The 56962-nt window shown below is 69.3% G+C and carries 49 protein-coding genes, 1 tRNA gene and 1 riboswitch (1 of these 51 running past the window's edge); of the genes, 28 read left to right on the top strand and 22 right to left on the bottom strand.

Annotated elements, in window-relative coordinates:
- The first annotated feature begins 135 nt into the window (after positions 1 to 135).
- From ACYQPG_RS23650 to ACYQPG_RS23610, 9 genes are all read left to right on the top strand, one after another.
- The gene (locus tag ACYQPG_RS23650) at positions 136 to 597 is read left to right on the top strand and encodes a GatB/YqeY domain-containing protein (RefSeq protein WP_147854239.1); all 462 of its coding nucleotides are present in this window, start codon (positions 136 to 138) and stop codon (positions 595 to 597) included.
- Between the two features lie 120 nt (positions 598 to 717).
- A complete protein-coding gene (dnaG, locus tag ACYQPG_RS23645; RefSeq protein ID WP_419830377.1) occupies positions 718 to 2616 on the top strand; it encodes a DNA primase in 1899 nt (632 codons plus the stop codon).
- Positions 2617 to 2816: 200 nt separating this feature from the next.
- The gene (gene rpoD / locus ACYQPG_RS23640) at positions 2817 to 4817 is read left to right on the top strand and encodes an RNA polymerase sigma factor RpoD (RefSeq protein WP_147906656.1); all 2001 of its coding nucleotides are present in this window, start codon (positions 2817 to 2819) and stop codon (positions 4815 to 4817) included.
- Positions 4818 to 4895: 78 nt separating this feature from the next.
- Complete coding sequence (locus ACYQPG_RS23635; RefSeq protein WP_147908949.1) at positions 4896 to 6155, top strand: adenylate/guanylate cyclase domain-containing protein; 1260 nt, start codon at positions 4896 to 4898, stop codon at positions 6153 to 6155.
- Positions 6156 to 6278: 123 nt separating this feature from the next.
- A riboswitch (TPP riboswitch) is annotated at positions 6279 to 6407 on the top strand.
- Positions 6408 to 6471: 64 nt separating this feature from the next.
- On the top strand, positions 6472 to 7695 hold the full coding sequence (gene thiO, locus ACYQPG_RS23630; RefSeq protein ID WP_419830376.1) for a glycine oxidase ThiO: 1224 nt from the start codon (positions 6472 to 6474) through the stop codon (positions 7693 to 7695).
- Positions 7692 to 7904, top strand: a complete 213-nt coding sequence (thiS, locus tag ACYQPG_RS23625; RefSeq protein WP_147896857.1) for a sulfur carrier protein ThiS — start codon at positions 7692 to 7694, stop codon at positions 7902 to 7904. The genes thiO and thiS overlap by 4 nt, the downstream gene beginning before the upstream one ends.
- Before the next feature lie 2 nt (positions 7905 to 7906).
- The gene (gene thiG / locus ACYQPG_RS23620) at positions 7907 to 8710 is read left to right on the top strand and encodes a thiazole synthase (RefSeq protein WP_419830375.1); all 804 of its coding nucleotides are present in this window, start codon (positions 7907 to 7909) and stop codon (positions 8708 to 8710) included.
- Positions 8707 to 9342 carry a thiamine phosphate synthase gene (locus tag ACYQPG_RS23615; protein WP_461231872.1) on the top strand — a complete coding sequence of 212 codons (636 nt, stop codon included), beginning with the start codon at positions 8707 to 8709 and terminating at the stop codon, positions 9340 to 9342. The genes thiG and ACYQPG_RS23615 overlap by 4 nt, the downstream gene beginning before the upstream one ends.
- 105 nt (positions 9343 to 9447) lie before the next feature.
- Positions 9448 to 11220, top strand: coding sequence for a peptidase domain-containing ABC transporter (locus ACYQPG_RS23610; RefSeq protein ID WP_461231871.1), 1773 nt, complete (start codon positions 9448 to 9450; stop codon positions 11218 to 11220).
- A gap of 16 nt (positions 11221 to 11236) precedes the next feature.
- Here ACYQPG_RS23610 and ACYQPG_RS23605 read toward each other — a convergent pair whose 3' ends face one another.
- The 6 genes from ACYQPG_RS23605 to map form a co-directional block, all read right to left on the bottom strand.
- Positions 11237 to 11986 carry a peptidase gene (locus tag ACYQPG_RS23605; protein ID WP_419830372.1) on the bottom strand — a complete coding sequence of 250 codons (750 nt, stop codon included), beginning with the start codon at positions 11984 to 11986 and terminating at the stop codon, positions 11237 to 11239.
- A gap of 114 nt (positions 11987 to 12100) precedes the next feature.
- On the bottom strand, positions 12101 to 12928 hold the full coding sequence (locus tag ACYQPG_RS23600; protein WP_147908943.1) for a transglutaminase family protein: 828 nt from the start codon (positions 12926 to 12928) through the stop codon (positions 12101 to 12103).
- A 124-nt stretch (positions 12929 to 13052) separates the two neighbouring features.
- On the bottom strand, positions 13053 to 14000 hold the full coding sequence (locus ACYQPG_RS23595; RefSeq protein WP_147908942.1) for an alpha-E domain-containing protein: 948 nt from the start codon (positions 13998 to 14000) through the stop codon (positions 13053 to 13055).
- Between the two features lie 66 nt (positions 14001 to 14066).
- Complete coding sequence (locus ACYQPG_RS23590; protein ID WP_147937824.1) at positions 14067 to 15506, bottom strand: circularly permuted type 2 ATP-grasp protein; 1440 nt, start codon at positions 15504 to 15506, stop codon at positions 14067 to 14069.
- A 95-nt stretch (positions 15507 to 15601) separates the two neighbouring features.
- Positions 15602 to 16336, bottom strand: a complete 735-nt coding sequence (gene radC, locus ACYQPG_RS23585) for a RadC family protein (protein ID WP_147937823.1) — start codon at positions 16334 to 16336, stop codon at positions 15602 to 15604.
- A 6-nt stretch (positions 16337 to 16342) separates the two neighbouring features.
- Positions 16343 to 17170, bottom strand: a complete 828-nt coding sequence (map, locus tag ACYQPG_RS23580; RefSeq protein ID WP_147908939.1) for a type I methionyl aminopeptidase — start codon at positions 17168 to 17170, stop codon at positions 16343 to 16345.
- A gap of 214 nt (positions 17171 to 17384) precedes the next feature.
- On the opposite strand from map, the gene ACYQPG_RS23575 reads away from it, so the two are divergent.
- The 4 genes from ACYQPG_RS23575 to ACYQPG_RS23560 all read left to right on the top strand — a co-directional run bounded on the left by ACYQPG_RS23575 (position 17385) and on the right by ACYQPG_RS23560 (position 19830).
- Positions 17385 to 17642, top strand: a complete 258-nt coding sequence (locus tag ACYQPG_RS23575) for a zinc-finger domain-containing protein (RefSeq protein WP_147896852.1) — start codon at positions 17385 to 17387, stop codon at positions 17640 to 17642.
- A gap of 35 nt (positions 17643 to 17677) precedes the next feature.
- Positions 17678 to 18853, top strand: coding sequence for an FAD-dependent monooxygenase (locus ACYQPG_RS23570; protein WP_461231870.1), 1176 nt, complete (start codon positions 17678 to 17680; stop codon positions 18851 to 18853).
- A 34-nt stretch (positions 18854 to 18887) separates the two neighbouring features.
- Positions 18888 to 18974, top strand: a tRNA-Leu gene (locus ACYQPG_RS23565).
- A 583-nt stretch (positions 18975 to 19557) separates the two neighbouring features.
- Positions 19558 to 19830 (top strand): hypothetical protein, encoded by a 273-nt coding sequence (locus ACYQPG_RS23560; RefSeq protein ID WP_461231869.1) that lies wholly within the window; start codon positions 19558 to 19560, stop codon positions 19828 to 19830.
- Between the two features lie 80 nt (positions 19831 to 19910).
- Here the strand turns inward: ACYQPG_RS23560 and ACYQPG_RS23555 are convergent, their stop codons facing one another.
- Complete coding sequence (locus tag ACYQPG_RS23555) at positions 19911 to 20357, bottom strand: hypothetical protein (RefSeq protein ID WP_461231868.1); 447 nt, start codon at positions 20355 to 20357, stop codon at positions 19911 to 19913.
- A 295-nt stretch (positions 20358 to 20652) separates the two neighbouring features.
- Here ACYQPG_RS23555 and ACYQPG_RS23550 point away from each other — a divergent pair, with 295 nt between their 5' ends.
- Together ACYQPG_RS23550 and ACYQPG_RS23545 are read left to right on the top strand one after the other, a co-directional pair.
- The gene (locus ACYQPG_RS23550; RefSeq protein ID WP_461231867.1) at positions 20653 to 21216 is read left to right on the top strand and encodes a hypothetical protein; all 564 of its coding nucleotides are present in this window, start codon (positions 20653 to 20655) and stop codon (positions 21214 to 21216) included.
- Between the two features lie 169 nt (positions 21217 to 21385).
- Positions 21386 to 21742 carry a hypothetical protein gene (locus ACYQPG_RS23545; protein WP_147937819.1) on the top strand — a complete coding sequence of 119 codons (357 nt, stop codon included), beginning with the start codon at positions 21386 to 21388 and terminating at the stop codon, positions 21740 to 21742.
- 192 nt (positions 21743 to 21934) lie between these two features.
- On the opposite strand, the gene ACYQPG_RS23540 is transcribed toward ACYQPG_RS23545, so the two are convergent.
- Positions 21935 to 22108, bottom strand: a complete 174-nt coding sequence (locus tag ACYQPG_RS23540) for a hypothetical protein (RefSeq protein WP_187278311.1) — start codon at positions 22106 to 22108, stop codon at positions 21935 to 21937.
- 1414 nt (positions 22109 to 23522) lie between these two features.
- Here ACYQPG_RS23540 and rpoN point away from each other — a divergent pair.
- The 5 genes from rpoN (at position 23523) to ACYQPG_RS23515 (ending at position 31218) form a co-directional block, all read left to right on the top strand.
- Positions 23523 to 25094, top strand: a complete 1572-nt coding sequence (gene rpoN, locus ACYQPG_RS23535) for an RNA polymerase factor sigma-54 (protein WP_461231866.1) — start codon at positions 23523 to 23525, stop codon at positions 25092 to 25094.
- 78 nt (positions 25095 to 25172) lie between these two features.
- The gene (gene glmU / locus ACYQPG_RS23530; RefSeq protein ID WP_419830366.1) at positions 25173 to 26549 is read left to right on the top strand and encodes a bifunctional UDP-N-acetylglucosamine diphosphorylase/glucosamine-1-phosphate N-acetyltransferase GlmU; all 1377 of its coding nucleotides are present in this window, start codon (positions 25173 to 25175) and stop codon (positions 26547 to 26549) included.
- A gap of 558 nt (positions 26550 to 27107) precedes the next feature.
- Positions 27108 to 28040, top strand: a complete 933-nt coding sequence (panS, locus tag ACYQPG_RS23525) for a ketopantoate/pantoate/pantothenate transporter PanS (RefSeq protein ID WP_419830365.1) — start codon at positions 27108 to 27110, stop codon at positions 28038 to 28040.
- Positions 28041 to 28209: 169 nt separating this feature from the next.
- Complete coding sequence (gene glmS / locus ACYQPG_RS23520) at positions 28210 to 30036, top strand: glutamine--fructose-6-phosphate transaminase (isomerizing) (RefSeq protein ID WP_419830364.1); 1827 nt, start codon at positions 28210 to 28212, stop codon at positions 30034 to 30036.
- A gap of 24 nt (positions 30037 to 30060) precedes the next feature.
- On the top strand, positions 30061 to 31218 hold the full coding sequence (locus tag ACYQPG_RS23515) for a M20 family metallopeptidase (protein ID WP_147937814.1): 1158 nt from the start codon (positions 30061 to 30063) through the stop codon (positions 31216 to 31218).
- 22 nt (positions 31219 to 31240) lie between these two features.
- On the opposite strand, the gene ACYQPG_RS23510 is transcribed toward ACYQPG_RS23515, so the two are convergent.
- Positions 31241 to 32236, bottom strand: coding sequence for an aldo/keto reductase (locus ACYQPG_RS23510; protein ID WP_461231865.1), 996 nt, complete (start codon positions 32234 to 32236; stop codon positions 31241 to 31243).
- 120 nt (positions 32237 to 32356) lie between these two features.
- On the opposite strand from ACYQPG_RS23510, the gene ACYQPG_RS23505 reads away from it, so the two are divergent.
- Both ACYQPG_RS23505 and ACYQPG_RS23500 read left to right on the top strand, forming a co-directional pair.
- Positions 32357 to 33280: a LysR family transcriptional regulator gene (locus tag ACYQPG_RS23505; RefSeq protein WP_147937812.1), complete on the top strand. Its 924-nt coding sequence runs from the start codon at positions 32357 to 32359 to the stop codon at positions 33278 to 33280.
- Positions 33281 to 33303: 23 nt separating this feature from the next.
- Positions 33304 to 33747, top strand: a complete 444-nt coding sequence (locus tag ACYQPG_RS23500; RefSeq protein WP_461231864.1) for a hypothetical protein — start codon at positions 33304 to 33306, stop codon at positions 33745 to 33747.
- Between the two features lie 18 nt (positions 33748 to 33765).
- Here the strand turns inward: ACYQPG_RS23500 and ACYQPG_RS23495 are convergent, their stop codons facing one another.
- The 3 genes from ACYQPG_RS23495 to ACYQPG_RS23485 all read right to left on the bottom strand — a co-directional run bounded on the left by ACYQPG_RS23495 (position 33766) and on the right by ACYQPG_RS23485 (position 36206).
- Positions 33766 to 34896: a serine hydrolase domain-containing protein gene (locus ACYQPG_RS23495; protein ID WP_461231863.1), complete on the bottom strand. Its 1131-nt coding sequence runs from the start codon at positions 34894 to 34896 to the stop codon at positions 33766 to 33768.
- Positions 34897 to 35000: 104 nt separating this feature from the next.
- A complete protein-coding gene (locus ACYQPG_RS23490; protein WP_461231862.1) occupies positions 35001 to 35789 on the bottom strand; it encodes an SDR family NAD(P)-dependent oxidoreductase in 789 nt (262 codons plus the stop codon).
- 243 nt (positions 35790 to 36032) lie between these two features.
- The gene (locus ACYQPG_RS23485; RefSeq protein WP_461231861.1) at positions 36033 to 36206 is read right to left on the bottom strand and encodes a hypothetical protein; all 174 of its coding nucleotides are present in this window, start codon (positions 36204 to 36206) and stop codon (positions 36033 to 36035) included.
- On the opposite strand from ACYQPG_RS23485, the gene ACYQPG_RS23480 reads away from it, so the two are divergent.
- Complete coding sequence (locus ACYQPG_RS23480; protein ID WP_147908925.1) at positions 36180 to 36839, top strand: response regulator; 660 nt, start codon at positions 36180 to 36182, stop codon at positions 36837 to 36839. The genes ACYQPG_RS23485 and ACYQPG_RS23480 overlap by 27 nt on opposite strands.
- 122 nt (positions 36840 to 36961) lie before the next feature.
- Here the strand turns inward: ACYQPG_RS23480 and ACYQPG_RS23475 are convergent, their stop codons facing one another.
- Positions 36962 to 37522 (bottom strand): TetR/AcrR family transcriptional regulator, encoded by a 561-nt coding sequence (locus ACYQPG_RS23475; RefSeq protein ID WP_461231860.1) that lies wholly within the window; start codon positions 37520 to 37522, stop codon positions 36962 to 36964.
- A gap of 183 nt (positions 37523 to 37705) precedes the next feature.
- On the opposite strand from ACYQPG_RS23475, the gene ACYQPG_RS23470 reads away from it, so the two are divergent.
- Positions 37706 to 38293, top strand: coding sequence for a sugar O-acetyltransferase (locus ACYQPG_RS23470; RefSeq protein ID WP_147908923.1), 588 nt, complete (start codon positions 37706 to 37708; stop codon positions 38291 to 38293).
- 67 nt (positions 38294 to 38360) lie between these two features.
- On the opposite strand, the gene ACYQPG_RS23465 is transcribed toward ACYQPG_RS23470, so the two are convergent.
- From ACYQPG_RS23465 to ACYQPG_RS23440, 6 genes are all read right to left on the bottom strand, one after another.
- A complete protein-coding gene (locus ACYQPG_RS23465) occupies positions 38361 to 39833 on the bottom strand; it encodes an NAD-dependent succinate-semialdehyde dehydrogenase (protein ID WP_461231859.1) in 1473 nt (490 codons plus the stop codon).
- The gene (locus ACYQPG_RS23460; protein ID WP_461231858.1) at positions 39826 to 41838 is read right to left on the bottom strand and encodes an acyl CoA:acetate/3-ketoacid CoA transferase; all 2013 of its coding nucleotides are present in this window, start codon (positions 41836 to 41838) and stop codon (positions 39826 to 39828) included. Before ACYQPG_RS23460 ends, ACYQPG_RS23465 begins: the two co-directional genes overlap by 8 nt.
- Before the next feature lie 491 nt (positions 41839 to 42329).
- Entirely contained in the window at positions 42330 to 43400 is a 1071-nt protein-coding gene (phaC, locus tag ACYQPG_RS23455) for a class III poly(R)-hydroxyalkanoic acid synthase subunit PhaC (RefSeq protein WP_461232502.1), read from the bottom strand.
- Positions 43401 to 43512: 112 nt separating this feature from the next.
- Positions 43513 to 44340, bottom strand: a complete 828-nt coding sequence (locus tag ACYQPG_RS23450) for a poly(R)-hydroxyalkanoic acid synthase subunit PhaE (RefSeq protein WP_147937803.1) — start codon at positions 44338 to 44340, stop codon at positions 43513 to 43515.
- 58 nt (positions 44341 to 44398) lie between these two features.
- The gene (locus tag ACYQPG_RS23445) at positions 44399 to 45574 is read right to left on the bottom strand and encodes an iron-containing alcohol dehydrogenase (RefSeq protein WP_461231857.1); all 1176 of its coding nucleotides are present in this window, start codon (positions 45572 to 45574) and stop codon (positions 44399 to 44401) included.
- Between the two features lie 43 nt (positions 45575 to 45617).
- On the bottom strand, positions 45618 to 47270 hold the full coding sequence (locus ACYQPG_RS23440; protein WP_147937801.1) for an acetolactate synthase large subunit: 1653 nt from the start codon (positions 47268 to 47270) through the stop codon (positions 45618 to 45620).
- Positions 47271 to 47549: 279 nt separating this feature from the next.
- Here ACYQPG_RS23440 and ACYQPG_RS23435 point away from each other — a divergent pair, with 279 nt between their 5' ends.
- Complete coding sequence (locus tag ACYQPG_RS23435; protein ID WP_147910272.1) at positions 47550 to 49040, top strand: DUF2252 domain-containing protein; 1491 nt, start codon at positions 47550 to 47552, stop codon at positions 49038 to 49040.
- A 96-nt stretch (positions 49041 to 49136) separates the two neighbouring features.
- On the opposite strand, the gene ACYQPG_RS23430 is transcribed toward ACYQPG_RS23435, so the two are convergent.
- Positions 49137 to 50075, bottom strand: coding sequence for a LysR family transcriptional regulator (locus ACYQPG_RS23430; protein WP_147937799.1), 939 nt, complete (start codon positions 50073 to 50075; stop codon positions 49137 to 49139).
- Positions 50076 to 50127: 52 nt separating this feature from the next.
- Entirely contained in the window at positions 50128 to 51771 is a 1644-nt protein-coding gene (locus tag ACYQPG_RS23425) for a GMC oxidoreductase (RefSeq protein ID WP_419830356.1), read from the bottom strand.
- 191 nt (positions 51772 to 51962) lie between these two features.
- On the opposite strand from ACYQPG_RS23425, the gene ACYQPG_RS23420 reads away from it, so the two are divergent.
- The 3 genes from ACYQPG_RS23420 to gluQRS are packed head-to-tail and all read left to right on the top strand — an operon-like array spanning position 51963 to position 55194.
- Positions 51963 to 53999: an ATP-binding protein gene (locus tag ACYQPG_RS23420; RefSeq protein ID WP_419830355.1), complete on the top strand. Its 2037-nt coding sequence runs from the start codon at positions 51963 to 51965 to the stop codon at positions 53997 to 53999.
- A 53-nt stretch (positions 54000 to 54052) separates the two neighbouring features.
- On the top strand, positions 54053 to 54334 hold the full coding sequence (locus ACYQPG_RS23415) for a hypothetical protein (protein WP_461231856.1): 282 nt from the start codon (positions 54053 to 54055) through the stop codon (positions 54332 to 54334).
- The gene (gene gluQRS / locus ACYQPG_RS23410) at positions 54331 to 55194 is read left to right on the top strand and encodes a tRNA glutamyl-Q(34) synthetase GluQRS (RefSeq protein WP_461231854.1); all 864 of its coding nucleotides are present in this window, start codon (positions 54331 to 54333) and stop codon (positions 55192 to 55194) included. The genes ACYQPG_RS23415 and gluQRS overlap by 4 nt, the downstream gene beginning before the upstream one ends.
- Positions 55195 to 55210: 16 nt before the next feature.
- Here the strand turns inward: gluQRS and ACYQPG_RS23405 are convergent, their stop codons facing one another.
- Positions 55211 to 56962, bottom strand: partial view of a peptidoglycan DD-metalloendopeptidase family protein gene (locus tag ACYQPG_RS23405; RefSeq protein ID WP_461231853.1) — the 3' portion only. The gene runs 279 nt beyond the window's last position; 1752 of the gene's 2031 nt are visible here — the last part of the coding sequence; its start codon lies off the right edge, out of view; it ends in the stop codon at positions 55211 to 55213.

Here is a 56962-nt window from a genome sequence, read left to right as displayed (position 1 = left end):
CTGGCGGCATGATCGTGTGCGGCGCTCTTAGCGAGCGGCCCGCGATCGGGTCAATGTGGCCGTGCGGCCGATGAGGCTCAACACCCGCAAAGTGCAGGCCAGCCCCCCGTTTCTCCCGTCAAAAGGTTCATCGAGATGCTGCGCGCCCGCCTCACCACCGAGATGAAGGAGGCCATGAAGGCCGGCGACAAGGACAAGCTCGCCACCGTGCGGATGATCCAGGCCGCCCTCAAGGACAAGGACATCGAGGCTCGCGGCCTCGGCAAGGAGCCGGCCTCCGACGAGGAGATCCTGTCGCTGCTCCAGAAGATGATCAAGCAGCGCACCGAATCGGCTACGGTCTACGAGCAGGGCGGACGCCCGGAACTCGCCGCCAACGAGCGCTCCGAGATCGCGATCATCGAGGCGTTCCTGCCCAAGCAGATGGACGAGGCCGAGATGAAGGCGGCGGTCGACGCCGCGATCCTCGAGACCGGCGCCGCCGGCCAGAAGGACATGGGCCGCGTCATCGCCGCCCTGAAGGGCACCTTCGCGGGCCGGATGGATTTCGGCAAGGCGAGCGGGCTGGTGAAGGCCGCGCTGGCGGCGAAGGGCTGAGACCGAGGCGCCGGCTCTCCCCACAATCCCCCGCCTGATCGAACGATCGACCGACCGGGCGGGACTCGGACCGCCCCCGCGCGCTATACTCGGCGGTCAGGCAGTCGATCCGCAGGCCCCGTGCGCTATCCGCCCCACATCCTGGAAGAGATCCGCGCCCGGCTGCCGGCCTCGGCCGTGGTCGGCCGGCGGGTGCAGCTGAAGAAGGCCGGCCGCGAATGGCGCGGCCTGTCGCCGTTCAACGCCGAGAAGACGCCGTCCTTCTACGTCAACGACCAGAAGCAGTTCTATCATTGCTTCTCATCGTCCAAGCACGGCGACATCTTCACGTTCCTGATGGAGACGGAGGGCCTGAGCTTTCCCGAGGCCGTGGAGCGGCTGGCGAGCGAGGCCGGCGTCAGCCTGCCGGCGCCCACGGAAGATACCCGCGTCGCCGAGAAGCAGCGCGCCGGGGCGATCGAGGTCATGGAGATGGCCGCGCGGTGGTTCGAGGACCGCCTGCGGGCCGGGCCGGGCAGCGAGGCGCGGGCCTATCTCGAACGCCGGGGGCTCAAGGACGACACGCAGCGGGCCTTCCGGCTCGGCTACGCGCCGAACGAGCGCTACGCCCTGCGTGACCACCTGGCCGGGCAGGGGGTCGACAAGGCGCTGATGGTCGAGCTGGGCCTGCTCGCAGGCGGCGAGGATGTCTCGGTCCCGTACGATTATTTCCGCGACCGGGTGATGTTCCCGATCACCGACACCCGCGGCCGGGTCGTCGCCTTCGGGGGGCGGGCGCTCGCCAAGGAGGTGCGCGCCAAGTATCTGAATTCGCCCGAGACGCCGCTCTTCCACAAGGGCCGGACGCTCTACAACCTCCACGGCGCGCGCAAGGCCTCCCACGAGCGCAGCTCGATCATCGCGGTCGAGGGCTACGTCGACGTCATCGCCATGACGCTGGCCGGCCATCCCGAGACGGTGGCGCCGCTCGGCACCGCGCTGACCGAGGACCAGCTGGCCTTGCTCTGGCGCCACGCCGACGAGCCGATCCTCTGCTTCGACGGCGACAAGGCCGGGCAGCGGGCGGCCTTCCGGGCGCTCGACATCGCCCTGCCGGCCCTGGAGCCCGGCCGCTCGCTTCGGATCGCCCTGCTGCCGGGCGGTCAGGATCCCGACGACCTGCTGCGCTCGGGCGGTCCCGGGGCGATCGACCAGGTGCTGCAGGCCGCGCTGCCGCTGTCCGAGCTGCTCTGGCGCCGCGCGCTCGAATCGGGGCCGGCCGATACGCCCGAGCGCCGGGCCGGCCTGACCCAGACGCTGCGCGCCACCGTCGCCACGATCCGCGACGAGACCGTCAAGCGCTACTACCGCGACGACATCGAGGAGCGGCTGCGCAGCCTGTCGCCCCGGAACGCGCGGTCCAGCGGGCCCGGGTCCGGGCCGAAGGGGCAGAACCGCCGCTTCGTCCGCCCGGGCGAACCGGTCTCGCCGCGGATCACCGGCAGCCCCAGCGCCTCGATGACCGCCTCGGCGGGCTTCTCCGGGGCGGCGCCGGTGCGCGAGGCGGTGATCGCCGGCACATTGCTGGTCCACCCGGAGATGCTCAGCGAGTTCGGCGACGAGGTCTCGGAACTCGACTTCGAGCACCCCGACGCGCGGGCGCTCCTGTCGGTCCTGGTCGCTTGTGCCGCAGAGGACGGACAAACGAACGCGGACCTGTTGCAAACCCGCATCACACGGGCCGGTCTCGGAGAGGCGGCGGAGCGGATTCTGGCGCTCGCCCGGTCCCGAGACCGGATTACGCTGTCCCCGCACGCCGATCCGCAGCAGCGCGCGGACGCTCTCAGACAGGCGATGATCTTGCACCGGCAGGCTGGCGCGCTACATAGCGAACTTCGCGAAGCACGGCAGGCGTTCGAAGACGATCCGACCGATGCCGGGTGGGCATGGCTCTGCGAAGTCAAGGCGAGGCTGGAGACCGTCATCGCTGCCGAGGCTGAAGCCGACAAGCCGGTGTCGAACGACTCGACCGCCGCATGACGGCCGTGCGATGGCGGTGGCGACGGGCCGAACCCCGCGTTAGTTAACAATTGGTCAAGCCTCGGGCTTGCATACGGAACCCGAAGACTCAAGGCGTCCGGAGCAATCCGGGGCCACTCGCAAGTATCGCGGCGCCGACGGCGTGGAGCGGCCTTACTCAGGCCCCCGCAGCGCGCCGCACCCGAAACAATAGGCTGATCATGGCGACGAAGGCAACGGAACGGGACGAGACGGACGCTGCCCCCGAGCAGCAGACCGACGGGCCGCTCCTCGACCTGACGGATGCTTCGGTCAAGCGGATGGTCAAGCTCGCGAAGAAGCGCGGCTACGTGACCTACGAAGAGGTCAACGAGGTCCTGCCGGAGGGCCAGTCCGACCCTGACCAGCTCGAGGACGTGCTCTCGCAGCTGTCCGAGATGGGCATCAATGTGGTCGAGGCCGAGGAGACCGACGAGGCCGCAACCACCGAGAAGGCGGCGAACGGCGCCGACGGCGAGGAAGAGGAATCCGAGGGCGGCGAGGTGGCCGAGGTCGCGCCGACGCGCGCCGTCACGGTCGCCACGACCACCAAGGAGCCGACCGACCGCACCGACGATCCGGTGCGGATGTACCTGCGCGAGATGGGCTCGGTGGAGCTCCTGTCCCGCGAGGGCGAGATCGCGATCGCCAAGCGCATCGAGGCCGGCCGCGAGGCGATGATCGCGGGCCTCTGCGAGAGCCCGCTAACCTTCCAGGCGATCATCATCTGGCGGGACGAGCTCGTGGAGGGCAAGGTCCTCCTGCGCGACATCATCGATCTCGAGGCGACCTACGCCGGCCCGGACGGCAAGAACGCGCCGCAGATCGCCGAGGGCGAGAGCGAGGAGAGCGCCGAGGAGGCCGAGCCGCCGGCGCCGCCAGAGGGCGGCGACGACGAGGATGACCTCGAGAACAACGTCTCGCTCGCCGCCATGGAAGCGGAGATCAAGCCGCGGGTCCTCGAGACCTTCGACGCGATCGCCGCGAATTACCGCAAGCTGCGCAAGTTCCAGACCGAGGGCGCAGACCGCAAGGCGGCCGGCGAGAAGAACAGCCCGGCCCAGAACCAGAAGCAGATCGAGCTGAAGGACAGCGTCGTCGCCGACGTGAAGTCGCTGTCGCTCAACAACAACCGCATCGAGGCGCTGGTCGGCCAGCTCTACTCGATCAACAAGCAGCTCATCGGCCACGAGGGCCGGCTGATGCGCTATGCCGAGAGCCACGGCGTGGCCCGGGACGAGTTCCTGCGCCACTACCAGGGCTACGAGCTCGATCCGAACTGGATGGAGCGCGTCGGTACGCTGGGCGGCAAGGGCTGGAAGAACCTGGTCGAGCGCGGCTCGAAGCAGGTGACGGAGCTGCGCGCCCAGATCCTCGACCTCGCCTCCGAGACCGGCCTGGAGATCGGCGAGTACCGCCGCATCGTCAACATGGTCCAGAAGGGCGAGCGCGAGGCCCGGCAGGCCAAGAAAGAGATGATCGAGGCGAACCTGCGCCTCGTGATCTCCATCGCCAAGAAGTACACTAACCGCGGCCTGCAGTTCCTGGACCTGATCCAGGAAGGCAACATCGGCCTGATGAAGGCGGTCGACAAGTTCGAGTACCGGCGCGGCTACAAGTTCTCGACCTACGCCACGTGGTGGATCCGGCAGGCGATCACCCGCTCGATCGCCGACCAGGCCCGCACGATCCGCATCCCGGTGCACATGATCGAGACGATCAACAAGATCGTCCGGACCTCGCGCCAGATGCTGCACGAGATCGGCCGCGAACCGACCCCGGAGGAGCTGGCCGAGAAGCTGGCGATGCCGCTGGAGAAGGTGCGGAAAGTCCTGAAGATCGCCAAGGAGCCGATCTCCCTCGAGACGCCCATCGGCGACGAGGAGGACAGCCACCTCGGCGACTTCATCGAGGACAAGAACGTCGTTCTGCCGATCGACGCGGCGATCCAGTCGAACCTGCGCGAGACCACGACCCGGGTGCTGGCGTCGCTGACCCCGCGCGAGGAACGCGTGCTGCGCATGCGCTTCGGCATCGGCATGAACACCGACCACACCCTCGAGGAAGTCGGCCAGCAGTTCTCGGTGACCCGCGAGCGCATCCGGCAGATCGAGGCCAAGGCGCTCCGCAAGCTGAAGCACCCGTCGCGTAGCCGGAAGCTCCGGAGCTTCCTGGACAACTGAGCCCCCGTCGCGGCCCCCCCGCGGCGCCTCCCCTCCGACTGCGTTGCCAGGCGGCTGCGCGGCCCCCACCTTGGCGCCATGCTCGAACGCCGCCCGCCAACGCCCGGATTGCCGACGGCCTTCGCGGACGGCTCCGAAGCCGACGACGTGCCCTTCGGCGCGCTCCAGCCCTCGGTGGGCATCCGCGACTGGCTGTTGGGCGAGGGCGCCCGGCTGCAGAAGGCCGAGGACATGCTGTCCGGCCTCGCGGAGCGGCTGATCGCCATCGGCGTGCCGGTGGATCGGGCCTCCACTGCGATCGACACCCTGCACTCGGAATATGCCGGCGTGGGCCGGGTCTGGACCCGGGACGGCGGCACCAGCGTGCGGCTGTTCCCGCACGGGGGCCGCTCGCAGGAGGCTTATCTCAACAGCCCGTTCCACACCGTCCACGAGACCGGCGAGTGGCTGATCCTCGACGTGGCCGAGACGCCGGACGATGCCTACGCGATCATCCCGGACCTGAAGGCCGGCGGCTACACCCACTACGTCGTGGCGCCGCTGTTCTTCACCAACGGCACCAAGAACGGGATCACCTTCGCGACGAAGGCGCCCGACGGGTTCGGCGAGGACGACATCGCGATCCTCCGCTTCGTCATGCCGGCGCTCGCCGCCGTCGCAGAGATGCGCGTCCTCAACAAGCAACTCGACCACGTGCTGCGCCTCTATGTCGGCGACGAGCCGCACCGGGCGATCCTGGCCGGCGACATCCGCCGCGGACAGGTGACGCGGATCCGCTCGGCGATCCTATTCGCCGACATGCGGGACTACACCCGGACCTCCGCCGACATGACTCCCGAGGAGGCGGTCGGGCTGCTCAACGTGTTCTTCGACTGCCTGGTGCCGCCGATCGAGCGTGAGGGCGGCGAGGTCCTGAAGTATCTGGGCGATGGCTTGCTGGCGATCTTCCGGGAATCGGGCGACGATCTCGGGGGGGCCGCCAAGGGGGCGCTCACTGCGGCCCAGAACGCGCTGGCGGCCCTCGACGAGGCCAACGCCCTGCATCAGTTCTCGGTGCCGGTGGCGGCGGGAATCGCGCTCCACCACGGCGAGGCCGCCTACGGCAATGTCGGCTCGGGCTCCCGGCTCGACTTCACGGTCATCGGCCGCGACGTGAACCTCGCCAGCCGGATCGCCCGGCTGAACCGCCAGCTCGGCGAGCCGCTGCTGATGTCGAAGCCGTTCGTGGACTTCCTCTGGGGCGATCCGATTCCCCTGGGCGAGCACGTCCTCGACGGCTTCCGCGAGCCCATGGCGGTGTTCCGCCCGAAATTCCTGCGGCCGCGTGCGCCGAGCTGACCGGCGCAGCAGCGCCTCCGCCCGATGCTCCAGGCTGTGACGGCCACAGGCCGTTTGTCCGCCCCCGATAGCCCGCCCGCAAACCGCGGGCTTGACCCGCGGGGCCCGCGCGACCAGATCTATCGCTGTTCCAGGGAGATCCCCGGCAAGGGGCTGAGAAACCGCTGGCACGTCCCCCCGGACCTGCGGCGCGGAAATCCTTCGAACCTGATCCGGCTCACACCGGCGTAGGGATTGGACCGCGGCCGCCTGAATGGCAGGTCACCGCTTCTCACCGAAGCAGACGGCCCGATCTTCGCGACGGAATTCCGCGGAGATGACTTTGGCTTTTGACCGCCCCGTTTCGCCGATCGGACGCCGCCGCCTCCCGGGCGGCTTCGCTGCGCAGGCCTCGCTGCCGGCGCGTGCCGATGTCGCCGTCGTCGGCGGCGGGTTGATCGGCCTGTCGATCGCCTGGCGGCTCGCACGCGCCGGCCGCGCGGTGGTCGTCATCGAACGCGACACGATCGGCGCGGGTGCGAGCCTGGCCGCCACCGGCATGCTGGCCCCGGCCGCCGAGCACGAGCCGGGCTCCGATCCGCTGCTGCCCCTCGCCTTCGAATCGCTCCGGCTCTGGCCGGGGTTCCGCGACGCCCTCGAAGCCGAGACCGGCCTGTCGATCGATTATCGCGCGGACGGGACCGTCGTGGTCGCCATCGGCCGCGACGAGGTCGAGCGCCTGCGCTTCCGCTACGACCTGCAGCGCCGCTCGGGCCTCGACGCCGCGTGGCTCCCGGGCACCGAGGTGCGGCGCCTTGAGCCCGCCTTGCGGCCGGCCGTCACCGCCGGAATCCATTGCCCACTGGATCACCAGGTCGATCCCCGCCTCGTTATGGCGGCACTGGCCGAAGCCTGTCGGCGTGCCGGCGTGACGCTGGTCGAGGGCCTGGCGGTGAGCGGGCTCGACTGGTCCGGCGGAACGGTGACCGGCATCCGAGCCGGCGACGAGGCCGTGACGGCCGATACCGTCGTGCTGGCCTCCGGCGCGTGGAGCGGGGAGGGCGGCCTGCTGCCCGAACATCTCGCCTTGCCGGTGCGACCGCTCAAGGGCCAGTCGATGGCCCTGCGCACCACCGCGCGCACCGGCACGCTCAGCCGGATGATCTGGACCGAGCAGGTCCACATGGCGCCCAAGAGCGACGGCCAGCTGATCGTCGGCGCAACGGTCGAGGATTGCGGCTTCCGGTCGGGCATCACCGCCGGCGGCCTCTTCGCCCTGCTCGAGGGCGCGCGCCGGGTGCTGCCCGGCATCGAGGAGATGGAGGTCGAGGCCGTGTGGGGCGGCTACCGTCCGACCTCGGACGACGACGCGCCGATCATCGACACGCTCGCGCCGGGCCTCGTCGTCGCCACCGGCCATCACCGCAACGGCTACCTGCTCGCCCCCGTGACGGCCGAGGCGGTCGCCGAACTCGTCACACGCGGCGCGCTGCCGGAGATCGCACAGCCGTTCACTCGGGCGCGCTTCGACCGACGCGAACCCACGAGGGCCTCGGCATGAAGCTTCTGGTGAACGGAGAAATGCGGGATCTCGCGGTCGAGACCATCGCGGCCCTGTTCCGGGCCGAGGCCGACGAGACCGGTATCGAGAGCCCCCAGGGCATCGCCATCGCCCTGAACGGCCGCGTGCTGCGCCGCCGGGACTGGGACGAGACGCCGGTCGCCGAGGGCGACCGGGTCGAGATCGTCCGCGCCATGCAGGGAGGTTGACCATGGACCAGACCGTCACGCCGCTGCGCCCCGAGACCGAGGCAGACCGCTTCACCATCGCCGGGGCGGAGCTGTCCTCGCGGCTGTTCATCGGCACGGCCGGCTACCCGACCCAGGCGATCATGCGCGACGCGGTCGCGGCGTCTGGGGCCGAGGTCGTCACCGCCTCGATCCGGCGAGTGTCCCTCCAGGGCCACGGCTCGGACACCGTGCGCATCCTGAAGGGCAAGCGCTTCCTGCCCAACACCGCCGGCTGCGAGACCGCCCGCGACGCGATCATGACCGCCGAGCTCGCCCGGGAGGCTCTGGACACCAACTGGATCAAGGTCGAGGTGATCGGCGACCGGGAGACCCTCTATCCCGATGTGGCCGAGTTGATCGAGGCCTGCCGGCATCTGGTGGACGAGGGCTTCGTGGTCCTACCCTATTGCAACGACGATCCGGTCGTCTGCCAGCGCCTGGAGGATCTCGGCTGCGCCGCGATCATGCCGATGGGCTCGCTGATCGGCTCCGGCATGGGGGTCGCCAACCCGGCCAATATCGAGCTGATCTGTCGCCGCGCGAGCGTACCGGTGATCGTCGACGCCGGCATCGGCACCGCCTCGGATGCGGTCATCGCCATGGAGCTCGGGGCGGCGGCCTGCCTGATCAACACCGCCATCGCCAAGGCCGACGACCCGGTGCGGATGGCCCGGGCCATGGGCCGCGCGGTCGAGGCCGGGCGCGATGCCTATTGCGCCGGCCGCATCCCCCGCCGCGGCCGGGCCGATCCGTCGAGTCCGCAACTCGGCCTCGTCGGCTCGTGAGACCGCTGCCGTCGCGGCTGCTGGCGGTGACGGACCGGCACGGGCACGCCCGGCCCCTGGCCGACACCGTGCAGGCGGCGCTCGACGGCGGCGTCCGCTGGATCTGGTTCCGCGACCGCGACCTCGACCCGGAGGCGCGACGCAGCCTCGGCGCCGGAATCGCCGCCAGGGTCCGTGCGGCGGGCGCGTTCCTCACGGTCGGTGGTGACATCGCCCTGGCTGAAGCACTCGGGGCGGACGGCGTGCATCTCGGTGGCGGCACCGGGCCGGAATGGATCACGGCGGCCCGCGCGGCCCTCGGACCGGATGCGCTGATCGGGATCTCGGCCCACGCACGCGTGGAAGTCGAGGCAGCCGCCAGGACCGGCGCCGACTATGTCACCCTGAGCCCCATCTTCCCCACCGCCAGCAAGCCCGGCTACGGCCCGGCCCTCGGTCCGGAGGGCATTGCGGCGGCCCGTCGTGCCGACCTGCCGATCGTCGCCCTCGGTGGCGTCACGCCGGAGCGCATCCCGCTCTGCCGGGATGCGGGTGCAGCCGGGGTCGCCGTGATGGGCACGCTGATGCGCGCCGCCGGGCCCGCGGCCGCCGCCCGTCGCATACTGGCGGCCTGGGACGGGTACCAGCCCTAACCCCCGTCGGGCGCAGGCGGACGGCGTCTCCGGGTGGACCGCCGCGGAGCGGTCGCCAGCGCCGCGAATGTATGCCTCACTCCGCGCCCGATTCGGAGCGCGGGGGTGGTGTTGCGGGCAGACCGTTCGTCCTTCGGCTGGCGCTGGCTCGGCCGTTCGCTCGCGTTGCGCCGGGGGCAGGTGGCCCGGCTCCTAATCGCGATCGCGGCGGGATACGGCGCCGGGCTGGTCTTTCCGGTCGCCACCCAGCGCATCGTCGACGCGATCGTGGCCGGGCAGGCCGACCTGCACCTGCTCGGGCTGGCGCTGCTCGCACTCCTGTCGATCGCCGCCGAGGTCGGGCTCACCGCGTTCCGGGGGCGCCTGATCATCGCGCTGGCGGTCTTCCTCGACCGCCGGATCTCCCGCCGCGTCTTCGCCCACCTGCTGCGGGTGCGGATCGACGGTGCCGCCTTCAAGTCCGGCGAGGTCCTGAACCACTTCCAGCAGATCACGAAGATCCGGGACTTCGTCCTGCATCAGATCCCGAACACGGTGATCGATGCCGGCGGCGCGCTCGTCGCCTTCGGCCTGGTCCTCTACTACGACGTCGCGGTCGGGGCGGCGCTCGCGGTGGCGGCGCCGCTGATCGTGATGATCGCGAGCAACCAGATCAGCGGCATCTGGAAATCCGCGAAGGCCTATTACCAGTCGATCAGCGTCCGTGACGGCACACTGGCCGAGAGCGTCAACGGCCTGGCCACCGTGAAGTCGCTTGCCCTCGAAGCCGGGCGGATGCGGCGCTGGATTACGGTGACGGACAGCACGCTTGCCGAACTGAGCGGCGTCATGGACCTGCAGCGGCGCTACGGGCTGCGGTCCCAGGCGGTCTCGCGGGCGATGACGCTGCTGGTCATCGGCGTGGGCTGCTGGCGGATCTATGGCGGCTACCTGACCGTCGGCGAGTTTTTGGCGATCCAGGTGGTCGCGGCACGCATCACCGGCCCGCTTCTCGGCAGCGCCGACATCCTGCGCATGGCCCAGGAGGTGAACGTCGCGATCCGCGAGATCGGCGGCTTCCTCAGCCTGCCGCGCGAGCAGGCCGGCCGCCATCCGCCCCTGCGCCGGATCGGTCCCGGCGGCATCCGCCTCGACGGCGTCTCACTGACCTATCCGGGTGCGGCGCGGCCGGCGCTGCGGGATCTGAGGGCGACCCTGCCGGAGCGCGGCATCGTCGCCATCGTGGGACGCAACGGCTCGGGCAAGTCGACCCTGCTGCGCATCCTGCTCGGCCTGCAGCGCGACTATACCGGCCGGGTCGAGATCGGCGGTGCCGATCTGCGGGATTACGATCCCCGATGGCTGCGCGGCCGGATCGGCACCGTGGATCAGGATACGATGCTGTTCTCCGGCAGCGTGCGCGAAAATCTCGCTGCGCAACGCCCGGATGCGGCGGCCTTCGACGCGGCCCTGGACTTCGCCGGGCTGCGGGGACTCGTCGAGACCCTGCCCGAGGGTCTCGATACGTCCCTCGGCGAGGGCGGCCGGACCCTGTCGGGCGGCCAGCGCCAGCGCCTGTCGATCGCCCGTGCGGTGATCCGCAACCCACCGGTGGCACTCCTCGACGAGCCGACCGCCTTCCTGGACCCAGAAGCCGCCCTCGCACTGGAGAGCAACCTCACGGCCTGGGGCCGCGAGCGGCTGCTGATCCTCGTCACCCACCATCTCGCCGCGGCGCGCCAGGCCGACCGGATCCTGGTCCTCGACGACGGCCGCCTGCTCGGCGACGGGCGGCACGACGATTTGCTGCGCACGGTGCCGCTCTACGCGGCTTTGTGGGAAGATTACACGCGCGCGATGGTCAGGAGCGCAGACCGGGCCATCGAGCCGGCCGGCTGACCTTCCTTGACCGGCCCTATTTGGCCGTCGGGCCGTAGGGCGGGCGCGGGATCGCCCGGTGCGCGGCCCGGAGCGCGGCCGACCAGCGCTCGCGCAGGTCGTGGAAATAGCCCTCGCCGGCCTCGATCCGATGGTTCACTTCGAGGTCGAGGCCGTTGCGGCGGGCGACTGCGATGTCGATCGGCAGGCCGACGCCGAGGTTCGACCGCATGGTCGAATCCATCGAGACGAGGCTGACCTTGAGGGCGTCGTAGAGGTCGCTCTCGAACTTCACCGCCCGGTCGAGGATCGGCTTGCCGTACTTGTGCTCGCCGATCTGGAGGAAGGGCGCGTCGGTGCTGCACTCGATGAAGTTGCCGGCCGAGTAGATCAGGAACAGCCGCATGCCCTCGCCGGCGATCTGTCCGCCGAAGAGCAGCGAGATCGAGAACCGGATGCTGGCCGCCTCGAACCCGTCCCGCTCGATCGCCCGCACCCGCCGGATGGCGCGCCCGATGAGCTGCGCGGCCTGGAACATCGTGGGCGCTTCGATCAGCTTCTGCGGCGGCTCGCCGTCGTCGCCGGGCACGCCCTCCTGAAGCAGGCTCAGGACGGACTGGGTGATCGACAGGTTGCCGGCCGAGGCCAGCATCATCACCCGCTCGCCCGGCACGTTGAAGTGGTGGAGCTTGCGGTAGGTCGAGATGTCGTCGAGCCCCGCATTGGTGCGGGTGTCGGCGACCATCACGAGCCCCTCCTCGACGAGGACACCGACGCAGTAGGTCATGGATCTCGGGCTCTCGCGGGGTGGGTTTCCGGCTCTCGCCGAGCCGGCGGCCCGCCCTTCAGGGAAACGGGCAAAGGATCAGGCGAAGAATCAGGCAGGGAATCAGGCAAGGACTCAGGACTGTGCGGCGTCCCTGCCTTGCTCGACGCGGAGCTTGACGTCCAGTGTCTCGGTTCCGCCGCCTGTGCGGCTGCCGCGGATCGGCGCGGCGCCCAGATAATCCAGCCCGCAAGCGACACGGATCGTGCCGTCGGACGGGGTGTCCTGGTAGCAGGCGTCGAACGCCACCCAGCCGAGATCCGGCACCAGCGCCTCGGCCCAGCCGTGCGGCGCCTCGACATCGGCCTGGCCGTCGCCCCGGGCGCGGTAGCCCGCGACGTAGCGGGCCGGGATGCCGAGGTGGCGGGCGGCGGTGATGAAGACGTGGGTCAGGTCCTGGCAGATGCCCTTGCCGGCGGCAAATGCCGTGGCGGCGGGCACGCCGTTGGCGGCCGGCCCCGGCTCGTAGACCACCGTCTGAGGAACGGTGTCGCGCAGGCGGTGCAGCACCGAGAGCGGCTTGCTGTCGCCGTCGGTGGCGACCCGCTCGGCGAAGACCTGCAGTTCCGCGCTCGTCGTGCAGAGATCCGTGTCCCGCAGGTAGAACTCGTCGGGCAAGCGCTCGACCGTGCCGCGGACCACCCCGTGGGTATCTTCGGTGTCGACTGCGCCGGTGACCCGGATGGTCAGCGCGTCGGCCGGCGCGTCCGGGGTGAACCAGTGGACGATGTTGCCGAACCCGTCCTCGCGGGCGGTCAGCCGCCCGTCGATGGAGGTGTCGATCCGCCAGGTGCGGACATATTGCCCGTCATGGTCCCGCGGCGTCAGGCGCATGACCTGGACGAGGCCGCGGGCCGGGTGCTCGTAGGTGTAGATGGTCTCGTGGACCACGCGGATGCGCATGCGCCGGGCCTGTCTGTCTTTCCGATTGCATCAGCCCGAACCGGTCTCGCCGGCGCTCGGGCGACGATGATGCGTCGTCATACGCTCGGCGCATCGCCCCGGATCCGACCCCCGGGACGATGCGCTACCCGACCAGATACTGCTTCGCGATGGCTTCGCCCACCTTGTTGTTCTCCACGATGAACGCCTCGACGAACTCGTGGAGCCCGGAGTTGAACACGCGGTCGATATCCTCGCTGTCGAGCTTGGCCAGCATGTTCCCGGCCAGGCGCTGGCTCGGGCCGCGGCGGCCGTAGGCGTCGGCGACGAGGTCGAGATACTCGACGATCACGCTGTAACAATTGGCAAATGAGCGCGGCATCTGCTTGTTCAGCATCAGGAGGTCCGCCACCAGCAGCGGCTTGACGCTCTCGCGATAGACCCAGTGATAGGCGTTGAAGGCCGACACCTCGCGCAGGATCGTGGTCCATTGGAAGTAGTCGAGGCTGCCGCCGACCGTCTCGTTCTGCGGCAGCAGGATCTGGTACTTCACGTCGAGGATGCGGGCGGTGTTGTCGGCCCGCTCGATCGCCGTGCCGAGTCGGGTGAACCAGAACGCGTCGTTGCGCAGCATGGTGCGGAAGGCCGAGCCGTCGAAGGTCAGCGAGACGGTCTTCACCCAGTCGAGGAAGCGGCTGAACTCGTCGCGGCTGAGCTCCTTGCCGGCGTAGTTGCGCAGCTCCAGCCACGCGCCGTTGATCGCGTCCCACATCTCGGTGGTGAGCGCGGTGCGCACCGAGCGGGCGTTCTCGCGGGCCGATTCGATGCAGGAGCGGATCGACGAAGGATTGTGCGGGCTGAAGGCCAGGAAGTCGCAGACCGTGTCGGCATTCACGACACTGTAATGCGGCTTGAACAGGTCCGGGTCGCCGGCCGAGGCGAGGGCGGATTCCCACTCGTTGGTCTCGCCGCCACCATAGCTGGTCGGCAGCGAGGCGAGCCGGTGCGCCGCGTCGAGGATGCGCGCGACGAAGTCGGCGCGCTCCACGTAACGCGAGAGCCAGAAGAGGTTGTCGGCAGTCCTGGAGAGCATGGTGTGCGAACTCGGATCGGCTCGGCGGCAGGCGGCGCGTCTGGCAGTGTGGAAGCGCTGGGGACCTTAAGCGTCGAGCACCCAGGTATCCTTCGTACCACCGCCCTGGCTGGAATTGACAACCAGGGACCCCTCTTTCAGCGCGACGCGGGTCAGCCCCCCGGGCACGATGCGGATCTGGTCCGCGCCGTTCAGCACGAACGGCCGCAGGTCGACATGGCGCGGGGCGACCCCGGAGGCCACGAAGGTCGGGCAGGTCGAGAGCGACAGGGTCGGCTGGGCGATGAACCCGTCCGGGGCATGCTTGAGCTTCTTGGCGAAATCCTCGATCTCGCGCTTGCTCGCATGCGGCCCGACCAGCATGCCGTAGCCGCCCGATCCGTTGACCTCCTTCACCACCAGCTGGGACAGGTTGTCCATCACGTAGGCGAAGGACTCCTTCTCACGGCAGCGATAGGTCGGCACGTTGTGCAGGATCGGCTCCTCGCCGGTGAAGAACTTCACGATCTCCGGCATGTAGCTGTAGACGGCCTTGTCGTCCGAGATGCCGGTGCCCACGGCGTTGGCCAGGGTCACGGAGCCGCGCTCGTAGGCGTTCATCAGGCCCGGCACGCCGAGGACCGAATCGGGGCGGAACACCAGGGGATCCAGGAAGTCGTCGTCGAGGCGGCGGTAGATGACGTCGACCCGGCGCGGCCCCTCGGTGGTGCGCATGTAGACCACGTCGTCCTTGGTGAAGAGGTCGGACGCCTCCACCAGCTCGACACCGAGCTTGTCGGCCAGGAACGAGTGCTCGTAGAAGGCCGAGTTGTAGCGGCCGGGGGTCAGCAGCACCACCGTGGGGTCGCGCGTGGTGGAGCCCGGTGCGAGGCTGCGCAGGGTCGCCAGCAGGGCGTCCGGGTAGTTCTCGACCGGCGCGACCCGGTGCTTGGAGAACAGGTCCGGGAACAGCCGCAGCATCACCTCCCGGTTCTCCAGCATGTAGGACACGCCGGACGGGATCCGGGCATTGTCCTCCAGGACGAAGAAGTCCTTCTCGCCGGTGCGGACGATGTCGATGCCGGCGACGTGGACGTAGAGGTCGTGCGGGACCCGGAACGAGCGCATCTCCATCCGGTAATGGGCGTTGCGGTAGACGAGGTCGGCCGGGATGATGCCGGCTTTGATGCATTCCTGCGCGCCGTAGACGTCCTTCAGGAACAGGTTGATCGCGGTCACCCGCTGCTTGAGCCCACGCTCGAGGAAATCCCACTCCGGCTTGGTGATCACCCGCGGGATGATGTCGAACGGGATCAGCCGCTCGGTCGATTCGTTGTCGCCGTAGACCGCGAAGGTGATTCCGATCCGGCGGAACAGCAACTCGGCCTGGCTGCGGCGGGTGTTGAAATGCTCGGGCGGCGTGGTCTCGAGCCAGGTCTTCAGCTTGCCATAGGCGTCGCGGACGGCGGCCGGGTCGGCGGCGCCGTTGCCGATCCCGTTCATCTCGTCGAAGGCCGTCAACGCCATTCCGATTCTCCCTAACGCTCCCGCTCTTCAGGCAAGAGACGCGCCACCCAGCAGGGCTATACGCGCGGGCACCAACGCTCAAGTCGGCCGGAAGATCAGAACAGCTTGAGGCCTTTCAGGCTGGCATGTCCGTTTCGACCCAGGATGATATGGTCGTGCACTACAATCTTCAGTGGTGCCAGCACCGACACGATTTCGCGAGTCATCGCGACGTCGGCCGTGGACGGACTGGGATCGCCCGACGGGTGGTTGTGGGCCAGGATGATCGCGGTGGCCGAGAGTTCCAGGGCCCGGCGGGCGACCTCCCGGGGATAGACCGGCGTGTGGTCGACCGTGCCGCGGCCCTGGACCTCGTCGGCGATCAGGTGGTTGCGCTTGTCGAGGAACAGGATGCGGAACTCCTCGCGCGCCGCGAACGCCATGGTGGCCCGCAGGTACTCGCTCAGCGCGCTCCAGGAATTGAGCACCGCGCGCTCGCGCAGCGCGCCGCGGGCGAGCCGCCGTCCCGCCGCTTCGATCAGCTTGAGGTCGGCGGCGACCCCGGCGCTCACGCCCTCGACCTCCATCAGCCGGGCCGGCTCGGCGCTCAGGACCTCGGCGAAGCTGCCGAACCGTGCGACCAGGGCCTTGGCCAGGGGCTTCACGTCCCGTCGGGGGATCGCCCGGAACAGGACGAGCTCCAGAAGCTCGTAGTCCGGCAACGCCTCGGCTCCGGCTACCGCGAACTTCTCCCGCAGGCGGTCGCGATGGCCGTGGAAATGCGGCGGCTCCTTGGCGACCGGCGCGGCGCTCCCGGGGAACAGCCCGGCCGCCCCGTCGTCCGCAGCCATGGCCGGTCAGGCCGCCGGGTTGATGGGCTGATGCAGCCCCTTCGGCGAGACCGTGAAGATCTCGACGCCGGTCTCGGTCACCGCCACGGTGTGCTCGAACTGGGCCGAGAGCGAGCGGTCCCGGGTCACCGCGGTCCAGCCGTCGCCCAGGACCTTCACGGCCGGGCGGCCGAGATTGATCATCGGCTCGATCGTGAAGAACTGGCCCGGCTTCAGCGGCACGTCGTAGCTCGCCTCGACGTAGTGCAGGATGGTGGGCGCGTCGTGGTAGATCCGCCCGAGCCCGTGGCCGCAGAAGTCGCGGACCACCGAGCAGCGCTCGCTCTCGGCAAACGTTTGAATCGCCCGGCCGATATCGTTGGTCGATCCGCCCGGCTTCACCGCCGCGACGCCGCGCATCAGCGCCTCGTAGGTGATCTCGCACAGGCGCTGCGCCTTGCGGGGAACCTCGCCGACATAGGCCATCCGGCTCGAATCGCCGTGCCAGCCGTCGAGGATCAGGCAGCAATCCAGGTTGACGATGTCACCCTCGCGCAGGGGCTTGTCGTTCGGGATGCCGTGGCAGACCACGTGGTTGATCGAGGTGCAGATCGACTTCGGATAGCCGCGATAGAGCAGCGACGCGGGATAGGCGCCGTGATCCATCGCGAAGGTGTAGGCGAGCTTGTCGAGCTCCTCGGTGGTGACGCCGGGCTGGGTCGCCTCCATCAGCAGATCGAGAGCCTCGGCCGTCAGGCGCCCGGCCCGACGCATGCCCTCGAATCCCTCCGGGCCGTGGATCGGCGGCTCCGGCGCCCGGCGCGTACCCTGCGCGGTGGCCTGTTCCTGTTGCATCGTCGAGACTTTTTGCGGCGTCGGAGAGCGGGTGTCCTGCATATGTACGGTGCGCGGCGCGGCAGGCCAAGCCGCATGCGCGGAACGGCGCGCGGACGCGCGGCGGGGGAGGCTTGCGCGGGCCGCGGGGCTGGCGGCATAAGCGGGATCATGGCGCCCGGGGATGCCCGGGCAGATTCGCCCCGTGGACGGGTCTGGGGCAGGCGAGGGCCGTATGGCAGGCAAGGCGGTACCGCACTTCCACAACGAGCCGGGCGTCCCGGTGGTCGCTGTCGGGGTGAAGGAATTCATGTGCATCGGCGCGTTGCCGCCGTTCGATCACCCGCACGTGTTCCTCGACATGGGCGCCGACACCGAGATCATCTGCCAGTACTGCTCGACGCTCTATCGCTACCGCGCCGGCCTCAAGGCCGACGAGGCGGATCCGCAGGCCTGCGTCTGGCACGACACGGCCTCGGTCGCCGCGGAGTAGCACACCCCACATTGCCCACGGACAGTCGAACGCCCTTGGAAATCGGGATCGTCGGGGCCGGGATCGGCGGTCTGACCGCCGCCCTGGCGCTGTCGGATGCCGGGCATTCCGTGACGGTGATCGAGCGCCGCACCGGCTTCAGCGAAGTCGGGGCCGGGATCCAGGTCTCCCCGAACGCCAGCCGGGTGCTGGCCGGCCTCGGCCTCTCGACGGCGCTGCGACGGGCCGCGAGCGAGCCGCCGGCGGTCGAGGTCCGCGCCCTCCACAGCGGTCGAAGGATCGGCGGCGTCAGCCTCGGCGGGCCGGCGCAGCAGCGCTTCGGTGCGCCCTATTACGTGATCCACCGGGCCGACCTCCAGACGCTGCTGCTCGACGCCCTGCGCAGCCGCCCGGCGATCCGGCTGATGATGGGCCGCGCGATCACCGGGCTGGCCGAGACCGGTGCCGGCGCCGTCCTGACCGCCGAGAGCAGCAGCGGCGGCGCGCAGGCGTTGCCGTTCGACCTCGTGATCGGCGCCGACGGCCTGCGCTCGCGCCTGCGCGGCCATCTCGACGCGGCTCCGATCCGGCCGGGCCGCGCGGCCGCATGGCGCGCCCTGATTCCGAGCGAGGCGGTGCCGGAGGCGCTGCAGGGCCCGGCCACCAGCCTGTGGCTCGGCCGCGGACGGCACGTCGTCCACTACCCGGTGCGGAGCGGGCGCTTCCTCAACGTCGTGGCGGTGGTGCCCGAGGCGGTGGGCGACGAGGATTGGGGCCGCCTCGGCGAGCCCGCCGTGCTGCGCGCCCATTTCCGCGGCTGCGCCGGGCCGCTGCGCGACCTGCTGGGCCTGCCCGATTCCTGGTTGGTCTGGTCGCTCGCCGACCGGGCCGTGGCCCATCCGATGGCCTCAGGCCGGGTCGCGCTGATCGGCGACGCCGCGCATCCGGTCCTGCCCTACCTGGCCCAGGGCGCGGCCCTGGCGATCGAGGATGCCGCCGTGCTGGCGCGGTCGCTGACCGACCACGCGGACGTCCCGGTGGCGCTCGCGGCTTACGCCACGGACCGCACCGCCCGGGTCCGGCGGGTTCAGAAGGCCGCCCGCGCCAACGGCCGGACCTACCACGCCGGCGGCCTCGTGGGCCTCGCCCGCAACGCCGTGATGGCCCGCCTCGGCCCCGACGGCATGCGCGACCGCTACGCCTGGCTGTACAGCTGGACGCCCCCGGCTTGATCGCGTGCCCCGTCGCGGCTACCGAGGGGATCATGCGGACGTGGCGGAACCGGTAGACGCACGAGACTTAAAATCTTGCGGCCGCAAGGCTGTGCGGGTTCGAGTCCCGCCGTCCGCACCAACACTGGGCAGGTTTCGGGGTACCCGGCCGAACCGGTCGGGGTATTATCCGGGGTCACAGCAAAAGCTGCGTGATGGCCGGCGCTCATGCCCCTTGGGACTTCGATCGCCCGCACGCTGCCAAATGGTCTGCGAGCGACGCCGCTCCGGGATCCGCGACCGAGCTTCGAATCAGGCTTGATGCTCAGTGGCATGACGATCTCGCCCGAGAAAGAACTGAAGCCACCAGCAGCAATGCCGATTTGGCGCGTGGACGATCCCTGCGATGGCAGGGGGAAACGATTTGGCCCTGCTGCACGCCCAACGGGACTTGAACCTGCGGCACGCCATCGTTGGCTCGTTTGCTAGCGCCCGCGCCGCGACTGTTATGCTATCATGCGCACAGCCCTTGCAGTCCTCGTCTTCGTTGTTGCTGCAGATAGGGCACAGGCTCAGACGATCCAAAAGGCTATAGAGGCCAGGCAGTTGCGGTCCGCGGGATCCGGTGCGTCGATTCAGGCCGCGATGGGTTCGTGTGCGAGGCGGAAGCAGACGGTCGACGCCTCCGGCTGGATGCGTCCGGGCTCGGCGGGACGACAGATGCGATGGCCGAGAAGCTGATCGGCCCGTGCAATGGGCTCGCGGCGCTCGCCAAGCCCATCTGCACCGTCGATGTGGCGTTCACCCCGACCGGCTCTGGCTTCGAGGCTGTGGTGACGATCATCAAGACGTCCGAGATCGAGGTCACTGCACCGCGGCGGCGACGACCGGGAGGCTGCAGTAGCGGCGCGCACCGGCGCGCGGCCGCGCAAGGACACCCGAGCCCGGATCCTCGCCGTGCTCACGAGAGAACCCGCAACCGCCAGGCAAATCGCTGAACGTGTGGAGATCCGAGGAGGGGACAGGGGCAGGGAGGCTACCCTGGGGCTGGCGCGCCTTGAAGCTGAAGGCCTGGCGATCAGGGAGGAGGTGCGGCGGCAGTTTCCGCGCTGGCGGGCGGTTCCGGCCGTTCTCGCCGCGCCACGATCCGACAGCGATCCCGAAGCGTGACCTCGTGCTTCGGCCACAGCTCGCACGCGGTCTCGAACGCGGCCCGCGCCATGGCGATCGGATAGATCACCGCGAGTTGCGCCTCGACGCAGCCGCCCGTTTCCTTCCAGACCTCGATGGTGAAGGGCACGCCCGGCGGGACCGGTGTCGTCGGACGCGCGGGCGGCGGCAGCGTGATCGCGGCCAGACACAGGTGCTCGTATTTCCGCGCGGGCGGCGAGCCGGGCGGGCGCTGGTACCGGCACGAGGCCGTCAGGATGCGCAGGATATCGAGCGTTGACACATCTGGCCCGAACCGCTCCCGGAGGCTCGCGACCGAATACCGGCCGGATCGCTTGCAGGACGAGCAATCCACGTAGACCCGCCCGGGCAGAACATCCCGCAGAGACCCCACCGCCATCGCCTCCGTTCTGGAACGAAGGCGGAACATGCCAGATCCGGCCGCGCGGTTCAGCGGGGCGCGAACTCGGCCGGCGACACGGTGGTGGAGAGCTGTGGATCGCGTTGAAGAACGCCAGCGCTATCAGGCGCTTCGAGCGCCCTTCGGCCTTGCCGTCTGTTCAGCGCCTGGGAGGGTGCCGCGCATTCTTTCGGCTGCGCGCCGTCCTGGATGGCTTGCCGGAAATCGGGCCTCGGGTAATCCTACCGGGATGCGCACAGCCCTCGCCGCCCTCGCCTTCGCCGCCGCCACCGGTGGGGCCAGCGATAGGGCCTACGCATGGGACGCCTGCGAGGCGATCGCGCTGCGCGACGTCCCGGCCATGGAAGCGCCTGACGCGATCCTGGCGAAGGGCGAGCTCGATGGCGGCATCACGCAGTACCGGATCAACAAGGCGACGAAGCGGGCCGTGTTCTGCTCCCACGGCGGCCACTGCTACCCGACCCACCTGACCGTGAAGGGCGAGACGGTCGAGGCGTTGCGCCTCACCAACTGCAAGGTCGGCCCGAAATCGAACGACCAAGATGACGAGGACACCTATTATCCCGTCGACATCATCCGCGAAAAGTTCACGCCAGGGCAGCTGCGTCGGTATGATACGGAAGACACCCTGGCGCGGATTGGCCTCTGCTCGGCATGCGTCGGCGATGTGGCGAGCCAGTATCTGGACAAGCCGACCTCGCGATGCGGGCTCCTGGTCAAGAGTGCCTTCGAGGGCGATCCGAAAGCGAAAGCTGCCCTCCAGAGCCCTCCGAACGCCTGCCAGAAACAGTGAGGGGCTGTTTGCCCACGCCGGCTGACGCTCCCGCGTTGTGCGCTCGGCCTCGGCTCCATCTGCCCCAGGGGCAGACCATTTCTGGGGTCGGTCGATCGCGAAGGCGACCGCTTCATCGAACCACCCTTCGCCGAAAGCGTTCTAGCCTCGTAATGGGGAGGAAAACCGAATGAAGGTGATTTCAGCGGCCGTCTTGGGTCTGGCACTGCTGGGCAGCGTGGCTCCGGCCTTCGCACAGCCCTATGGCGGGCGCGACTACGATCGCGGCGACTATGGCTCCCGCGACAGGGGCTACGGAGATCGCGGGTATGGCGACCGGGGCTATGGCGATCGTGACCGCCGCGATTACGATCGGGATAACGACCGAGGATCGCGAGGCCAGCGTGGCGACTACGCTTTCAACGAGGCGGAGTATCTGCGCTGTAACCCGGACGTGCGCCGGGCGGTCATTGGTCGAGCAATCAAGTCCGGTCTGGAACACTATCGGAAGGTCGGCATGGCGGAAGGCCGTAAGCTGAGCTGTTGATCGAGAGGCGTCGGCACGGTCCTGAGTGACCGGCCGCGAAAAGGCCCGCGCCGGCGAACCGGGCGGGCTTCTCCGATCCAACGCCGCTGGGGATAAGCCTCAGACCCGGTGAACATCGATCGCTGATGCACACAAAGGAAAGCCCGCCGCGGCGCTGAGCCGGGCGGGATTTTGTCAACCGAATTGAGATCTTCAGATCTTCACGGCCTCGGCGGCCATATTGGACCGCAAGGCCTCCGGGAGATCGGCGAAAGCGTGGTACCCGGCAGCCTGCGCCGCAACATCAAGTGCGCGATCCGCACTCTCAGCCTTACCCGTCCAAAGCACTGCCCTGCTGCTCTTCTGCCTCACCTGAAAGATGGTCATGGGTACCTCAAGCCGAAGCGTTCTGCTGTTAAAGCGGCACCCGCCTAAGTCGGTTCCACGGATCGCCGTCCAGACGCCCGCCGGCGGGGATCGCGCCAATCCTACCGATCATTAGGCGACCTACGAAAAAGCCCCGCGCGGCGGCTGCCGGCGGGGCGAAGGTTGTGACCTCGAACTCGGGGGAGTCTGAAATCGCGTCGGCCATACCCTGGATGCTGACGAAGATAACCTCGTCATGGCGCCGCACCCACCATGTCTCCGATGCGGGCACACTCGATACGACCGACTTGGTAGGGGCTTTTAGAAGCCTCCTCGGCCTCCATACCCATATCCGTGGCCGTAACCCCGGCCATAACCGCGACCGTAGCCTCGCTCACCGCCGTAGCCGCGGCCATACCCTCTCCCATAGCCATAGCCGCGCCCGTAGCCGCGCGGGCCGCCATAGCCGTGGCGGTGACCGCCGAAGCCGGGTCCGAAGCGGGGCCCCCCGTAGCCATACTGGATCTCTTGCACCGCAGAAGCAGCTTCCGGTACGGCTCCGATGCCGATCTGAGCCGCTGAAGCTTGCATGGGTGCGATAAACAAGCTGGCTGCGAACAGCCCAGCTGTCAGTGCCGGTACTTTGAACAAACGCTTGCTCCTGGCCACATCCCCAGGTTGAGGCGGCGGCTTTTGACCAACCCGAGAGCCGCTCATACCGTTCCAGACGCTCGCCATCCGCTGCTCGTGAGGTTCACCGCACCGTTCTTGAAAACTTGCGCCGCACGGCCGTGCGGGTTCGAGTCCCACCGTCCACATCGGGGGCTGTTTCGATTGCAACGCCTCCGACCAACGGCGTTGCTGCACCAATCATCCTCGCGCATCTCTCCAGCGTAGGCGGCAGCCCTGAGGACAGGATCTTGCCGATCCACCGGCTCCCCCCTGTCGCAGGCGGGACGGAACATCGCGCAGATTCGTTTCAGACAGCCGAAACCTTCGCGAAGAGCAGACGAAGCAGCACACCCCGGGAATGATTAACTTTAAAATTTTTATCTTTTCTAAAAAAACATCGGATACAATTCTTACAACGCCTGCTCAATTGACTATTTTTACTCCATAAATTCTCGCTTCAGTCGCATTATGTGGTCTGACATTTCTGCGGTAGCCTGAACCGATGACGCGCACCTGCTCCTGAGCGGCGGCGCTCGCTAAGAGCTTCGTTAAAGCTTCATCACGAAATTGGAGACCCATCGGATGTGGCTCCGGCACCACGAGCGGGTCCCGATCAGGCATTTGCCAACACCCATGAGCTGCCACGTACTTTGACGGGCGCGGGAGATCGGTTTAGAGGTGATCGCGCACGACAAGCAATAACCATGCCGCTGGCAGCGTCGCCCGGCTGGTCGTTCACGCTGAAAGGGCATTGGGGCCTCTTATGAGTTTGGTGCAACGGCTGGAAGTGCGTCAGGGCCAAGCCCTGGTGATGACGCCGCAGCTCCTGCAAGCGATCAAACTCCTGCAACTGTCGCATCTCGATCTCGCCGCCTATGTCGAGACCGAGCTGGAGCGGAACCCTCTTCTTGAACGCGCCGAAGCCGAGGGTCCCGCGACCGGTGACGCTGAAGCGGCCGGTCCGTCGAGCGAGGCCTCGGGCGAGTCATTCGACGCATCAGACCCCGATTCGTGGCAGCCGCCGGAGCTCAATCCGAGCCGCGGTGAGATCGAGACCGATTTCGACGCGCGGCTCGACAACGTCTTCCCCGACGACGCCCCCACGCGGGTCCAGGAATCCTCCGCGGGCGACATGCTCTCGTTGACCCCGCCGCCCTACGGCAGCAGCGGCGGCAGCTTCGATTCCGAGGCGCCGGATTTCGAGGCGGCCCTGACGGCCGAGATCTCCCTGCGCGACCACCTCGCGGGCCAGCTCGAGCTGGCGACGCGGGATCCGGTGGAGCGGCTGATCGGCGGCTTCCTGATCGACGCGGTCGACGAGGCCGGATACCTGCGCGAGACGGTGGAGGGCGTGGCCCAGCGCCTCGGCGCGGACGCCGACACGGTGGCTCGGGTGCTGACCCAGGTCCAGAGCTTCGACCCGCCCGGCATCGCCGCCCGGGACCTCGCCGAGTGCCTGGCGATCCAGCTGCGCGAGCGCGACCGGTATGACCCGGCGATGCAGGCCCTGGTCTCCCGTCTCGACCTCGTGGCCAAGCGCGATTTCACCGCCCTGCGCCGTCTGTGCGGCGTGGACGATGAGGATCTCGTCGAGATGCTGGGCGAGATCCGAAGGCTCGATCCAAAGCCCGGACGGGCCTTCGGATCGAGCGCCGTCGAAGTGCTGATCCCGGACGTGTTCGTGCGCGCCGCCCCGGACGGGTCCTGGCTGGTCGAGCTCAACGGCGAGGCGCTGCCGCGGGTGCTGGTCAACCAGAGCTACTATGCCCGGGTCGTGCGCGGCGCCTCCGCCGAGGGCGACAAGGCTTTCCTGTCCGAGGCGCTGCAGAACGCCAACTGGCTCACCCGGTCGCTGGAACAGCGTGCCCGCACGATCCTGAAGGTCGCCACCGAGATCGTGCGCCAGCAGGACGGGTTCTTCGTCCACGGCGTCACGCATCTGCGCCCGCTGAACCTCAAGACCGTGGCCGAGGCGATCGGCATGCACGAATCGACCGTGTCCCGGGTGACCTCCAACAAGGCGATCGGGACGAGCCGCGGCACCCTGGAGATGAAGTACTTCTTCACCGCCGCGATCCCGGGCGCGGCCGGCATGGCGGCCCATTCGTCGGAAGCCGTGCGCCACCGGATCAAGCAGCTCGTCGACGGCGAGACGCCGGACGACGTGCTCTCCGACGACGCGCTGGTGCAGAAGCTGCGCGGCGAGGGTGTCGACATCGCCCGCCGGACCGTAGCCAAGTACCGAGAATCGTTGCGGATCCCGAGTTCGATCGAGCGCCGCCGCGAGCATTACGCTCACGGCTCGGCCCATCACGGGGCTCTGGCGCTGCGCTGAGACTCTGCGGGACGGCCTTGCGCCGCGCCGCCGTCCGGCTCATCGGTCGCGCGCCGAATCACGACGCCCGGACCCGCGATGACCCCGACCGCCCAGCCACCGCGCAGCCTCACCGCCATCGTGCTCGCGGCCGGAAAGGGCACGCGGATGCGCTCGGACCTGCCGAAGGTGCTCCACCGGGTCGCCGGGCGCAGCATGCTGGGCCACGTGCTGGCCGCCGTGCAGGCGGCGGGCGCCGGCCGGATCGCCGTGGTGGCCGAGCCCGGCCGCGACGACGTCGCCGCCGAAATCGCCCGGGAGGCACCCGGCGCGCAGGTCTTCCCGCAGGCCGAGCGGCTGGGCACCGCCCACGCGGTGCTGGCCGCCCGGTCCGTGCTCGAAGGCCCCGACGACGACGTGGTCATCGCCTTCGGCGACACCCCGCTGATCAGCGCCGAAACCTTTCTCCGCCTTCGCGCGCCCCTGGCGGAGGGTGCAGCGGTTGCCGTCCTCGCGTTCGAGAGCCCGACCCCGACCGGCTACGGCCGGGTGCTCACCGAGGGCAGCCGGGTCCTGGCGATCCGCGAGGAGAAGGATGCGAGCCCGGCCGAGCGGGCCGTGACCCTGTGCAATGCCGGTCTCATGGCCTTGGGAGGTCGGCACGCGCTGGCGCTGCTCACGCGCATCGGCAATGACAACGCCGCCGGCGAATACTACTTGCCCGACGCGGTGGCGCTCGCCGTCGCGGACGGGCTCTCGGTCACGGTCGTGCCCGTGGACGAGGCGGAGGCGCAGGGCGTCAACGACCGGGTCCAGCTCGCCGTCGCCGAGGCCGCGATCCAGATCCGGCTGCGCCGCAGCGCCATGCTGGGCGGCGCTACGCTCGTCGCCCCCGAGACGGTGTTCCTCAGTCACGACACGATCCTCGGACGCGACGTGGTGGTGGAGCCGCACGTGGTGTTCGGGCCGGGCGTCCGGGTCGCGGACGGCTGCACGGTGCGGGCCTTCGCGCACCTCACCGACACCGTCCTCGAAGGTGGCGTTCGCATCGGGCCGTTCGTGCGCCTGCGTGGCCATGCCGTCCTCGAGACCGGCGCGGAACTCGGCAACTTCGTCGAGCTCAAGAACGCCCGGATGGGCGCGGGCGCCAAGGCCGCGCACCTCACCTATCTCGGCGACGCGGAGGTCGGCGCGAAGGCCAATATCGGCGCCGGCACGATCACCTGCAATTACGACGGCGTGCTCAAGCACCGGACCACGATCGGCGCCGGCGCCTTCATCGGGTCGAACTCGGCCCTGGTGGCCCCGGTCACGGTCGGGGAGGGCGCCTACGTGGCCTCCGGCTCGGTCATCACCGACGCCGTGCCCGACGGCGCCATGGCGATCGCCCGTGGCCGACAGGTGGTGAAGCCGGGCTGGGCTAAGCTGAAGCGGGCGGCGCTGCTCGCCGAGAAGGCAATGCGCGGGGGGCGTTGACGCCCGCGGATCCGGGGCCGGCTCTCGATCCGCTCAGTCGTGCGATTGTTGATTGCGACCGATGTCGGTCGCCCGGCATTTTTGGCTCGGGGCGGCGTCCCTCGGCTGCCCCGAAGGTAGCGGACGTTCCGTATCCGCCGCATCTCAATTGATCAGGCAAAGAGCCAGCGGCCCAGATGATTGTAGTAAGACCTGTCCCAATTTTCATAACAACGTCACACCATTGACCGGAGGCATGCTGAGTGCAAGCCTGCAGGCGGGTGTCGGGATATGTGTGCTGGGGCGACGCTCCGATCACGGCATGACGACCCGCGGGCGATCCCGCCTGTCCGTTCACCACGTTAAGGTGGCCGTTCCGCCTCCGACCTTTGCCGGTCGCGCGAACCATGGTCCGCCCGTCCCGGAAGCCGCCCCTCGATTCGGTCGCGCTGGACAACCGCCGACGCCCCGGCAGAGAGAGCTTGACCCGACAGCGATACCCTGCGGGACGGCTGCGCTTGACGCACATCGGCGCAGCTGGGACACGGCCGCCGCCCTTCTCGGACATCGGCCCGCACGATGCTGCTCAACCGCTTGTTTCCCGTCTGCGCCGTCCTGGCAGCGGCCACGGCCTATTTCGCGCCGGACGTGTTCCTGCCGGTGCTCCCGCACGTCGCAATCTTGCTGGCCGTGATCATGTTCGCCCTCGGCGTGACGCTGACGCCCGCGGATTTCGGCCGGATCCTGGCCCGGCCCGCGCCGGTCGCGGCCGGGGTGGTCGTCCACTACCTCGTGATGCCTGCCGCCGCCTGGGCCATCGCCCACGCCCTCGGCATGGGCACCGAGCTCACGACCGGCATGGTGCTGGTCGGCAGCGTCGCCAGCGGCACGAGCTCCACCCTGATGGTCTACATCGCCGGTGGCGATGTCGCGCTGTCGGTGACGATCGCCACGGCGTCGACGCTGGTGGGTCTCGTGGCGACGCCGCTGCTGGTGCGCCTCTACGTCGACGCCGCCGTGCCGGTGGACGTGGCGGGGCTCCTGGCCAGCCTCGTGGAGATCGTGGCCGCGCCGGTGGCTCTGGGGCTGGCGCTCAACCGGCTCGCGCCGCGACTCGTCGGGCGCATCGAGCGGGCTCTGCCCGCCGTGTCGATGATCGCCATCCTGCTGATCATCGGCGCCGTCGTGGCCGGCAGCGGGGCGAGCATCGCGGCCGTCGGCCCACTCGTGCTGCTGGCGGTAGTGTTGCACAACGGAGCCGGTCTGGTCTGCGGCTACTGGAGCGGGCGCCTGCTCGGCTTCGATGAGGGCACCTGCCGAACCTTGGCCCTGGAAGTCGGCATGCAGAATTCCGGCCTCGCGGCGGCGCTGGGCAAGCTCTATTTCTCGCCGCTGGCCGCCCTGCCGGGCGCGGTCTTTTCCGTCTGGCACAACCTGTCGGGCTCGGTACTCGCCAGTCACTGGTCGGGACGGAACGCAGCCATCGTCACGCGCGGACCCGCGCCCTCATAAAAGAACCACCGAGGCGACCGCGCACATCAGCATCGATTCGGCCGGGGCTGGCCCTGCGCGGCCCTGATCCGGTACACGTGACGCTCGGCTCGGCGGTGAGCGAACGGCCCGGAGCTTGCGCGGCGCGTCCGCGCGCGGCCACCCGGGCGTCAAAGCGAGAGACACTTCCATGTGCGGCATCGTCGGCATCGTCGGGCGCGACGCGGTGGCGGGGCAGGTGATCGAGGCCCTGCGGCGGCTCGAATACCGCGGCTACGATTCCGCCGGCATCGCCACCCTGGAGCACGGGCAGCTGGCGCGGCGCCGCGCCTCGGGCAAGCTGGTCAACCTGGAGGCCCGGCTCGCGCAGGAGCCGCTCACCGGTACGATCGGCATCGGCCACACCCGCTGGGCGACGCACGGCCGGCCCAACGAGACCAACGCCCACCCGCACGCCACCAAGCGCCTCGCCGTCGTCCATAACGGCATCATCGAGAATTTCAGCGAGCTGAAGGCCGAGCTGGAGGCCGACGGCATCGTGTTCGAGAGCCAGACCGACACCGAGGTCGTGGCCCAGCTGGTCAGCCGCAACATGGACCGGCAGATGAGCCCGGTCGACGCGGTCGCCGCCGCCCTGCCGCGGCTGCGCGGCGCCTTCGCGCTGGCCTTCATCTTCTCCGGCGAGGAAAACCTGCTGATCGGTGCCCGCCACGGCGCGCCGCTCGCGGTCGGCTTCGGCCAGGGCGAGACCTTTCTCGGCTCCGACGCCCTGGCGCTCGCCCCGTTCACCGACGCCATCACCTACCTCGACGAGGGCGACTGGGCGATCCTGACTCGGGACGGCGCCGAGATCCGCGACCAGTCCGGCGCCCGCGTCCAGCGCCCGCGCCAGAAGATCGCCACGCAGGCCTACCGGATCGACAAGGGCGAGTACCGCCACTTCATGGCGAAGGAGATCCACGAGCAGCCCGAGGTGGTGGGCCGCACGCTCGCCCACTACGTCGACATGGCCAACGGCCGGGTGATGCTGCCCGAGGCGCTGCCGTTCGACTTCGCCAAGCTCAGCCGCGTCTACATCACCGCCTGCGGCACGGCGTTCTATGCCGGGCTGGTGGCGCGCTACTGGTTCGAGCAGGTCGCGCGCCTGCCGGTGGAGATCGATGTCGCCTCCGAGGCCCGATACCGCGAGGCGCCGCTCGAGAAGGACGGGCTGACGCTCGTCATCTCGCAATCGGGCGAGACCGCCGACACCCTGGCCTCGCTGCGCTACGCCAAGAGCCAGGGCCAGCACACGCTCAGCGTGGTCAACGTGCCGACCTCGACCATCGCGCGGGAATCCTCCGTGGTGATGCCGACGCTCGCTGGCCCCGAGATCGGCGTCGCCTCGACCAAGGCGTTCTCGTGCCAACTCACCGTGCTGCTGTGCCTGGCCATCGCGGCCGGCCGGGCGCGGGGCACGCTGGATGAGGCCGGGGAGCGCCGGCTGGTGGACGCTCTGATCAAGGCGCCGGGCCTGATGGCGGAGGCGCTGACCCGCGAATCGGAGATCGAGCTCCTGGCCCGGGACGTCGCGAAAGCGCGGGACGTGCTTTATCTCGGCCGCGGCACCAGCTACCCGATGGCGCTGGAGGGCGCGCTGAAGCTGAAGGAGATCAGCTACATCCACGCCGAGGGCTACGCGGCGGGCGAGCTGAAGCACGGTCCGATCGCGCTGATCGACGAGAGCGTGCCGGTGATCGTGATCGCGCCCCACGACGCGGTGTTCGAGAAGACGGTGTCGAACATGCAGGAGGTCGCCGCCCGGGGCGGGCGGATCGTGCTGATCGGCGACGCCAAGGGCGCGGCCGAGCACGGGCTCGACACCATGGCCACCGTGACCATGCCGGACCTCGACCCCACGGTGGCACCGATCGTGTACGCGGTGCCGATCCAGCTGGTGGCCTACCACACCGCGGTGTTCATGGGGAAAGACGTCGACCAGCCCCGGAACCTCGCCAAGTCGGTCACCGTGGAGTAGCCGCACCGACCAACAGGGACCCCGATGACCGAGAGAGACGCCGCCGCGATCCGCTGGCTCGAAGGACAGGAGGGCGCCATGCTGGCCCTGCTCGAGGAGCTGGTGAACATCGATTCCGGCTCCTACGACAAGGCCGGGGTCGACGCGGTCGGCGCCCGCATCGCGTTCTTCCTGGCCGAGCACGGCGTCTCGGTCACCACCATCCCGGTGGAGGATTACGGCGACGCGCTGAAGGCGCAGGTCGCCGGATCCGGCGGCGCGAACCGGCCGGTCGTGCTGATGGGCCACCGCGACACGGTCTTCCCGAAGGGCGAGGTCGCCCACCGGCCGTTCCGGATCACGGAGGGCCGCGCCTACGGGCCGGGCGTCGCCGACATGAAGGCCGGGCTGGTCATGAACGCCTTCGTGCTGGCGGCCTACCAGCAGGCCGGTGGCGCGCCGGTGCCGCTGGTAGGCCTGTTCACGAGCGACGAGGAGATCGGCTCGCCGGCCTGCCGGCCGATCATCGAGGAGACCGCCCGCGGCGCCCGCGCGGTGCTCAACGCCGAGCCCGGCCGGCCGTCCGGGAATGTCGTCACCGGCCGCAAGGGCGGTGTGTTCATGCACCTGGAGGTCCACGGCAAGGCTGCCCATTCCGGCGGCAACTACGCCGACGGGCGCAGCGCCATCGGCGAGCTCGCCCACAAAATCACCGCGCTCCACGCGATCACCGATCTCGACCGTGGCATCACGGTGAATGTCGGGCTGGTCTCGGGCGGCCAGTCGGTAAACACCGTGGCGCCCCGGGCGACCTGCGAGATCGACCTGCGCTACGTCACCCCGGCGGACCGGGACGCGGCCATGGGCCGGATCGCCGCGATCGTGGACGGTGCGACCGTGCCGGATACCCGGGCGCAGCTGACCATCAAGGGCGAGTTCCTGCCCCTGGTGCAGGACGAGGCCTCGCGCGCGCTGTTCGAGACCTACGCGCGGGGCAGCGCGCAGCATGGCGTCCGGATCGAGGGCGAGTTCGCCGGCGGCTGCGCCGATTCCGGCTTCACCGCGAGCGTCGGGTGCCCGACGCTGTGCGCGGTCGGGCCGGTCGGCGGCAAGGCGCACTCGCCCGAGGAATATCTGGAGGTGGCGAGCCTCGTCCCGCGGGCGCGCGCCATCGCCGAGACGGTCTCGGCGATGGCGGCCTGAGGCGTCTTCTCCCGGGCCGCGATCACCCCTCCACAAGCGCCAGCGCGGCCTCGGTGTAGCGATTGCCGCTGACCGCCTCCGGGGGCATCGCCGCGTCGATAGCGGCGAGGTCGTGGGCGCTGAGCACGATCGCCGCAGCGGCGGCATTCTCTTCGAGATGGCGGATCTTGCGGGCGCCCGGGATCGGCACGATTCCGGCGCCCCGGCTGAGGACCCAGGCCAGGGCGAGCTGAGCGGGTGTGACGCCCTTGTCGGCCGCCATGGAGGACAATGCGTCGACCAGCCTCTGGTTGGCCGCCAGGTTCTCGGCCTCGAAGCGCGGCAGGGTGCGGCGGAAATCGTCGGCTCCGAGGCCATCGAGGTCTCGAATGGCGCCGGTCAGGAGCCCGCGACCCAGCGGGCTGTAGGGCACGAAGCCGATACCGAGTTCGGCGCAGGTCGGCAGCACCGCGGCCTCCGGCTCACGGCTCCACAGGGAATACTCGCTCTGCACAGCGGCAATCGGATGGACCGCGTGGGCGCGCCGGATCGTGGCCGCGCCGGCCTCGGACAGGCCCAGCGCGCGCACCTTCCCGGCGCGCACGAGATCGGCCATCGCGCCGACGGTGTCCTCGATCGGCACCGCGGGATCGACCCGGTGCTGGTAGAATAGGTCGATCACCTCGACGCCGAGGCGCTGCAGCGAGGCGTCGCAGACCGCGCGGACATGCTCGGGCCGGCTGTCGAGGCCGACGATCCGGTCCCGGCCCTCTCCACTCTCGGCGATCTTGAAGCCGAACTTGGTGGCGATGACCACCTGGTCACGCACCGGCGCCAGGGCCTTCCCGACCAGCGTCTCGTTCTCGAACGGCCCGTACATCTCGGCGGTATCGAAGAATGTGACGCCGAGATCGACCGCCCGGCGCAGCGTGACGATGGCCTCCGCCTCCGGCTGGCCGCCATAGCCGAAGCTCATCCCCATGCAGCCGAGGCCGAGGGCGGAGACGGAGAGTTCGGAACCGAGTCGACGCTGTTGCATGGGATTTTCCTGTGGGTTCTCTCGCGAGTCGCTTGTACGAACCCGTCCCGACTGTGCATCGAGGCCAACGCTTAGGATAATCCGTGCTCTACAGCGCAGCCTGTCCTATCCGGCTCAACAGTGAAACGCACCGATCTCCCGGCCCTCGCGATCTTCGCCGCCGTCGCGGGGCGCCGCAGCTTCCGCGGGGCGGCCCGCGACCTCGGGCTCTCCGTCTCGGCGGTGAGCCACGCGATCAACGGGCTCGAGGCGAGCCTCGGGATCCAGATCCTGGCCCGGACCACCCGCAGCGTCGCCCCGACGGAAGCGGGACGGCGCCTGCTCACCGGACTCGAGCCGGCGCTCGCGGCGATCACCGAAGCGGTCGAGGCCGCCACCGCCTCGCAGCAGCGGCTCTCGGGAACGCTGCGCTTCTCGGTACCGCACTCGGCCGCCGAGATGCTGCTGCTCCCGCTCGCCGTGGCGTTCACGCGCGCGCATCCCGGCATCGCGATCGAGATCTGCGCGCAGGACGACCTGCGCGACATCGTGGCGGAGGGCTTCGATGCCGGCGTCCGGTTCGCCGAGAGCCTGGAGCAGGACATGATCGCGGTCCCGCTCGGCCCCGCTCAGTGCGCGGCGATCGTAGCGTCACCGTCCTACTTCGCGGACCAGCCGCGGCCGCGCACGCCGCAGGACCTCCACGACCACACCTGCATCAACCGTCGCTTCGCCGGCGGCGCCCTGTTCCGCTGGGATCTCGAGAAGGACGGCGCGGCCGTGACCGTCTCGGTCTCCGGAAGCCTGATCCTGGACGACATGGGGCTGATCGCGGAGGCGGCGCGGATGGGCGCCGGGCTCGCCTACGTGTTCGAGGCGCAGGTGACGGACGACCTCGCCTCCGGCCGGCTGGTCCGCGTGCTCGCGGATTGGTGCCCGCGCTTTCCGGGCTTTTTTCTTTACTACCCAAGCCGTCGGTTGATGCGACCGGTGCTCCGGGCCTTCCTCGATTTCGTCCGGGCCGAGGCCGCGGACGACCGATCACGGGTCCGAACCTTCGCATGAGGTCGAGTGATGAACCAGTTCCAATGATCGAGCTTCATCGGATCGTGCATGCGGCGCGGGTCTACCTCGAATTGCACTGGCCCGCGTGGCATGCGCGATGGGGGCCGCCGCCTCCGGCCTGCGCATCACAGTGGACCTGCGTCCGATCCAGTCTGTTCATTCAAAAATCGCTCGCTCACGCCAATATCTCTGCCGTGATCGTCAGTGGTGTTCCGACGTCCAGAGATCGATGCGGCTTCTTTGACGGGCTGACGTGGAACAGCCATGCTTGGGTGCGTACCAACCAAACAATCGTCGATGTGACAGCCGATCAATTTGCGGCCGCAGCCGTCATCATCACGGCGATCAGCGACGGTCGCTATCAAGAGGGTATCGGAACGGAAGCTCGACTTCCAGTCGGAACATCGCCTATCCGCGCTGTCGATGCTATCTGGCCGACCTGGGTCGAAGTCATGCGCGGCATCTGACCGTTGCGCCGATACCGTTTAGTCTCGCACCGCTCCGACGAGCCGCGATAGAAAGCTGTCCAGGGCCGCTTTGTCGATCCAGCGCAGGACGGCGACGAGGTCGTGGTCCGGATCGACCCAGATCACGTTGTTGCCGGCCCCGAGCGCGCTGAACGCGGACTCCGGCAGTTCGGGCTTGGCGGTCGGACCGCGGTTCAGCCACCACAGGTAGCCGTAATTCGCGAGCGTCGGCGACGGCGTCAGCATCGCGCGGATCCACCGCTCCGACAGGAGCCGGCGTCCGGCCCAGACGCCGCCGTGGGCGATCAGGAGCCCGAAGCGCGCATGGTCGTCCGCGCCGATGAACAGGCCACCGCCCCAATGGCCGCCACCGGGCACCGACTGGATCCGGGCCCCATCGATCTCGACCCAGGCGTTGTCGTAGCCGTGCCACGCCCAATCGTGGGACGCTCCGATCGGCTCGAAGATCCGCGTTCGCAGCACCTCCGGCAACGCGCGGCCGAAGCGGCGCATCAGGCAATACGCCAGCAGGTTCACCCGCACGTCGTTGTACTCGTAATGGCTGCCCGGGGCCTGGAGCGCGCGACGCTCACCCTTGCGGCTGTTGTCCGCCCCGGGACCGATCTGGCGGAAATGATCGACCTGGTCGGACTTTCCGAACAACGTGCCCTGCCACTCGCTCGATTGCTGCAGCAGGTGCCGCCAGGTGATCGCGCCGTTCCGCGGACCCTCGAGGAGAGGATCCGGGACGCTGTCCCGAACGGGCGCATCCACGTCCGGGATCAGCCCGTCATCGTGCGCGAGCCCGGCCAGGACGGCCAGATAACTCTTCGCGATGGAGAAGGTCATGTCGGGGCGCCGTGTATCGCCCCAGGCGGCCACGCGTCGGCCGCCCTTCAGGATCACGCCGGCCGGGCCGCCCCGCGGTCGCACCGGCCCGCCGATGTCGCTCCAGGGCCCGCGCTCGTTCCACTCGACCAGGCCGACATAGCGTCCGTCCGGGTAGTAGAGGCTGCGCGGCCAAGGGCTCTCGTTCGCCTCGGCATAGGAGATCGCCTCGGCCAGGGCCGCGGCATCGAGCCCGGCGGCCTCGGGCCTCAGGGTCTCCCACGTCTGCGTCGGACAATACGGCTCGGTCCCCTGCGTCACGCCCGTTCTCCCGTCGGCACCGGGTGGTCATAGCACCGACGGACCGGCACGCATGCGCCGCGCCAGGGCGTTCCCTGGAACGTCCTGGCGATTCGCCGCGGATGTCAGCGCACGGCGCGGTAGCGCTCCGCGGGTTGGACCTGGCCGAGATTCGGGATCATCGCGGTCCGCGCCCGATCGTACGCGTCCCACTGCGCGGCGTCGGGCAGGGGCGGGATCGTCACCGGCTCACGGAGGTCGAAGCCGACCAGGGCGGCGTCCACCAGGGCGCCCGTCTCCATCACGGCCGGTAGGCTGTTCACGTCGAGTCCGGCGCGCTCCCAGATCTCGGTGCGGGTCGCCGCCGGCAGGACCGCCTGGACGTAGACGCCCTTCGGCCCGAGCTCGGCGTGGAGCGCTGCGCTGAGATACTGCACGAAGGCCTTGGTGGCGCCGTAGACCGCCATTCCGAATTCCGGGACGAAGCCGACCACCGAACCGATATTGATGATGGCGCCTTCACCGGCCTCGGCGAAGCGCGGTGCGACCGCAGCGGCGAGGCGTGCCGGAGCGGTTGTATTGAGGGCGATCAGCGCCGCGACTTGCTCGGGATCCTGGCCGACGAAGCTGCCGGTGAGCGCCGCGCCGGCATTGTTCACCAGCACGCCGATCCGGGCATCCGTGCGCAGGCGGGTCTCGACGGCGGCGAGGTCGGCCGGACGGGTCAGATCGGCCGGGAGGATGTCGACCGCGACGCCGGCCTCCCGGCGCAGGCGCTCGGCTAGCGCCCCCAGGCGGTCGGCGTCCCGGGCGACCAGAACGAGATCGTGGCCGCGATGGGCGAAGCGGTCGGCATAGACCGCACCGATGCCTGACGAGGCACCGGTGATCAGGATGGCAGGCGTGCTGGACATGGGCTCGATCCTGACCCTTTACATGATCACCATCATGTAAAGGGTCAAGCGAGCCGCGTTCCGCGGGCGTGAGATTGCGCACATGAAGGTCGACGGCGCGCCGAACGCCGGCGCGCCGCGCAGCTTGGCGGACCGGTTCCCGGATCCGCCCGACCGGCTGAGCTCGGCAGCCAGATTGCGTTCATCCCGGCCCCGTCGCGCACAGACCAGCGCCGAGATCGATCGGGTCGCCCTGACCAGGCCTTACCGGTGAAACCGCGCCGCGCCGCCCGGATCGGCGGAGGTGAGCGGCCTCCTCCTCGGCCGCTTGCGCCCCGGCACCGCATCGATCAGGTTTCCGATGTCCCAAGGGTCCCGCATGCGGATCTCGAGCGAGGAACCGCTTCGACCGTGCAACTCCTGATCGTCGACGACCATCCGCTGTTCCGTGACGCCCTGGCGGCCACGATCCGCCTGGCCCATCCGGATGCCGTCCTGCACGAGGCCGACGGGATCGAGGCCGCCTGCGCGGTGCTGGCCGAGAACCGCGGCATCGACCTGACGCTCCTCGACCTGTCCATGCGGGGGGTCACCGGCTTCGACGGCCTGATCACGGTCCGGGCCCGCTTCCCGCGCATCCCGATCCTGATCGTGTCGGGCCACGAGGACCCGCGCATCGTCCGCGAGGCCCTGCAGCACGGAGCCGCCGGCTTCGTGCCCAAGGCGATGGACAAGAGCACCCTGACCCGGGCGATCACCGAGGTGATGAGCGGCGCATTGTTCCTGCCCCCCGGCTTCGCAGAGGCGAGCGCGCCGTCGCCGCATGCCAAGAAGGCCCCCCTGGCCGAGCGCGTGGCCCGGCTCACGCCGCAGCAATTGCGGGTGCTGATGATGATCCGCCAGGGCAAGTTGAACAAGCAGATCGCCCATGAGCTTCACGTCGGCGATTCCACCGTGAAGGCCCATGTCTCGGAGATCCTGCGCAAGCTCGAAGTGATCAGCCGGACGCAGATCGTAATCGACACGGCATCACTGGATTTCGACCAGATTCACAACACGCAACCGGCCTGACACCGCGCATTCCGCCGTCGAAGCCGGCTTTGCGGCAGGGAGCCGCCGGGGATGCGCGCCGCGTGAAAGCCGCGACAGGCACCCGGACGTAACGCGATGGCGCCGGGCCGGGCGCATCGTCCTCAGGAGGCGACGCGTTCGACCAGAGCGCGGACATCGACGCGATTCATCGGCTCCGGATCCACCGAGCGGTGAATCGACAAGCCCTCGATCAAGGCATCCAGGGCCTTAGCCACGTCGGCCGAGAAATGTTGCCGGAGTGCCGCACGGCTCTTCTCCATCCAGTCCTGCATGACGCGGCGCAGCGGCGGGTTGCGGGCGGCGAAGGCGTAGAGCTCGTAGCTCAGCAGCATGGTCCGCGGGCTCGCCCAGCTGTCGTCCACGATGAGGTCGACCACGGCTTCGAACGCCTCGGACCGATCCGCGGCTTCCCCCAGCCGCTCGGCGAAGCGTGTCGAGACCGTATCGGCCAGCAAGGTGAACGCCTGGGTGAGCAGCTCGTCCAGGCCGGAGAAGTGATAGGTCATCGAGCCGAGCGGCACGTCGGCCGCAACCGCGACCCGGCGATGCGTCGTCCCCGCGACCCCGTGCTCGGCGATGACGTCGAGGGTCGCCTGCACGATGCGGGCGCGGCGGTCCGGGTCGTAACGGCGCTGGGACGAGGGCACGCGGGGCTCCTGCACGCGATTTCCAGACGAGATCCCTGGACGAAATTTCTGGGCGAGATTCGTTGGCAAGATTCCCGGACGGGCGGGAATTGGCATTCGCGTCCGATGCGTACATATGTACGCATCGTTGGACCGGACCGGAAGGGCTGGCCGGGACCGAGCCCGCATCGCTGCGGAGCTTGAACGGGGAGGATGCCGATGCGGACCGAGCGGGACAAGATGCTGGCGGGGGAACTCTACGACGCCCTCGATCCCGAACTCGTCGCGGGCCGCATCCGGGCCCGGGATCTCTGCCAGTTGCTCAACGCGTCAGGCGAGGCCGACGCGGATCACCGCCGGGACCTGTGCCAGCAGATCTTCGCGGCCGGCGGCGATACGGTCTGGATGCAGCCGCCGTTCTTCTGCGATTACGGCTCGAACATCGAGCTCGGCGAGCGGGTGTTCTTTAACTTCAACTGCGTGATCCTCGATGTCTGCCGGGTGCGGATCGGAAGCTTCACGCTGTTCGGCCCATCCGTTCAGATCCTCACGCCCCTGCACCCGTTCAACGCGGCCCTGCGCCGGGTCCAGGAATTCGGGAAGCCGGTCGAAATCGGGTCGGACGTCTGGGTCGGTGGTGGCGCCCTGATCCTGCCGGGCGTCACCATCGGGTCCCGCACGGTGATCGGCGCCGGCAGCGTGGTCACGCGCGACGTGCCGGACGGCGTGCTGGCCGCCGGAAATCCGTGCCGGGTCATCCGGCCGATCAGCGACGACGAGCGGGAGCATTACGCGTCCGCGCCCTAACGCGGAGTAGCGATTCCCGCGCGCGAGACCGGATGGCGCGCGGCGCGTGCCATCCGGTCCAACAAATTCAGGCGCCGAGGCCGCCGACGCAGAGATACTTGGTGTTCAGGTAATCCTCGATGCCCTGATAGGAGCCCTCGCGGCCCAGGCCGGATTCCTTCACGCCGCCGAAGGGTGCAACCTCGGTGGTGATGATGCCCTCGTTGATCCCGACCATGCCGTATTCCAGCGCCTCGGCGACCCGGAAGGTGCGGCCGAGGTCGCGGGTGTAGAAGTAGCAGGCCAAGCCGAACTCGGTGTCGTTGGCCATGCGGATCGCCTCCGCCTCGTCGCGGAACCGGAACAGCGGCGCCAGCGGCCCAAAAGTCTCCTCCCGGGCCACCGCCATGTCGGGGGTCGCGCCGGTGATCACGGTCGGCTCGAAGAACTGGCCGCCCAACGCGTGGCGATGCCCGCCAGCGACCACCCGGCCGCCCTTCTCGACGGCGTCGCGGATGTGGGCCTCGGTCTTCTCCACCGCGGCCGTGTCGATCAGCGGCCCCTGAGCGACGCCCTCGTCGATGCCGTTGCCGACCTTCAGGCGGTTGGCGGCCTCGGCCATCTTGTCCGCGAAGGCGTCGTAGATCCCGTCCTGCACCAGGAAGCGGTTGGTGCAGATGCAGGTCTGGCCGGAGTTGCGGTACTTGGCGAGCATCGCGCCGGCCACGGCCCGGTCGAGGTCGGCGTCGTCGAACACGATGAACGGCGCGTTGCCGCCCAACTCCATCGAGACCTTCTTCACCGTGTGCGAGGCCTGCTCCAGCAGCACCTTGCCGACCTCGGTGGAGCCGGTGAACGTGATCTTCTTGACCAGCGGGTTGCCGGTCATCTCCCCTCCGATGGCGCGGGCCGATCCGGTGAGGATGCTCACGGTTCCGGCCGGGAAGCCGGCCTTCTCGCACAGCACGCCCCAGGCGAGGCCCGAGAGCGGGGTCTGCGAGGCCGGCTTGATCACGATCGGGCAACCGGCGGCCAGGGCCGGTGCGATCTTGCGGGCGATCATCGAGGACGGGAAGTTCCACGGGGTGATGGCCGCGACCACGCCCACCGGCTCCTTGGTGACCAGGATCTTGCGGTCACCCCAGGGGGAGGGGATCACGTCGCCGTAGACGCGCCGCGCCTCCTCGGCGAACCACAGCACGTAGGCCGCCGACATCGCGACCTCGCCGCGGGATTCGGTCAGCGACTTGCCCTGCTCGGCGGTGAGGATCTGCGCCAGATCCTCCTGGTTCTCGGTGACCAGGGCGGCGAGCTTGCGCAGCAGCACGGCGCGCTCGTTGGCGGTCTTCGCGCGCCAGGCCGGATAGGCCGCGTGGGCGGACTGGATCGCCCGGCGGGTCTCGTCGGCGCCGGCGTTCGGCACCCGGGCGATCACCGCGCCGGTGGCCGGGTTGGTGACGTCGATCGTGCCGGACCCGGCCTTCGACCATTCCCCGCCGATCAGGCAGGATTCGACCAGGAGGCTCCGGTCCTTCAGGGTGAAAGTGTCGGACTCAGGCATTCAACGGTTCCTTCGGCGGCTGCGGCCTGTCTGGCTGAGACAGATCCGTCCGCGGCTTGAGGGGCACGCTCTGGGCCGTATTCCTCGCCTGCGCCTCGGCTTTTGTCTCGAAGACATGCGGAGCCAGATCGCGGCTCGCCAACGAGGCACCGAGTTTTAATCGCAAGAACGCGCTCGTCGTGTAGCGCGAAGCAGTCTCGTAGTACCGGTTCTCCAGATAAGCGATCGCCGAGAAATAGGCATCGCTCACTGTCGGGTCGACCTCGAATCCATCGTAATTGGCGATCAGGTGGACCTTGCGACCGATTTCCTGGCAGGCGCGCTCGTATTCGCGGCGCACCAGTTCGACGTCGTCGATAGTCCTGACCTGGAAGCCTTCGAGGTTCGAGAACAGGATGTTGCGTTCCTGGTCGTAGCTGATCCGCTCCGACAGGGAGAGCCCGAGGAGCCAGGGCTCCAGCCCCATGACGGCATCGCGGAACAGCCGCGGATCCATGGGTTTCGGGTCCTGCACGATCGGCGTGAACCCCATCTGCCCGAGGATGTCCCGCGCGATGTCGACCCCGGGGGCGACCTCGGCCAGCTCCATGCCGGCCTTGGTCCGGCGGAACACGCAGCGCTCGGTCACGTAGAGCACCGGCTGGCCGCGCTCGGCCGCGTAGGCGCCCGAGAAGGTCACTTGCTCCACGGCGGCGATGAATTTTTTCGAGCGCCCCTCGGTGACGATCCGGATGCAGTCGCCCTCGACCACCGCCTCCAGCCCGTCGGCCGTGAAGGTGCCGGCGAACACCAGGCTCTTGGCGTTCTGCGAGATATTGATGAAGCCGCCGGCTCCGGCGAGCCGCTTGCCGAAGCGGCTGACATTGACGTTGCCCTCGGCGTCGCATTGCGCGAGCCCGAGGCAGGCGAGATCGAGGCCGCCGCCGTCGTAGAAGTCGAATTGCTGGTTCTGGTGCAGCACCGCCGCCGGGTTGAGGGCGGCGCCGAAATCGAGCCCGCCCTGCGGCAAGCCGCCGATCACTCCGGGCTCGGCGGTGAGCGTCAGGTATTTCAGCACCCGCTCCTCGGCGGCGACCGCCGCCACCCCCTCGGGCATGCCGATGCCGAGATTGACCACGCCGCCGGGGGGCAGCTCGAAGGCGCAGCGCCGGGCGATGACCTTGCGGGCATCGAGCGGGATCGGCGGGATCCGGTCGAGCGGCACGCGCTGGCGGCCCGTGAAGGCGTGGTTGTAGGGCGTGCCGTAGGTCTGACGGTGGTTCTCCGGCTGGCTCAGCACCACGCAATCGACCAGCACCCCGGGTACCTGCACCTCGCGGGGCGCGAGCGAGCCGGCCTCGGCTAGGCGCTCGACCTGGGCGATGACGAAGCCACCCGAGTTCTTGGCCGCCATGGCGGCAGCGAGGTTGTCGAGGGTGAGCGCCTCGCGCTCCATGGTGATGTTGCCGGCCGGGTCCGCCGTGGTGCCGCGGATCAGCGCGATGTTAACCGGAAAGGCCTTGTAGTGCAGCCAGGACTCGCCGCCGAGCTCGACCACGCTGACCAGGTCCTCGCGGGTCACGGCGTTGAGCTTGCCGCCTTCGAGCCGCGGATCCACGAAGGTGCGCAGCCCGACCTTGGTGATGTGGCCCGGCGTGTGGGCGGCGATCTCCCGGTAGAGATGCGAGACCACCCCGAGCGGCAGGTTGTAGGCCTCGATCTCGCCGTCGATCGCCATCTTCGCCAGCTTGGGTACAAGCGCCCAGTGACCGCCGACGACGCGACGCACCAGCCCCGGGATCGCCAGCCGGTTGAGGCCGCGCTCCTTGCCATCGCCGGGCGCGGCGGCGAACATCAGCCCGAGCCCATGCGGGCCCTGGCCGGCCTCGAACCGCCGGGCCAGGGCCAGGATCAGCTCATCCGGCGTACCGATACCGACGAACCCCGAGACCGCGACCATGTCGCCGTCCTGCAGGATGGCGAGCGCCTCGTCGGCGCTGACGATCTTGTTCTTCAGGCTGCCCATGCGGTTATCCTCGGAGCCTGGAATTGAGAGCGCCGCGCCAAGCGCGGCGATCATTCGACCGGTCGATCCTACCCACCGCCCTCATCCTGAGGTCCCCGGCGATCGCAGACCGCCGGGCCTCGAAGGAGCCCTCCAGGGATCGCAGCGATTTCTGGAGGGCTCCTTCGAGGCGGCCGCTGCCCGACCGCACCTCAGGATGAGGGAGAGCTTTGGATCGACCGGCGATACAAACCCGCAAGATGGCGCGAGATCCGCGCGGTTTCCCTCCCCCTACTGCGGGGGAGGGTGGGCCGGCCGTCAGGCCAGGTCGGGAGAGGGGAGCGCGGTATCCAGAGAAGTCGCGCCGGAAGCCCCATCCACTACTGTCGCGCTGCCTCTCTCCCCTCCTGCTGCGCAGGGTACCCTCCCCCGCAGAGGGGGGAGGGGGATAAGCGGCGCGCCTCTCATCCACGAACGTGCACCCGGCAGCTCCCCTGTCGCGGCGCATCACCCTACCCACGCGCACCCAGCCAATCGGCGATGCCGGAGCCCAGCAACTTCTGCGCCTTGCCGCCGACGAAGACGCCGACATGGCCGCCGGGCAGGCCGAGCTCGGTGTAGTCGTCGGTGCCGATCTTGTCCTTGAGCGCCTGCGACGTCGCCGGCGGGATGATGTGGTCGTCCTGGGCGAAGACGTTCAGCACCGGGCAGGCGATCCGCTTCAGATCGACCGTGCGGCCGCCGAGCACGAAGGTGCTCTGGACCAGCTTGTTGTCCTGGTAGAGATCCTTGAGCCACTGCTTGGCCGCCTCGCCGGGATGGTCCGGCCGGTCGGCGATCCACTTCTCCATGCGCAGGAAGTTCAGGAACTTCTTCTTGTCGTCGAGGGCGTCGAGCAAGTCCAGGTTGTACTTCGTCATGGTCCGCATCGGCGTCATCATCGAGAACACCGAGCCCATGAACGCCCCGGGCAGCGAGCCTTGCGCATCGATCAGGCGGTCCACGTCTTCCGGCGACAGGGAGCGGGTCCAGACGTTGATGAAGCCGTGGCCGGCCCGGGACTCGCGGGTGTCGGCGTGGAAGTCGATCGGCGTGATCGTCAGCACCATCGCGTTGACGCGCTCCGGGTAGAGCGCCGCGTAGCAGGTGGTGAAGACGCCGCCCTCGCAAATCCCGAGCAGGTTGATTCTCTCGCGGCCGGCGGCCTCGCCGATGAAGGCGACGCATTCGGCCAGATAGTCGTCGACGTAGTCGTCGATGGTGACGTAGCGGTCGGCCCGGCCGGGATTGCCCCAATCGACCACGTAGAGGTCGAGGCCGAGATTGAGCAGGTTGCGGACCAGCGAGCGGTCCTCCTGCAGATCGGCCATCGTGTAGCGGCCGATCAGACCGTAGACGATCAGTACCGGCGGCAGGCCCTTGCTCTCGGCAAGCGGCCGGTAGCGGTAGAGCGAGACCTTGTCCTGGCTCCAGACCAGGTCCTTGGGCGTGGTGGCGATCTGCACGTCGGCGTCGCGCACGTCCGCGAACAGCTTGGCACCCGCACTGATGCGGCGGCCGAGCTCGGCGACCTCGGCCATCATCTCGGCGGGGTTGAGCGGGAGCGGCGTAGTCGGAGCCTTCGGGGCGGCCCGGTCCGCTCCCCCCTTGTCGGCCATGCCTTCGCCGGCCATGCCACCGTCAGCCATGCCCTTGTCAGCCATGCGCGTCCTCCGTTGCCGGCGCGGCGGTGCCGTTGGCCCTGGAGGCCCGGGCAGCCTCCCGGCGCTCCCGGCGCAGGGCCCGGACTTCCCGGCGCAGCTCGGTCAGGCTCTTGTGCACGTCGTCCAGTTCGGCCCGGGTCGGCTGCCCGTAGAAATCCGACAGGAAGGCCGAGAGGTCCTGTTGGGCGAGCCGCAGGTCGGTCGATGCCTTCAGCACCACCCGCTGCGAGGCCAGGAACGCCTCGGAGCGCTGGACATCCAGCAGCACCGCGTTGGCGGTCTCGGTCCAGCGGGTCATCATCTCGCGGGCGGAGCTGAAGCCCTCGCCGCGCTCGGCTCGGTCATTGGCCTCCTTGGCGAAGGTCCCGGCCGCCCGGGTCCAGGCCTCCAGCATCACGGCCTGGTGCTCGGCCTGCGCCCGCCGCAACGCCGCCCAGGCGGTGAACAGCGCGCCGTAGCGCCGCTCGGTCTGCCACAGGTCGGCGAGCTGGGGCCCCTCGGACATCCGCGTCAAAGCCGCGTCGAACTCGGCCGAGCCGCCGAGCCAGGCCTGTGGATCGAAGATACGCGCCAGCACCGCTCCGGCGGTCGGGTCCGGCGCTCCGGCGCCCCCCTGCAGCGATGTGGTCAAAGTCTGCGACAGGGCGGTCGCCGAAGCCCAGGCCTGGGCGAGATGACTCTGCGCCGTGGCGAGGCTGGAGAGATCGGTCTGCGGCGGGGTCGGCCACGAGAAGCCCGGCGCGGCCCCGGGGGCGAAGAAGCCGGCGCCGGCACGGGTCCAGAACTCGCCCATCGCCTTGAACGCGTCGAACTGGTCCATGACGGCGCACCTCCTCGCGGTTCTCCGGCCTCCTTGGCGGGCCGGTTGTCAGGCCGTTTCAGGCCGCCGGGCGCGCCTCGCCGAGCGCCTCGCTGTAGATCGCGTAGGCGTCGTCGTAGGTGACCTCGCGGGGATTGTTCACGAGGAGCCGCGTCTGCTTCATCGCGTCGGTGGCCATCCGCTCTAGATCCTTCTGCGCGACACCGACCTCCGCGAGCGAGGCCGGGACCTTGCAGTCGCGGCAGATCGCGTCGAGGCTTTCGACGAAGCGTGCGGCCGCCTCGGCCGGCGGGAGATCGGCCGCCGCCGGATCCAGGATCGGCGCCAGCTCGGCGTAGAGCGCCTCCGCGTGGGACAGGTTGAAGCGCATCACCCCCATCAGCACCAGGGCGTTGGAGAGCCCGTGCGGCACGTGGAAGATCGCGCCGACCGGATAGGCCAGCGCGTGCACCGCCGCCACCGGCGCGTTGGCGAAGGCCATGCCGGCGAGCATCGAACCGAGCAGCATGCCGGAGCGCGCTTCGAGGTTGCGGCCGTCCGAGCAGGCGGTGCGGATGTTCGCCGAGAGCAGGGCCAGGGCCTGCTTGGCGAGCTGATCCGAGATCGGGTTCTTCTTGTTCTTGCTGGTGAACGCCTCGATGGCGTGGACCATGGCGTCGATGCCGGTGGCCGCGGTGACGTGGGCCGGCAGGCCCAGGGTCAACTCGGGATCGAGCACCGCCCAGTCAGGCAGCAGTTTCGGCGCGACGACGCCCTTCTTCTCGGTGGTCGGCGTCGTGACGATCGAGATCGGCGTGACCTCGGAGCCTGTCCCGGCGGTGGTCGGCACCAGGATCAGCGGCAGCCGGTCGCCCTTGGCCAAGCCGACGCCGTAGATCGAGTCGAGCGGCTCATCGGACTTCGCCAAGTAGGCCACCAGCTTGGCGGTATCGAGCGCCGAGCCGCCGCCGATCGACAGGACGAGATCGGTCCCGAGTTCCCGGGCCCGCTTGGCCGCCGCCTCGATCACCGTGGAGGGCGGGTCGGCGACCACGTCCTCGTAGACGTCGATGGCGATGCCGGCCGCCGCCAGCGCCGCCTCGGCGGCCTCGGTCAGGCCGGCCTTGCGCACGCCCTTGTCGGTGACCAGCAATACGCGCTTGGCCCCGAAGGTGCCGACGATCTCCGGAAGTTTCTTCGCGGCGCCGGCCTCGAACAACACGTTCGGGGTTGTCTGGAAGGTGAACGGGTTCATCGCGCTGCCCTGTTGTCGTGCCGGGATCGATTCTGCGACGGAATCACTCGGCCGGCTCGAAATCCTTCACCTTCTCGCGCAGTTCCTCAACGAGAACACGCGTGTTCTCCGAATAATCGATCGGTACCGCGACCAGGTGCACGCCGCCTTCGGCAAACGCCCGGTCCAGGGTCGGGACCAGGTCGTTGACGGCCTCCACGCGGTGGCCCTTGGCACCGTAGGCCTGCGCGTAGAGGACGAAATCCGGGTTGCCGAAGGTCATCCCGTAGTCGGCGAACTTATCGACCGCCTGCTTCCAGCGGATCATCCCGTAGGCGGAGTCGTCGAGGATCAGCACGACCAGGTTGAGCTTGAGCCGCACCGCGGTCTCCAATTCCTGGCTGTTCATCATGAAGCCGCCGTCGCCGCACACCGCCATGACGCGGCGGTTCGGGTAGAGCATCGCCGCCATCATGGCGGAGGGCAGGCCCGCGCCCATGGTGGCGAGCGCATTGTCGAGCAGCAGCGTGTTGGCGACATAGGTGCGGTAGTTGCGGGCAAACCAGATCTTGTACATGCCGTTGTCGAGGCACACGATCCCGTCCTCCGGAATCACCCGCCGGACGTCGCGCACCAGCCGCTGGGGCGTGACCGGGAAGCGGTCCTCGCCGGCCCGGTCGGCGATGTGGTCGAGGATGTGCTCGCGCAGGTGCAGCAGGGCGCCGGCGTTCGGCAGCTTGCCCTCCAGCTTGTCGGCGAGGAGCTTCAGGGTCGGCCCGAGGTCGCCCACCACCTCGGCGTCGGGATAGTAGACCTGCTCGACGTTGGCCGGCATGTAGCCGATGTGGAGCACCTTCTGGTCGGCCTGGCCCATGAAGAAGGGCGGCTTCTCGATCGTGTCGTGGCCGATCGCGATGATCAGGTCGGCCTTGTCGATCGCCTCGTGGACGTAGTCGCGCTCGGAGAGTGCCGCGGTACCCATGTAGAGGCTGGTGCCGCTGGCGACCGTGCCCTTGCCCATCTGGGTGGTGAAGAACGGGATCTGGGTGCGCCGGACGAAGCCGCCGAGGTCGCCCGTGGCGCGCGGCCGGCTGGCGGCGGCCCCCAGCATGACGAGCGGCCGCTTGGCCGCGAGGATCATGGCGGCGGCCCGCTCGATCGCGGTCGGGTGGGCGACCGGGATGTCGATCGGATGCGGCGGCACGACGTAGGCCTCGGCCTGCTCGGCGGCGATGTCCTCGGGCAGCTCCAGCAGCACCGGCCCGGGACGCTCCTCGGTGGCGACCCGGAAGGCGTCGCGGACGATCGTCGGGATTGAGGAGGCCGAGACGATCTGCCGGGCCATCTTGGTGATCGGCTTCATCGAGCTGATCACGTCGACGATCTGGAACTTCGCCTGCCGGGAGGACAGGATGCCCTTCTGGCCGGTGATGATGATCATCGGCATCGCGCCGAGGTGGGCGTAGGCCGCGCCGGTCGAGAAGTTCAGGGCGCCCGGGCCCAGCGTCGAGAGGCACACGCCCGGCCGGCCGGTGAGACGGCCGTGCGTCGCCGCCATGAAGCTCGCCGCCTGCTCGTGACGGGTCAGCACCAGCTCGATCTTGGAGGTACGAAGCGACTCGACGACGTCGAGGTTCTCCTCGCCCGGGATGCCGAAGATGCGGTCGACGCCCTCGTTCTCCAGGGCCGCAACGAGTAGATCTGAGCCCTTGGGCATGTGATGTCCCACTGATGCGGCGCCCGACGGCGCCGTCCGGCCCGGCCCGATCCACGCGCCCGATCCACCGTCTGCACACCGGTGATTCGCACGGTTCGGATCGGGACGGACACCCTTCGAATAGGCGACCGGTTAGAGGACTGGCCTGTAGTGTGGTCAAGGGCCGCCGAGGCTGAAAGGTCACAGAGCGGTGCCAATCCTATCGTGTACGTGAATGAGGCCGTCTGGGACCGACCGAGTACGGTCAAGGTTGTCGCCTACTCGGTTCGGCGGGGGATCATGGACAAGGTGCCAAACGACGAGACGCGGGCCGCGACGTTGCTTCCGGCCGGCGACGAACCGACCGAGGATGTCGTGCTGGCGCCGCTCGCGGACTTCCCGCGGATCGATCTCCGGGCCGGCGTCGAGCCCTGGGACAAGCGCCGGCAGGCCGGTAAGGCGATGCGCGCGAAGGTCCCGCACCAGGACCACGCGGCCCTGCGCTCGGAGCCGGATCGCCCCGATCCGGTCGGCCTGATCGCGGCGGCCCATGAGGGTCGGCAGGCGCATCTGATCCCGCTGCGGGTCGCCAGGATGGCGACGAGCCCGTTCGCGTTCCTGCGTGGCGCCGCCCACGTGATGGCCTGGGACCTGTCGCGCGGTCCGCGCAGCGGCATCGACGTGGTCATGAACGGCGATGCCCATATCGACAATTTCGGCCTGTTCGGCACCCCGCAGCGCGACATCGTCCTCGACCTCAACGACTTCGACGAGGTCACGGTCGGCCCGTGGGAATGGGATTTGAAGCGGCTCTGCGCCGGGATCACGGTCGCCACGGCCGATGCCGGCACGCCGGCCGAATCGCGCAGGGCCGCCGTGATGGCCGCGGTGTCGGGCTACCAGCGCACGATGCGGCGCCTGGCGCCGCAAGGCTCCCTGGAGGTCTGGTACCAAACAACCCGGGCGGATTTGGCTGAACTCGGCGGGATCCGGATGGATCCGGAGGCCCGTTCGGTGGTGCGCCGGTCGGTCGAGAAGGCCCGCCGCAAGAACAACCGCAGCCTCTTGGCCCAGATGGCCGAGCGGCGCATCGACGGCGGTTGGCGCTTCCGGACCGACGCGCCGATCCTGACCCCGGTCGATGAGACCACCCGCCAGCAGGTCGTCTCGGGGCTGGAGCGCTACGCCGAGACCCTGCCGCGCGAGCGGCGATTCATGCTCGATCGCTATCAGGTCATCGATGTCGCCCATCGCGTCGTCGGGGTCGGCAGCGTCGGGACGCGGGCCTATGTGGCGCTCTTGTGCGGGAACTCCGATCGGGACGCACTCTTCCTGCAGGTCAAGGAGGCGGTTCGCCCGGCCCACGGCCCCTACCTGCCCGGGATGCCGGAGCCCTATGCGGGCCACGAGGGCGAACGGGTCATCTACGGTCAGCGCCTGCTGCAAGCGGTGGGCGACCCGCTGCTCGGCTGGACCACCATCGAGGGCCGTCCGTTCTACGTGCGCCAGATGAAGAACCTGAAGGGCGCGATCCCGCTCTCCGACATGTCCGGGCCGTCGCTCCTGACCTTCTCTTACGCCTACGGGGCTCTCCTGGCCCGGGCCCATGCCCGCACCGGAGACGCCGCGGCGATCGCCGGCTATTGCGGCCGCGGCAAGAACCCGGACCTGCGGGAGGCCCTGGCCGACTGGGCAGCCTCTTATGCGGAGCGCAACGCCGAGGATTTCCGCCTGTTTCGCGCCGCGATCGCCGACGGGCGGCTGGAGGCTGCCGACGATCCTTGCCTGTGATGGACCTCTGAAGGCGCGCGCCGCCTCTGTTCGGCGCACCCGGTGCGCCGCGCGCGATTCTTACGGGACGAAGCCGAAGTCCAAAAGGAATCGCGCTCACAGCATCCCGAAGGTCGGGGCTTCGTTGGCGAGGCGCACCAATAGGTCGCGCAGCCAGCGATGGGCGGGATCGCGATCGTAGGAGGCGTGCCACAGCATCGACACCACCACCTCGTCGAGCGCCACCGGCACCGGGCTGACCGCCAGGGAGAGCGTGCTGGCGAAGGAAGTCGCCAGCCTCGCGTGCATGGTGGCGATCACCGGCGCGGCGCGGACCATGAACGGCACCACGAGGAAGCGCGGCGTGGTCACCGCGAGGATGCGCGAGCGCCCCAGCGCCGCCAGCGCGTCGTCCACGACTCCGTGGGCCGTCTCCCGCAACGAGGTCAGGACGTGCGGGAAACGCAGGTAGTCATCGAGCCCGATCGGCGGCTGGATCCCGATCAGGTCGGCGTTGAACAGAACCACGTAGCTGTCGCGGTAGAGCAGCCGCTGCTTGTGATGCAGTTGCCCCTCGGTGAAGAACCCGATGGCCAGATCGACCCGATCGGCATCCAGCTCGTCGAGGATGCGAGCCCGCTCGACGGAACGCAGCAGCAGCCGGATCCCCGGCGCGTCCCGGCGCAGCTGCGCGATCAGCCGGGGCCCGATCAGGACCTCGACGCTGTCCGGCAGGCTCAGCGTGAAGCTGCGCTCGACGGTGGCCGGATCGAACCGCTCCTCCCGGTGGACGAGGGCCTGGACCTGCCGCAACGTGGCCCGCAACGGCTCGACCAGTTTCAGGGCCCGCGGCGTCGGCCGCATCCCGTCGGGCGCGCGCGTGAGCAGTTCGTCGTCGAACAGGCGGCGCAGCCTGGCGAGGCTCGAACTCATCGCCGACTGGCCGACGCCGATCCGCGCCGCCGCCCGGGTGACGCTGCGCTCGTCGAGCAGCGCATCGAGGGCGACGAGCAGGTTCAGGTCGATCCGGCTGAGGTCGATATGGTCGATGGCCACGCGCGCTGCGCTCGGTTCGAGGTCGGGTCCCCTCCATAGCAGAGCGCGGCCGTCACGCCGGCACCGGCTCCCGCGGCTCGGTGTGGTCGAACAGGCGCGGCGGAGCGATCTCGTTCCTGGCGCCCATCCGCTCGATCAGATGGTCGGCCACCCGCAGCGCGTTGGCGATGATCGTGAGCGTCGGGTTCACTGCGCCGATCGACGGGAAGAAGCTCGCGTCGGTGACGTAGAGGTTGTCGAGTTCATGCGCCTTGCAGTTCCGGTCCAGCACGGAGGTCGCCGGGTCGTCCCCGAACCGCAAAGTCCCCGCCTGGTGCGCGGTGCCGCCGATCGGGATGTTCTTGCCGAGGTAGAGCGAACGGTCGAACAGGTGCGGGTGCATGTCGGTGAAGCTGCAGATCTCATGCAGCTTGCGCCGCAGCCGCTTGTGCGCCTCCACGTTGGTCTCGGTGAGGTCGAGATGGACCTTGCCATCCTTGTAGTAGACCCGGTTCTGGGCCAGCGGGACGTCCTCCGAGGTCAACCAGAAATCGACGGAGTGCTTCGCGATCCAGTCGAACGGCTTGTTGGGAAACCATTGCAGGAAGCCCGGCAGCCCCTCGCCGTGGATCTGGGCGCCGTCGGACTTGCCGACCATCTGGATGTGGCCCAGCGGGAAGTCCCAGTCGTCCTTCCGGTCCGGGTCGCCGAAGTAGAAGTCGTTGAGACCGAGCGTCTTCTGGAAACGGGTCGGGTTCGGCACCTTCGAAATAGCCAGCACCGTCGAATTGTTGTGGCGCATGTAGTTGCGCCCGACCTGTCCGGAGCCGTTGGCGAGGCCGTCCGGGTGCCGGTCGCTGGCCGAGCGCAGCAGCAGCAGCGCCGAAGAGAGCGCCCCGCAGGCCACGACGACGAGGTCGGCGGAGGCCTCGAACGGCGCGTCGTCGCGGGTGCCGGCCACGCCGGTCACGGTACGACCGCTGGGGTCGGTGACAAGGCGCTCGACATAAGTACGCGTGAGCAACGTCAGGTTCGGGCAGTCGCGCAGGGCCGGATCGACCACCATCGTCTGCGCGTCGGACTTGCCGTTGGTCGGGCAAGGGAAACCATCGAAGGATTCGCACTTGATGCAGGGCGAGGTCGACACCGCGCGTCCGTCCTTCTCCACCAGCCGCACGCCGACCGGCAGGTGGAACGGGTGATGCCCGGCATCCTTCAGGTTGTCGAACAGCTGCTGGATCCGCGGCTCGTGGGACACCGGCGGATGAGCGTAGGGCTTGCGCGACCAGGGCTCGGTCGGATCCTCGCCGCGCTGGCCGTGGACGTGGAACAGCTCCTCGGCGGCCTGGTAATGCGGCTCGAACTCGTCGTAGCCGACGGGCCAGGCGGGTGCGATGCCGTCCTCGTGGCGGATGTCCGAAAAGTCCTTTTCCCGGAGCCGGAACAGGACCGAGCCGTAGAATTTCGAATTGCCGCCGACGTAGTAGTGCAGGCCCGGCTGGAAGCTGACGCCGTCGGAGGAGTACCAGGTCTCCTTGGTCTGGTAGTAGCCGTCGACGATCACCGCCTGGCTGTCCCAGTTGCGCGGCTCGCGCAGCAGATAGTCGCCGCGCTCGATCAGGAGGATGCGCTTGCCGGTCTGCGCCAGGCGCCACGCCATCGTCCCGCCGCCAGGGCCAGATCCAACGACGATCACGTCGTAATGCTCACCCGGCATCAATTCTGTCTCCGTCCGGACGGATCGTCCTGGCAAGCAACTCTTGAGCCCGAATTCGGATCGCTCCAAGGCGATGTTTTGCGGGGCGGCGCCGCGGATGCTGCAACCGGCGGTTAAGCGCTTTTCCCAACGCGACCTTCAGGTTCACCTGCGATCCTGCACCGAGCCGGCCTGAAGCCGGGGAGGCATCCATGGTCGTCAAGGATATCGCGCTCGTGCTGGCGCTGCTCATCGCGGCAGCCCTGGCGCTCGGCCATTGGCGCGCCCGGCGCGGGCGACCGGACGAGGCCGAGGCCGAGCGGCTGCACGACCGCATCTGGCGGATCAGCGAGAGCGAGGACCGCTACCGCGCCCTGGTCGCGGCCACCACCGAGGTGATCGTCCAGCGCGACGCCCGCGGCCGCATCACCTACGCCAACGACGCGTACGCCCTTCTCTTCGGCCGACCGGCGATCGACCTGCTCGGCGCGCAGATCGATCTGGAGATCCTGGAGCGGAACGCCGTCGAGGTCGGGGAGGACGGCGTGCGCCGCATGGAGGCGCAGGTCCGCTCGGTGGACGGGCAGGTGCGCTGGTTCGCCTTCGTGGAGATGCCGGTCGCACACGGCGACGCGATGCACTGGCTGCGGGCCGGGCGAGACGTCACCGCCCGGGTCGAGGCGCTGCGCAGCCGCGACGCCGCCCTCGAACGCGCCGAGGCTGCGAGCGTGGCGAAGTCGCGCTTCCTCGCCACCGTCAGCCACGAGATGCGGACGCCGCTGAACGGCATCCTCGGAATGGCCGACCTCGTGCTCGGCACCGCCCTCGACCTGGAGCAGCGGACCTACGTGGAGGCCGTGCGCACCAGCGGACAGGCCCTGCTCGGGCTGATCGACGGCGTGCTCGACTTCTCGCGGATCGAAGCCGGGCGCCTCGACCTCGCGGCCGAGCCGTTCGACCTGCCGGCCCTGGCCGAGAGCGTCGTGGAGCTGCTGGCCCCGCGAGCCCAGGACAAGGGCATCGAGATCGCCCTCGACGTCACCGAGGATTTTCCCCGCGCGCTCGTCGGCGATGCGGATCGCGTCCGGCAGATTTTGATCAATCTCGCCGGCAACGCCATCAAGTTCACGGAGCGCGGCGGCGTCGGCGTGAGCCTGACCTTCGCCCGCATGCCGGGTGGGGGAGGGGAGGTGGTCCTGGCCGTCTCCGATACGGGCCCCGGCATCCCGGAGGAGCGCCTGCCGGTCCTGTTCGAGGAGTTCGAGCAGGGCGACGGCAGCGCCAGCCGGAGCCACGAAGGCACCGGCCTGGGCCTCGCCATCACCCGCCGCCTGGTCACCGGCATGGACGGACGGATCGAGGCGGATTCGCGCCTGGGACGCGGCTCGACTTTCCAGGTCGTTCTGCCGCTGCCGGACGCCGAGACCGAGCGCGCCGACCCGGTTCCCCTGCCGCGGCTCGAGGGACGGCGCTGCCTGATCGTGGCCGACTCGCCCTACCAGGCGCCGTACCTCGCCCGCAGCCTGTCCCGGGCGGGCGCCGCGACGGTGATCGTCGGAACCCTGGACGACGGCCTCGACGCCCTGTCGGGCGCTGCCTTCGACGCGGTGTTGGCGGACCGGGCGCTGGGCGACGCGGCGGTCCGCCAGATCGCCGACGCCGCGCATGCCTGCGGGGTGCGCTGCAGCCTGGTCCTGCTGTCCCCCTTCGACCGCCGCGGCTTCGGCGCCCCCGGCGCGGCGGGCTTCGACGGATACCTGATCAAGCCGGTCCGGGCCCGCTCGCTATTCGAGCGGCTGCTCGCCCCACCGCCGACGGTCGAATCCGCCGCGATCCAGGCACCGGCCCCGGTCCGAACGGGAACCGGCCAGCGGATCCTGCTCGCCGAGGACAACCCGATCAACGCCCTGCTGGCGACGCGTGCGCTGGAGCGCCTCGGCGCCGAAGTCGTCCATGCGGTCGACGGCGTCGAGGCGCTGGAGCAGCTGGCGAAGGCCGGCCCGTTCGATCTCGCCCTGATCGACATCCGCATGCCGCGCCTCGACGGCCACGAGACAGCCCGCTGCATCCGGGCTGCTGAAGCCGCGGGCGAGGGTCCCCGGTTGCATCTCGTCGCCCTCACGGCCAATGCCGGCCGCGAGGACGAGATCGCCGCACGCGAAGCCGGCTTCGACGATTTCCTGGCCAAGCCGCTCAATCTGAAGCTGCTTCCGGGCCTGTTGGAAGACCGGACCGCGCAGGCCGCCTGACCGGGGTACACCCGCGTTGACAGGAGGGCGCAGGCCGCGCCAACAGGACGACCATGTCGACAGCGCCCACCACGCCGCCCGCCCCGCGTTCATCCAGCGGCGCCCTCGCCGCCTGGGGCGTCGCGATCCTCATGATCGCCACGGTGCTGCTCGGCGAACTGCTGCCGTCCCGCCACCCGGCGCCCGCGCGCTCGGTCGCCGACGACCCGGCCTGCCTGGAATGGACCGACGGCTGCCGGGTCTGCCAGCGCCTCGCGGAGGGGCCGGCCTGCTCGCTTCCGGGCATCGCCTGCCAGACCGGCACCCCGCACTGCCTGCGTCACCGCGACGGGTGAGGGCGGGCTCGCCGGTCCTCCGCTTCGCGCCGAGCCCGAACGGACGGCTCCACCTCGGCCACGCCTATTCGGCCCTGCTCAACGCCGACCTCGCCCGGCGGATGGGCGGCCTCTGCCGCCTGCGGATCGAGGACATCGATCCCGTCCGCTCGAAGCCGGAGCTGGTGGAGGCGATCGTCGCCGACCTCGCCTGGCTGGGCCTGACCTTTCCGGAGCCGGTGCGGCACCAATCCCGACACATGGACGCCTACCGGGCGGTGCTCGATGGCCTGATCGATCGGGGCCTGGCCTATCCCTGCTTCTGCTCGCGCGGCCAGATCCGCGCGCAGGCCGCCGCCCAGGCCGGACACCCGCACGACCCCGACGGAGCGCCGCTCTATCCGGGAACCTGCCGCGGGCTCGATCCAGCGATCGTGGCCGAGCGTCTTGCCGGGAACGCGCCGCATACCTGGCGCCTCGGCATGGAAGCCGCCCTGCGCCGCGGCGGCGACCGGCTGGGCTACACCGCCTTCGACAGATCCGGCACGCAATGGGTCCAGGCCGATCCAGCGCGCTGGGGCGACGCCGTAATCGCCCGCCGGGACGTACCGACGAGCTACCACCTCGCCGTCGTTCACGACGACGCGGAGGAGGGGATCACCCACGTGGTGCGCGGCCAGGACCTGGAAGCGGCCACCGACCTGCACGTCCTGCTCCAGCACCGGCTCGATTTACCGGTCCCGCGCTACCGCCACCACCGGCTGATCCTGGATCCCGGGGGAGAGAAGCTCGCCAAGTCGCGCGCCTCGCAGAGCCTGGCCGACCTGAGGGCTGCGGGGGTCACGCCCGAGCAGATCCGGGCGCGGCTCGGGTTCGGATGACGGACGCCCAGCTCGTTCAGCGCACGGCGGCGTCGCGCTGCGCCAGCGCCGTAGCGCTCTTCGATTTGAGCATGGTCGCGTCGATCTGCTCGCGCTGGCGCTTGAACTCGCTCAGCATCCGCCCGTCGAGCTCGCGGCCGCGGGGCACGCGAATCTTCATCGGGTCGACGAAGTGGCCGTTGATGATCACCTCGTAATGGAGGTGTGGGCCGGTCGAGAGGCCGGTGGAGCCGAGATAGCCGATGATCTGCCCCTGGCGGACCCGGACACCCTCCTTCACGCCCCGGCCGAACCGCGACATGTGGTTGTAGGTCGTGACGTAGCCGTTCACGTGCTGGATCTCGACCCGGTTGCCGTAGCCCGAGGTCATCTCGGCCCGGATCACCACGCCGTTGCCCGCCGCGGCGATCGGCGTCCCGATCGGGTTCGCCCAGTCTACGCCGGTATGCAGCTTGGCATAGCCAAGGATCGGGTGGCGGCGGTAGCCGAAGCCGGAGCGCATGATGCCGTCCGGGATCGGCTTGCGCAGCAGGAACTTCTTGAGGGAGCGCCCCTGGTCGTCGAGGTAATCGATCGTGCCGTCGTCCGGGGACTGGAAGCGGTAGACCTTGCGGGTCTCGCCGCCGAGCGTCAGCGCCGCGTAGAGCAGGTCAGGCCGGTCGGCGGAGGCCTCGTCGTCGTAGGTGTAGAACACGTCCAGCCCGTCTCCGCTGGCGATGCGGCGCTGGAAGTCGAGGTCGTAGCTGAACACCCGGACGATGTCCTCGACCGTGGCGCGCGGCAGGTCGTGGCGCGCGGCCGTCTCGTAGAGGCTCTGATACAGGCGCGGCCCCGAGCCCGAATCCTCGTCCTCGTCCTCGCCGGCCTCGGCCTGAGGCTGCGACTTGGCGGACGGGGCGTCCTCGGTTGGGGGCGTCACCGAGACGAAGGCGTTGCGGTCGTTGAGCGCGGCGATGCCCTCGATGCCGCTCTCGCCGTACAGCACCACGCGGGTGACCTGGCGCGGATCGCCGGGACGCGGGCCCGGGGCGACCTGCACCCGCATCTGCTGCCCCTCGGTGAGGGCGCCGGTGCGGCTCTTTCCGCCCAGCGCGGCGACAATCGCGCGGATCTGCTCGTCGCCGGCCATGCCGGTGGCCTTCAGGAGTGTCTCCAGGGTGTCGCCCCGCTTGAACGCGACGTCGCGCTCCTCCACGAGCGGCGCCTCATTCGGCTTCAACTCGACCTTGGCGACCTTGGTGACGTTCTCGGGGACGACCAGCACCTCGATCGCCTTGAACGGGTTGGTGTCTTTGGCGGCGGCGGCCTCCGCGTCGCCGCCCGCGCCCTGCTGGAGCGTGCGCGACAAGAGGATCTGAGGGGCGATCGGGATGGCGGCCCGGCGCCCGGCCTCGGCCGCGATGCGCCGCTCCTCCTCGACCTGGGCGGTGACGTCGTCGTCGGTCAGGGCCGGCGCATTCGGATCGATGGCAGCGTCGGCGAGGTCGCGCTTGACCACCGTGACCTCGGCGCCCGGTGCGTCGGCGGCGGCATCCGGCGCGCGCTCCAGGGGCTCGTCGGAGACGAACTTCATCGGATCGAAGCGCGGCAGATCACCGGCATAGACGCCCGTGGTCATCGACAGCGGGGCGGTGATCCGCACGAAGGCCTTGGCCTTGATGATCTCGCGGTCCCCCAGCCGCACGGTGACCGGCGCGCGAAAGCTCTGCTTGGCGGAGGCGATCATCAGGTTGCGAACGAGCCGGTCGCCCTTGCGGGCGATGTTGGC

It is taken from the genome of Methylobacterium sp. CM6246, assembly GCF_054818005.1.
The sequence above is the reverse complement of the archived record's forward strand: the minus strand, read 5'-3'. Positions and strand labels throughout refer to the sequence as shown.

Excerpts from the sequence above, each read along its gene's own strand:
- ACYQPG_RS23650 (WP_147854239.1), top strand. The coding sequence starts at position 136 with ATGCTGCGCGCCCGCCTCACCACCGAGATGAAGGAGGCCATGAAGGCC.
- rpoD (WP_147906656.1), top strand. The coding sequence starts at position 2,817 with ATGGCGACGAAGGCAACGGAACGGGACGAGACGGACGCTGCCCCCGAG.
- ACYQPG_RS23635 (WP_147908949.1), top strand. The coding sequence starts at position 4,896 with ATGCTCGAACGCCGCCCGCCAACGCCCGGATTGCCGACGGCCTTCGCG.
- thiO (WP_419830376.1), top strand. The coding sequence starts at position 6,472 with ATGACTTTGGCTTTTGACCGCCCCGTTTCGCCGATCGGACGCCGCCGC.
- thiS (WP_147896857.1), top strand. The coding sequence starts at position 7,692 with ATGAAGCTTCTGGTGAACGGAGAAATGCGGGATCTCGCGGTCGAGACC.
- thiG (WP_419830375.1), top strand. The coding sequence starts at position 7,907 with ATGGACCAGACCGTCACGCCGCTGCGCCCCGAGACCGAGGCAGACCGC.
- ACYQPG_RS23605 (WP_419830372.1), bottom strand. The coding sequence starts at position 11,986 with ATGACCTACTGCGTCGGTGTCCTCGTCGAGGAGGGGCTCGTGATGGTC.
- ACYQPG_RS23600 (WP_147908943.1), bottom strand. The coding sequence starts at position 12,928 with ATGCGCATCCGCGTGGTCCACGAGACCATCTACACCTACGAGCACCCG.
- ACYQPG_RS23595 (WP_147908942.1), bottom strand. The coding sequence starts at position 14,000 with ATGCTCTCCAGGACTGCCGACAACCTCTTCTGGCTCTCGCGTTACGTG.
- ACYQPG_RS23590 (WP_147937824.1), bottom strand. The coding sequence starts at position 15,506 with ATGGCGTTGACGGCCTTCGACGAGATGAACGGGATCGGCAACGGCGCC.
- radC (WP_147937823.1), bottom strand. The coding sequence starts at position 16,336 with ATGGCTGCGGACGACGGGGCGGCCGGGCTGTTCCCCGGGAGCGCCGCG.
- map (WP_147908939.1), bottom strand. The coding sequence starts at position 17,170 with ATGCAACAGGAACAGGCCACCGCGCAGGGTACGCGCCGGGCGCCGGAG.
- ACYQPG_RS23575 (WP_147896852.1), top strand. The coding sequence starts at position 17,385 with ATGGCAGGCAAGGCGGTACCGCACTTCCACAACGAGCCGGGCGTCCCG.
- ACYQPG_RS23560 (WP_461231869.1), top strand. The coding sequence starts at position 19,558 with ATGGCCGAGAAGCTGATCGGCCCGTGCAATGGGCTCGCGGCGCTCGCC.
- ACYQPG_RS23550 (WP_461231867.1), top strand. The coding sequence starts at position 20,653 with ATGCGCACAGCCCTCGCCGCCCTCGCCTTCGCCGCCGCCACCGGTGGG.
- ACYQPG_RS23545 (WP_147937819.1), top strand. The coding sequence starts at position 21,386 with ATGAAGGTGATTTCAGCGGCCGTCTTGGGTCTGGCACTGCTGGGCAGC.
- ACYQPG_RS23540 (WP_187278311.1), bottom strand. The coding sequence starts at position 22,108 with ATGACCATCTTTCAGGTGAGGCAGAAGAGCAGCAGGGCAGTGCTTTGG.
- rpoN (WP_461231866.1), top strand. The coding sequence starts at position 23,523 with ATGAGTTTGGTGCAACGGCTGGAAGTGCGTCAGGGCCAAGCCCTGGTG.
- glmU (WP_419830366.1), top strand. The coding sequence starts at position 25,173 with ATGACCCCGACCGCCCAGCCACCGCGCAGCCTCACCGCCATCGTGCTC.
- panS (WP_419830365.1), top strand. The coding sequence starts at position 27,108 with ATGCTGCTCAACCGCTTGTTTCCCGTCTGCGCCGTCCTGGCAGCGGCC.
- glmS (WP_419830364.1), top strand. The coding sequence starts at position 28,210 with ATGTGCGGCATCGTCGGCATCGTCGGGCGCGACGCGGTGGCGGGGCAG.
- ACYQPG_RS23515 (WP_147937814.1), top strand. The coding sequence starts at position 30,061 with ATGACCGAGAGAGACGCCGCCGCGATCCGCTGGCTCGAAGGACAGGAG.
- ACYQPG_RS23510 (WP_461231865.1), bottom strand. The coding sequence starts at position 32,236 with ATGCAACAGCGTCGACTCGGTTCCGAACTCTCCGTCTCCGCCCTCGGC.
- ACYQPG_RS23500 (WP_461231864.1), top strand. The coding sequence starts at position 33,304 with ATGATCGAGCTTCATCGGATCGTGCATGCGGCGCGGGTCTACCTCGAA.
- ACYQPG_RS23490 (WP_461231862.1), bottom strand. The coding sequence starts at position 35,789 with ATGTCCAGCACGCCTGCCATCCTGATCACCGGTGCCTCGTCAGGCATC.
- ACYQPG_RS23485 (WP_461231861.1), bottom strand. The coding sequence starts at position 36,206 with ATGGTCGTCGACGATCAGGAGTTGCACGGTCGAAGCGGTTCCTCGCTC.
- ACYQPG_RS23470 (WP_147908923.1), top strand. The coding sequence starts at position 37,706 with ATGCGGACCGAGCGGGACAAGATGCTGGCGGGGGAACTCTACGACGCC.
- ACYQPG_RS23465 (WP_461231859.1), bottom strand. The coding sequence starts at position 39,833 with ATGCCTGAGTCCGACACTTTCACCCTGAAGGACCGGAGCCTCCTGGTC.
- ACYQPG_RS23460 (WP_461231858.1), bottom strand. The coding sequence starts at position 41,838 with ATGGGCAGCCTGAAGAACAAGATCGTCAGCGCCGACGAGGCGCTCGCC.
- phaC (WP_461232502.1), bottom strand. The coding sequence starts at position 43,400 with ATGATGGCCGAGGTCGCCGAGCTCGGCCGCCGCATCAGTGCGGGTGCC.
- ACYQPG_RS23450 (WP_147937803.1), bottom strand. The coding sequence starts at position 44,340 with ATGGACCAGTTCGACGCGTTCAAGGCGATGGGCGAGTTCTGGACCCGT.
- ACYQPG_RS23445 (WP_461231857.1), bottom strand. The coding sequence starts at position 45,574 with ATGAACCCGTTCACCTTCCAGACAACCCCGAACGTGTTGTTCGAGGCC.
- ACYQPG_RS23440 (WP_147937801.1), bottom strand. The coding sequence starts at position 47,270 with ATGCCCAAGGGCTCAGATCTACTCGTTGCGGCCCTGGAGAACGAGGGC.
- ACYQPG_RS23435 (WP_147910272.1), top strand. The coding sequence starts at position 47,550 with ATGGACAAGGTGCCAAACGACGAGACGCGGGCCGCGACGTTGCTTCCG.
- ACYQPG_RS23425 (WP_419830356.1), bottom strand. The coding sequence starts at position 51,771 with ATGCCGGGTGAGCATTACGACGTGATCGTCGTTGGATCTGGCCCTGGC.
- ACYQPG_RS23420 (WP_419830355.1), top strand. The coding sequence starts at position 51,963 with ATGGTCGTCAAGGATATCGCGCTCGTGCTGGCGCTGCTCATCGCGGCA.
- ACYQPG_RS23415 (WP_461231856.1), top strand. The coding sequence starts at position 54,053 with ATGTCGACAGCGCCCACCACGCCGCCCGCCCCGCGTTCATCCAGCGGC.